Annotated in this window: 50 protein-coding genes (1 of these 50 running past the window's edge); 15 read left to right on the top strand and 35 right to left on the bottom strand. The window is 75.9% G+C overall.

Translation table 11 applies throughout. The annotated features are described in order from the left end of the window. A protein-coding gene (locus ACI79B_RS16610; protein ID WP_456927620.1) for a SpoIIE family protein phosphatase crosses the window boundary here: on the top strand, nt 1–736 show its final stretch. The gene continues 1877 nt to the left of window position 1, outside the view; 736 of the gene's 2613 nt are visible here — the last part of the coding sequence; its start codon lies off the left edge, out of view; the stop codon is at nt 734–736. A gap of 96 nt (nt 737–832) precedes the next feature. After that, nucleotides 833–1279, top strand: a complete 447-nt coding sequence (locus ACI79B_RS16605) for an iron chaperone (protein ID WP_456927621.1) — start codon at nt 833–835, stop codon at nt 1277–1279. A 9-nt stretch (nt 1280–1288) separates the two neighbouring features. Here the strand turns inward: ACI79B_RS16605 and ACI79B_RS16600 are convergent, their stop codons facing one another. Further along, nucleotides 1289–3001 carry a DEAD/DEAH box helicase gene (locus ACI79B_RS16600; RefSeq protein WP_456927622.1) on the bottom strand — a complete coding sequence of 571 codons (1713 nt, stop codon included), beginning with the start codon at nt 2999–3001 and terminating at the stop codon, nt 1289–1291. A 64-nt stretch (nt 3002–3065) separates the two neighbouring features. On the opposite strand from ACI79B_RS16600, the gene ACI79B_RS16595 reads away from it, so the two are divergent. Continuing rightward, complete coding sequence (locus ACI79B_RS16595) at nt 3066–4493, top strand: amidase (protein ID WP_456927623.1); 1428 nt, start codon at nt 3066–3068, stop codon at nt 4491–4493. A 60-nt stretch (nt 4494–4553) separates the two neighbouring features. On the opposite strand, the gene ppk2 is transcribed toward ACI79B_RS16595, so the two are convergent. The 5 genes from ppk2 to ACI79B_RS16570 form a co-directional block, all read right to left on the bottom strand. After that, nucleotides 4554–5606 carry a polyphosphate kinase 2 gene (ppk2, locus tag ACI79B_RS16590; RefSeq protein WP_456927624.1) on the bottom strand — a complete coding sequence of 351 codons (1053 nt, stop codon included), beginning with the start codon at nt 5604–5606 and terminating at the stop codon, nt 4554–4556. A 21-nt stretch (nt 5607–5627) separates the two neighbouring features. Then, nucleotides 5628–6326: a hypothetical protein gene (locus ACI79B_RS16585; RefSeq protein ID WP_456927625.1), complete on the bottom strand. Its 699-nt coding sequence runs from the start codon at nt 6324–6326 to the stop codon at nt 5628–5630. A 162-nt stretch (nt 6327–6488) separates the two neighbouring features. Continuing rightward, nucleotides 6489–7841: an alkaline phosphatase gene (locus ACI79B_RS16580; RefSeq protein WP_456927626.1), complete on the bottom strand. Its 1353-nt coding sequence runs from the start codon at nt 7839–7841 to the stop codon at nt 6489–6491. Nucleotides 7842–8040: 199 nt separating this feature from the next. Continuing rightward, nucleotides 8041–12933, bottom strand: coding sequence for an NAD-glutamate dehydrogenase (locus ACI79B_RS16575; protein WP_456927627.1), 4893 nt, complete (start codon nt 12931–12933; stop codon nt 8041–8043). Between the two features lie 123 nt (nt 12934–13056). Beyond that, nucleotides 13057–13422, bottom strand: a complete 366-nt coding sequence (locus ACI79B_RS16570; protein WP_456927628.1) for a phage holin family protein — start codon at nt 13420–13422, stop codon at nt 13057–13059. A gap of 148 nt (nt 13423–13570) precedes the next feature. Between ACI79B_RS16570 and ACI79B_RS16565 the strand changes: the two genes are divergently transcribed. Then, nucleotides 13571–14521, top strand: a complete 951-nt coding sequence (locus ACI79B_RS16565) for a chemotaxis protein CheB (RefSeq protein WP_456927629.1) — start codon at nt 13571–13573, stop codon at nt 14519–14521. 7 nt (nt 14522–14528) lie between these two features. Here the strand turns inward: ACI79B_RS16565 and ACI79B_RS16560 are convergent, their stop codons facing one another. Continuing rightward, complete coding sequence (locus ACI79B_RS16560; protein WP_456927630.1) at nt 14529–14936, bottom strand: nuclear transport factor 2 family protein; 408 nt, start codon at nt 14934–14936, stop codon at nt 14529–14531. A gap of 52 nt (nt 14937–14988) precedes the next feature. Further along, nucleotides 14989–15705, bottom strand: a complete 717-nt coding sequence (locus ACI79B_RS16555; RefSeq protein WP_456927631.1) for a GAP family protein — start codon at nt 15703–15705, stop codon at nt 14989–14991. Between the two features lie 72 nt (nt 15706–15777). Between ACI79B_RS16555 and ACI79B_RS16550 the strand changes: the two genes are divergently transcribed. Together ACI79B_RS16550 and ACI79B_RS16545 are read left to right on the top strand one after the other, a co-directional pair. Next, entirely contained in the window at nt 15778–16377 is a 600-nt protein-coding gene (locus tag ACI79B_RS16550) for a TetR/AcrR family transcriptional regulator (protein ID WP_456927632.1), read from the top strand. A 54-nt stretch (nt 16378–16431) separates the two neighbouring features. Next, nucleotides 16432–17619 (top strand): AAA family ATPase, encoded by a 1188-nt coding sequence (locus ACI79B_RS16545; RefSeq protein WP_456927633.1) that lies wholly within the window; start codon nt 16432–16434, stop codon nt 17617–17619. Here ACI79B_RS16545 and ACI79B_RS16540 read toward each other — a convergent pair. Continuing rightward, nucleotides 17573–18430, bottom strand: coding sequence for an alpha/beta fold hydrolase (locus ACI79B_RS16540; protein ID WP_456927634.1), 858 nt, complete (start codon nt 18428–18430; stop codon nt 17573–17575). The two genes, ACI79B_RS16545 and ACI79B_RS16540, sit on opposite strands and share 47 nt — an antisense overlap. A gap of 137 nt (nt 18431–18567) precedes the next feature. Here ACI79B_RS16540 and ACI79B_RS16535 point away from each other — a divergent pair, with 137 nt between their 5' ends. Next, on the top strand, nt 18568–19335 hold the full coding sequence (locus ACI79B_RS16535; protein WP_456927635.1) for a ZIP family metal transporter: 768 nt from the start codon (nt 18568–18570) through the stop codon (nt 19333–19335). A gap of 17 nt (nt 19336–19352) precedes the next feature. Next, nucleotides 19353–20276 carry an alpha/beta fold hydrolase gene (locus ACI79B_RS16530; protein WP_456927636.1) on the top strand — a complete coding sequence of 308 codons (924 nt, stop codon included), beginning with the start codon at nt 19353–19355 and terminating at the stop codon, nt 20274–20276. Here ACI79B_RS16530 and ACI79B_RS16525 read toward each other — a convergent pair whose 3' ends face one another. Further along, nucleotides 20277–22049, bottom strand: a complete 1773-nt coding sequence (locus tag ACI79B_RS16525) for a SpoIIE family protein phosphatase (RefSeq protein ID WP_456927637.1) — start codon at nt 22047–22049, stop codon at nt 20277–20279. 171 nt (nt 22050–22220) lie between these two features. On the opposite strand from ACI79B_RS16525, the gene ACI79B_RS16520 reads away from it, so the two are divergent. Further along, nucleotides 22221–23903: a SpoIIE family protein phosphatase gene (locus ACI79B_RS16520; protein ID WP_456927638.1), complete on the top strand. Its 1683-nt coding sequence runs from the start codon at nt 22221–22223 to the stop codon at nt 23901–23903. Nucleotides 23904–24016: 113 nt separating this feature from the next. After that, the gene (locus ACI79B_RS16515; protein WP_456927639.1) at nt 24017–24469 is read left to right on the top strand and encodes an ATP-binding protein; all 453 of its coding nucleotides are present in this window, start codon (nt 24017–24019) and stop codon (nt 24467–24469) included. A 161-nt stretch (nt 24470–24630) separates the two neighbouring features. Here the strand turns inward: ACI79B_RS16515 and ACI79B_RS16510 are convergent, their stop codons facing one another. The 19 genes from ACI79B_RS16510 to ACI79B_RS16420 form a co-directional block, all read right to left on the bottom strand. Beyond that, nucleotides 24631–25125, bottom strand: coding sequence for a hypothetical protein (locus ACI79B_RS16510; RefSeq protein WP_456927640.1), 495 nt, complete (start codon nt 25123–25125; stop codon nt 24631–24633). Next, complete coding sequence (locus tag ACI79B_RS16505) at nt 25122–25484, bottom strand: response regulator (protein WP_456927641.1); 363 nt, start codon at nt 25482–25484, stop codon at nt 25122–25124. The genes ACI79B_RS16510 and ACI79B_RS16505 overlap by 4 nt, the downstream gene beginning before the upstream one ends. Then, complete coding sequence (locus tag ACI79B_RS16500; protein ID WP_456927642.1) at nt 25481–25999, bottom strand: chemotaxis protein CheX; 519 nt, start codon at nt 25997–25999, stop codon at nt 25481–25483. Before ACI79B_RS16500 ends, ACI79B_RS16505 begins: the two co-directional genes overlap by 4 nt. Then, on the bottom strand, nt 25996–26385 hold the full coding sequence (locus ACI79B_RS16495; protein ID WP_456927643.1) for a response regulator: 390 nt from the start codon (nt 26383–26385) through the stop codon (nt 25996–25998). Before ACI79B_RS16495 ends, ACI79B_RS16500 begins: the two co-directional genes overlap by 4 nt. After that, on the bottom strand, nt 26382–27206 hold the full coding sequence (locus tag ACI79B_RS16490; RefSeq protein WP_456927644.1) for a CheR family methyltransferase: 825 nt from the start codon (nt 27204–27206) through the stop codon (nt 26382–26384). Before ACI79B_RS16490 ends, ACI79B_RS16495 begins: the two co-directional genes overlap by 4 nt. Next, complete coding sequence (locus ACI79B_RS16485) at nt 27203–28327, bottom strand: protein-glutamate methylesterase/protein-glutamine glutaminase (RefSeq protein WP_456927645.1); 1125 nt, start codon at nt 28325–28327, stop codon at nt 27203–27205. Before ACI79B_RS16485 ends, ACI79B_RS16490 begins: the two co-directional genes overlap by 4 nt. Before the next feature lie 396 nt (nt 28328–28723). After that, nucleotides 28724–29617, bottom strand: a complete 894-nt coding sequence (locus ACI79B_RS16480; protein ID WP_456927646.1) for a hypothetical protein — start codon at nt 29615–29617, stop codon at nt 28724–28726. 228 nt (nt 29618–29845) lie between these two features. Beyond that, complete coding sequence (locus ACI79B_RS16475) at nt 29846–30292, bottom strand: chemotaxis protein CheW (RefSeq protein ID WP_456927647.1); 447 nt, start codon at nt 30290–30292, stop codon at nt 29846–29848. Between the two features lies 1 nt (nt 30293). After that, nucleotides 30294–32657, bottom strand: coding sequence for a chemotaxis protein CheA (locus ACI79B_RS16470; RefSeq protein WP_456927648.1), 2364 nt, complete (start codon nt 32655–32657; stop codon nt 30294–30296). A 150-nt stretch (nt 32658–32807) separates the two neighbouring features. Next, nucleotides 32808–34409 carry a methyl-accepting chemotaxis protein gene (locus ACI79B_RS16465; RefSeq protein ID WP_456927649.1) on the bottom strand — a complete coding sequence of 534 codons (1602 nt, stop codon included), beginning with the start codon at nt 34407–34409 and terminating at the stop codon, nt 32808–32810. 402 nt (nt 34410–34811) lie between these two features. Further along, nucleotides 34812–36434, bottom strand: coding sequence for a methyl-accepting chemotaxis protein (locus tag ACI79B_RS16460; RefSeq protein WP_456927650.1), 1623 nt, complete (start codon nt 36432–36434; stop codon nt 34812–34814). Nucleotides 36435–36477: 43 nt separating this feature from the next. Further along, complete coding sequence (locus ACI79B_RS16455) at nt 36478–38070, bottom strand: methyl-accepting chemotaxis protein (RefSeq protein WP_456927651.1); 1593 nt, start codon at nt 38068–38070, stop codon at nt 36478–36480. A gap of 305 nt (nt 38071–38375) precedes the next feature. Beyond that, the gene (gene otsB / locus ACI79B_RS16450) at nt 38376–39116 is read right to left on the bottom strand and encodes a trehalose-phosphatase (RefSeq protein ID WP_456927652.1); all 741 of its coding nucleotides are present in this window, start codon (nt 39114–39116) and stop codon (nt 38376–38378) included. Then, nucleotides 39113–40504, bottom strand: a complete 1392-nt coding sequence (locus ACI79B_RS16445) for an alpha,alpha-trehalose-phosphate synthase (UDP-forming) (RefSeq protein WP_456927653.1) — start codon at nt 40502–40504, stop codon at nt 39113–39115. Before ACI79B_RS16445 ends, otsB begins: the two co-directional genes overlap by 4 nt. Nucleotides 40505–40578: 74 nt before the next feature. After that, on the bottom strand, nt 40579–40929 hold the full coding sequence (locus ACI79B_RS16440) for a fluoride efflux transporter FluC (protein WP_456927654.1): 351 nt from the start codon (nt 40927–40929) through the stop codon (nt 40579–40581). Beyond that, the gene (locus ACI79B_RS16435) at nt 40926–41297 is read right to left on the bottom strand and encodes a fluoride efflux transporter FluC (RefSeq protein WP_456927655.1); all 372 of its coding nucleotides are present in this window, start codon (nt 41295–41297) and stop codon (nt 40926–40928) included. Before ACI79B_RS16435 ends, ACI79B_RS16440 begins: the two co-directional genes overlap by 4 nt. Before the next feature lie 150 nt (nt 41298–41447). After that, on the bottom strand, nt 41448–43208 hold the full coding sequence (gene ngg / locus ACI79B_RS16430; protein ID WP_456927656.1) for an N-acetylglutaminylglutamine synthetase: 1761 nt from the start codon (nt 43206–43208) through the stop codon (nt 41448–41450). A gap of 11 nt (nt 43209–43219) precedes the next feature. Further along, nucleotides 43220–45001 carry an N-acetylglutaminylglutamine amidotransferase gene (locus ACI79B_RS16425; RefSeq protein WP_456927657.1) on the bottom strand — a complete coding sequence of 594 codons (1782 nt, stop codon included), beginning with the start codon at nt 44999–45001 and terminating at the stop codon, nt 43220–43222. Between the two features lie 129 nt (nt 45002–45130). Then, complete coding sequence (locus tag ACI79B_RS16420) at nt 45131–46657, bottom strand: S8 family serine peptidase (protein ID WP_456927658.1); 1527 nt, start codon at nt 46655–46657, stop codon at nt 45131–45133. Nucleotides 46658–46796: 139 nt separating this feature from the next. Here ACI79B_RS16420 and ACI79B_RS16415 point away from each other — a divergent pair, with 139 nt between their 5' ends. Beyond that, the gene (locus ACI79B_RS16415) at nt 46797–47468 is read left to right on the top strand and encodes a hypothetical protein (RefSeq protein WP_456927659.1); all 672 of its coding nucleotides are present in this window, start codon (nt 46797–46799) and stop codon (nt 47466–47468) included. Nucleotides 47469–47532: 64 nt separating this feature from the next. On the opposite strand, the gene ACI79B_RS16410 is transcribed toward ACI79B_RS16415, so the two are convergent. From ACI79B_RS16410 to ACI79B_RS16395, 4 genes are read right to left on the bottom strand one after another with little or no spacing between them, the layout of a single operon-like run. Beyond that, on the bottom strand, nt 47533–48291 hold the full coding sequence (locus ACI79B_RS16410) for an iron ABC transporter ATP-binding protein (RefSeq protein WP_456927660.1): 759 nt from the start codon (nt 48289–48291) through the stop codon (nt 47533–47535). Continuing rightward, the gene (locus ACI79B_RS16405; RefSeq protein ID WP_456927662.1) at nt 48288–49295 is read right to left on the bottom strand and encodes an iron chelate uptake ABC transporter family permease subunit; all 1008 of its coding nucleotides are present in this window, start codon (nt 49293–49295) and stop codon (nt 48288–48290) included. Before ACI79B_RS16405 ends, ACI79B_RS16410 begins: the two co-directional genes overlap by 4 nt. Then, nucleotides 49285–50304 carry an ABC transporter permease gene (locus tag ACI79B_RS16400; RefSeq protein ID WP_456927663.1) on the bottom strand — a complete coding sequence of 340 codons (1020 nt, stop codon included), beginning with the start codon at nt 50302–50304 and terminating at the stop codon, nt 49285–49287. The genes ACI79B_RS16405 and ACI79B_RS16400 overlap by 11 nt, the downstream gene beginning before the upstream one ends. 16 nt (nt 50305–50320) lie before the next feature. Further along, nucleotides 50321–51331 (bottom strand): siderophore ABC transporter substrate-binding protein, encoded by a 1011-nt coding sequence (locus ACI79B_RS16395; RefSeq protein ID WP_456927664.1) that lies wholly within the window; start codon nt 51329–51331, stop codon nt 50321–50323. Nucleotides 51332–51465: 134 nt separating this feature from the next. Between ACI79B_RS16395 and ACI79B_RS16390 the strand changes: the two genes are divergently transcribed. Continuing rightward, entirely contained in the window at nt 51466–52458 is a 993-nt protein-coding gene (locus ACI79B_RS16390) for an aldo/keto reductase (RefSeq protein WP_456927665.1), read from the top strand. A 40-nt stretch (nt 52459–52498) separates the two neighbouring features. Here ACI79B_RS16390 and ACI79B_RS16385 read toward each other — a convergent pair whose 3' ends face one another. Beyond that, nucleotides 52499–53308: a PaaX family transcriptional regulator C-terminal domain-containing protein gene (locus ACI79B_RS16385; protein ID WP_456927666.1), complete on the bottom strand. Its 810-nt coding sequence runs from the start codon at nt 53306–53308 to the stop codon at nt 52499–52501. Between the two features lie 63 nt (nt 53309–53371). Here ACI79B_RS16385 and ACI79B_RS16380 point away from each other — a divergent pair, with 63 nt between their 5' ends. Together ACI79B_RS16380 and ACI79B_RS16375 are read left to right on the top strand one after the other, a co-directional pair. Next, nucleotides 53372–53737 carry a hypothetical protein gene (locus ACI79B_RS16380; RefSeq protein ID WP_456927667.1) on the top strand — a complete coding sequence of 122 codons (366 nt, stop codon included), beginning with the start codon at nt 53372–53374 and terminating at the stop codon, nt 53735–53737. Further along, nucleotides 53730–54203 (top strand): hypothetical protein, encoded by a 474-nt coding sequence (locus ACI79B_RS16375; protein WP_456927668.1) that lies wholly within the window; start codon nt 53730–53732, stop codon nt 54201–54203. Before ACI79B_RS16380 ends, ACI79B_RS16375 begins: the two co-directional genes overlap by 8 nt. 4 nt (nt 54204–54207) lie before the next feature. On the opposite strand, the gene ACI79B_RS16370 is transcribed toward ACI79B_RS16375, so the two are convergent. After that, nucleotides 54208–55014: a hypothetical protein gene (locus tag ACI79B_RS16370; protein WP_456927669.1), complete on the bottom strand. Its 807-nt coding sequence runs from the start codon at nt 55012–55014 to the stop codon at nt 54208–54210. Nucleotides 55015–55132: 118 nt separating this feature from the next. Here ACI79B_RS16370 and ACI79B_RS16365 point away from each other — a divergent pair, with 118 nt between their 5' ends. Beyond that, on the top strand, nt 55133–57538 hold the full coding sequence (locus tag ACI79B_RS16365) for a SpoIIE family protein phosphatase (protein ID WP_456927670.1): 2406 nt from the start codon (nt 55133–55135) through the stop codon (nt 57536–57538). Nucleotides 57539–57671: the final 133 nt, after the last annotated feature.

The following is a 57671-nucleotide window of genomic DNA, read 5'->3' as shown; positions in this document are numbered from 1 at the left end:
CCTCCCGGCCGCCGAGGCCGCGCGGGTCGGCGGGGACTGGTACGACGCGTTCCTGCAGCCGGGCGGGTCGACGATGCTGGTCATCGGCGACGTCGTCGGCCACGACACCGAGGCCGCCGCCGCGATGGGGCAGCTGCGGGCCCTGCTGCGCGGCATCGCCACCTACAGCGACGCCGGCCCCGGCGAGGTGCTGCGCGGCCTGGACGCCTCGATGGCCGTGCTGCAGACCCGGGTCCTCGCCACCGCCACCGTGGCCCGCTTCGAGCAGACCGACGACGAGCGGGTGCGCGGCGTCACCCGGATGCGCTGGGCCAACGCCGGGCACCTGCCGCCGCTGGTCATCAACCCCGACGGCAGCGTGGCCGAGCTGGCCACCTGGCGCGGCGACCTGCTGCTCGGCGTCGACCCGGACTCCCGCCGCGAGGAGTCGGTGGTCACCCTCGACCGCGGCGCCACCGTGCTGCTGTTCACCGACGGGCTCATCGAGCGCCGCGACGCCGACCTCGACGCCGGCATGGCCCGGCTGCGCGAGGCGCTGCGCGAGCTCGCCGGCCGACGGCTGGACGACCTGCTCGACGAGGTGCTGTACCGGCTGGTGGACGGCCGCCCGGAGGACGACGTCGCGCTCGTCGCGGTCCGGCTGCACCCGCAGGACCGCCCGCGCCCGCCCGACGCCGGCCCCAACCGGGTGCCCGACGTCGTCCCCGAGGACCCGGCGAGCCCCACACTGCGCTGACCGGCCCGACCGGTCAGGAATCGAGAAGCCCCGGGGGTCCGCCCGCCCCTAGCGTCGTCCGCGCAGGTACCGGACAGCGAGAGGGAGCGGGCGACCATGACCAGCAGCGACGTCGAGGCGACCACCGGCTTCACCGCCGAGGAGCGCGCCGCGATGAAGGAGCGCGCCGCCGAGCTGCGCGCCGAGGGGAGGAAGGGCGCGAAGCGGGCCGACGGCCTGCAGGCGGTCCTGGACCGGATCGCGGAGATGGCACCGGAGGACCGCGCGCTCGCCGAGCGGGTGCACGTGGTGGTCACCACGACCGCCCCCGGGCTGGCCCCGAAGACCTGGTACGGCATGCCCGCCTACGCGAACGCGGACGGCAAGGTCGTCGTCTTCTTCCAGGACGCCGGCAAGTTCGGCTACCGCTACTCGACCCTCGGCTTCCAGGACGCGGCCGCCCTCGACGACGGCGACCTCTGGCCGGTGTCGTTCGCCCTCCGCGGGTGGAGCCCCGCGGTGGAGGAGCGGGTCACCGCGCTGGTGCGGGCCGCCACCTCCTGACCGGGGTGGTCAGTCCCGCTGCTTGTCCCGGCGGACGGTCACCTTCCGGCCCTTGACCGTGCTGGCCCGCAGCGCGGTGATGACCTCCTCGGCGGCGGCCGCGGGGACCTCGACCAGGCTGAACCGCTCGGCGATCTCGATCGCGCCGACGTCGCGGCCGCGCAGCCCGGTCTCCCCCGCGATCGCGCCGACCAGGTCGCCCGGGCGGACCCCGGCGCTGCGGCCGGCGCCGATGAACACCCGCTCGGTGTCCCCGCCGCCGGAGCGGGCCCGCGGCGGGCGGCCCTGGCCGCGGTCCCCGCGGTCGCCGTCCCGCCGGGCCGGCCGCTCCGGGCGCAGGGTGACCTCGGGGATCTCCTCGTCGTCGTCCGGGCCGGTGGTGGCCTCGTGGGCGAGCTTGACCGCCGCCAGGGCCACCTCCATGACGTCGAACTCGTCGGTGAGCGTCTCGACGACGGCGCGGAACCGCTCGAGGTCGTCACCGAGCAGGCTCTCCCGCAGCGCGGCGCGGGTCAGCTCCAGCCGGCGGGCCCGCAGGTCGGCGACCGTGGGCACACGTTCCACGTGGATCGGCGCGCCGGTGACCCGCTCGATCGTCTTGAGCATCCGGTGCGCCCGCGGCTCGACCAGCGTGATCGCCACGCCCTCGCGCCCGGCCCGGCCGACCCGGCCGATGCGGTGCACGTAGGTCTCGGCCGCGGCCGGAACGTCGTAGTTGACGACGTGGGTGAGCTGCTCGACGTCGAGCCCGCGGGCGGCGACGTCGGTGGCCACCAGCAGCTCCGCGGTGCCCGACCGCAGCCGGCCCATCACCCGGTCCCGCTGCTCCTGGCTCATCCCGCCGTGCAGCGCCTCGGCGCGGTAGCCGCGGCCGTTGAGCGTCTCGGTGAGGTCGTCGACCTCGTCGCGGGTGCGGCAGAAGACGATGGCCGCCGTCGGGCTCTCGACGTCGAGGACCCGGCCCAGCGCCGCCGGCTTGGCCGCCCGGGCGACGACGAACGCCGTCTGGCGCACCCGCGGCGCCTCGCCCTCCACCGGCACCTCGCGCGCGACCTGGATGCGCAGCGGGTCGCGCAGGTGGCGGCGGGCCATGCTGTCGAGTCGGCGCGGCATGGTGGCGCTGAACAGCACCGTCTGCCGCTCCTCGGGCACCTCCTCCAGCAGCGCCTCGAGGTCCTCGGCGAAGCCCATGTCGAGCATCTCGTCGGCCTCGTCGAGCACCACGGTGGCCACGCCGCCCAGGTGCAGGCTGCCCCGCTGCAGCAGGTCCAGCGCCCGGCCGGGGGTGGCGACGACGACGTCGACGCCGGCCTCCAGCGCCCGCAGCTGCCGCGGGATCGGCTGGCCGCCGTAGACCGGCACCACCCGGGCGCCGAGGTCGCGGCCGTAGCGGTGCAGCGCCTCCGACACCTGGATGGCCAGCTCGCGGGTGGGCACGAGGACCAGGGCCAGCGGATCGCCGCCGGGGCGGTCGTCGGGCAGCCGCTGCAGCACCGGCAGCGCGTAGGCGGCGGTCTTGCCGGTGCCGGTGGCGGCCTGGCCGAGCAGGTCGCGGCCGGCGACCATCGGCGGCACCGCCTCGCGCTGGATCGGCGTGGGCTCCTCGTAGCCGAGCCGCGTCAGCGCCGCCAGGAGCTCCGGCCGCAGGCCCAGGTCGGCGAAGGTCCCGCCGTCGGGGGCAACCGTCTCGTCGGCCTGCTGCAGGGTGTCCTCGCCGTCCACGCGCCCAGTGTCCGGCACGGCAGCCCGCCCCCGGCACGGCACCCCGACGTGGCACCCTCCCCCGGTGACCCCCGCACCCGCTCCCGGCGACGACCTCTGCCTGCGCCCGGCCACCGAGCTGGCCGCGCTCGTGCGCGCGCGGGAGGTCTCGGCGCGCGAGCTGCTGGAGGCGCACCTGGCGCGCATCGAGCGGATCGACCCGCAGGTCAACGCGATCGTCACGCTGGACGCCGAGGGCGCCCGGGCCGCGGCCGACGCCGCCGACGCCGCGCTGGCCGCCGGGGAGGAGGTCGGCCCGCTGCACGGCCTGCCGGTGGCGCACAAGGACACCCACGCCACCGGCGGCATGCGGACCACCTGGGGCTCGCCGCTGCACGCGGACACCGTCCCGGCGCGCGACGAGCTCGTCGTCGAGCGGCTGTGCCGGGCGGGCGCGGTCCGGGTGGGCAAGACCAACGTGCCGGAGTTCGCGGCCGGCTCGCACACGTTCAACCCGCTCTTCGGCGCCACGCACAACCCGTGGCGGCACGGGCTGTCGGCCGGCGGGTCCAGCGGCGGCGCGGCGGCCGCGCTCGCCGCGGGGCTGGTGCCGGTGGCCGAGGGCAGCGACATGGGCGGCTCGCTGCGCAACCCGGCGGCGTTCTGCGGCGTGGTCGGGCTGCGGCCCACGCCCGGGCGGGTGCCGACCTGGCCCGCCGGGCTGGGCTGGGCGACGCTGTCGGTGCAGGGGCCGATGGGCCGCACCGTCGGCGACGTCGCGCTGACGCTGTCGGCGATCGCCGGGCCGGACCCGCGGGTGCCGATCGCGCTGTCCGAGGACGGCGCCTCCTTCGCCGCGCCGCGGCCCGCGGAGCTGCGCGGCCTGCGGGTGGCCTGGGCGCCGGACCTCGGCGGGCTGGTGCCGGTCGAGCCGGAGGTCACCGGCGCGCTGGCGGGGGTGCCGCGGCTGCTCGAGGCGCAGGGCGCCGTCGTCGAGGAGGCCTGCCCCGACCTGCGCGAGGCCGACGAGGTGTTCGGCACGCTGCGGGCCTGGCTGTTCGAGGCCACCTTCGGCGAGGTGGTGCGCCGCTCACCCGAGCAGGTGAAGGAGGCCATCCGGCGCAACGCCGCGCGCGGGGCGGCGCTCAGCGGCGCCGACGTCGCCCGGGCCGAGCTCGCGCACACCCGGCTGCACGAGGAGGTGGTCGGCTTCTTCGACCGCTTCGACGTGCTGCTGGCACCGACCACCCAGGTGCTGCCGTTCCCGGTGGAGCAGGAGTACCCGGCCGAGGTCGCGGGCGTGCCACAGGCGGACTACCTGGGCTGGATGCGCTCCTGCACGCTGGTCTCGGCCACCGGCTGCCCGGCGCTGTCCCTGCCCGGCGGGTACACCGGCGACGGCCTGCCGGTGGGCCTGCAGGTGGTCGCCGCGCCGCGGGCCGACCTGCGCCTGCTGGAGGTGGCCGCCGCGCTCGAGCAGGTGCTCGGGACGCCCCGTCTGCCCGCGCTCTGACGCCGTCTGCGGCTCTCTAGGGCTGGAGCTAGAAGGCCGTAGACGAGGGCAGCGACGGCCTCAGCGCCGGCCGGCGCGGGGCGGCGGCGGGGCGACCGGGGTGTCGGAGGACTCCTCCAGCACGTCGGCGGCCGACCCGACGATGAGCGGGTCCGGGTCGCCGACGACGTCGCAGTCCTTGTCGTCGTAGTCCAGCCGGCACAGCACGTGCCGCATCGCCTCCAGCCGGGCGCGCTTCTTGTCGTTGCTCTTGATGACCGTCCACGGGGCGTGCTGCGTGTCGGTGTGGAGGAACATCGCCTCCTTGGCCTCGGTGTAGGCGTCCCACTTGCCCAGGCTGGCGAGGTCGGTGGGCGAGAGCTTCCACTGCCGCACCGGGTCGATCTGCCGCACGACGAAGCGGCTGCGCTGCTCCCCGCGGGACACCGAGAACCAGAGCTTGAACAGCAGGATGCCGCTGTCGACGAGCATCCGCTCGAACTCCGGCGCGTCCTGCAGGAACTGCCGGTACTGCTCGTCGGTGCAGTAGCCCATCACCCGCTCGACGCCGGCGCGGTTGTACCAGGACCGGTCGAACAGCACGATCTCGCCGGCCGCGGGCAGGTGCTGCACGTAGCGCTGGAAGTACCACTGGGTCTGCTCGCGCTCGGACGGCTTGTCCAGCGCCACCACGCGCGCCCCGCGGGGGTTGAGGTGCTCGGTGAACCGCTTGATCGTGCCGCCCTTGCCCGCGGCGTCCCGCCCCTCGAAGACGACGACCAGCTTCTGCCCGGTCTCCTTCACCCAGCTCTGCATGTGCAGCAGCTCGATCTGCAGGCGGCGCTTCTCGATCTCGTACTCCCGGCGCTCCATGCGCTCGGTGTAGGGATAGCCCTCGCGCCAGGTCTCGACCCGCAGCCCGTCGGGGCCGAACAGCTCGCGGTCGTCGTCCCAGTCCTCGTCGCTGTCCTCGTCGGGCAGGGCGTTGAGCCGCCAGCGGCTCAGGTCGAGGACCTCGGCCTCCTTCGGCGCCTCGGTGGTGCCGGGCGGGTCACCTCCCCGGTCCTGCACGGCCCGGTCCTGCACGGCCTGGTCCTGCGCGGGCTCGCGGTCGACGGCGGTGTCGGGCTGCACGGGGTCCCCCTCCCGGGTCGGTCACGTCCGTGACCGGCCGTACCCCACCCTGGACCGGACACGCCCGGGGCGCGACGGGGCGGGCGCCCCGGACTCGAGCACGTGCGCGACGGCGTACTCGGCGAGCGCGGCCAGCGCCCGCGCGTCGCGGCCGGGCGCGAGCGCGGGCAGCAGGTGGACCTCGGCGACGCCGCCGTCCACCTCGCGGACGGCGACCGGGCAGACGGGGGCCTGCGCGTCGACGGCGGGCGCCAGCGCGCGGGCGCGGAACCGGCCCGGGTCCTCCCCCTCCGCCGCGCCGCCGGGGTGCGCGGTGACCGTGTCCCCGGCGCGCAACAGGGCGGTGACCTCGGCGCGGACGGCGCCGCTGCCGTCGTCGACCAGGAGCCCGCCGCGGCGGGCGAGCACGCGCAGCAGCGGGGTGCCGGCCAGCGCGGCGTCGACCACCGGGGTGCCGGGGACGACGGTGGCCAGCGCGAGGACGTCGGTCCAGCCGGCGGCGTTGGCGACGACCAGCCGGGGTCCGCGCGGCCAGGCGACAGCCGGGTTGACCACCCGCACGCGCAGGCCCCGCGCCACGAGCAGGTCGGCGGCGGCGCACACCCGCAGCCGCTGCTGCCGCCGCCGGCCGCCCCAGGTCGCGGTGGCGGCGCGGACGGCGGTGCGGGCGAGCGCCGGGGTCATCGCGGTGCGGGCGGGGGACGAGGTGCCGGGGTCCACGGGTCCTCCAGGTCACGGGACGGGTGTCCGCGCGCCAGGGTCGGGGCCCCGGGTGTCCGCCGGGTGACGCCGGTGCGGAGATCCCGCGACGGCCCGGGGAACCCCTCCGCAGACGGGGCCCGGGACCGGCGGTGCGCCGGCCCCGGGCCCCGGGTGGTGCGCTCAGCCGAACAGCACCGACGACACGACGTCGTACAGGTGGGTGTTCGGGTAGTAGCCGGTCAGGTCCTCGCTGCCCGGTCCCTCCGCCGTCACGACGGTCGGGGCGCCGGTGTGCGCGGTCGTCGTCCAGTCGAGCGCGAAGTCGTAGGCGCCCCCGGTGCCGGCGACGACGAACGGGCCGTCCTCGCCGGACTCGGTGTCGCCCGCGGTGGACGGGTCGAGGGTGCCGCCGGGGCCGCTCTCGTCCTCGGGGTCGACGTCCTCGATGGTCAGGCCGCCGCACTCGTGGTCGCCGGTGACCACCAGCAGCGTGTCCGGGTGCTCGGCGACGTAGGCCCGGGCCACCTCGACGGCCGCGTCGAGGGAGCGCATGGCCTCGAGCACCCGGGTGCCGTTGTTGTTGTGCGCCATCTCGTCGACGGCCTCCTCCTCGACGAGGAGGAAGAAGCCGTCCTCGTCCTGGGAGAGGACGTCGAGCGCCTTGGTGGTCATGTCGGCCAGGGAGACGACGGGGTCGAACTCGTCGCCCTCGCCCTCGGGACGCTGCTGGAACATCTCCTCGTTGGCGAACAGCCCGAGCAGCAGGCCGGAGTCGGCCGCGGCGAACTCCTCGGCGGTGCTCACGTACTCGTACCCCTGCGCCTCCGCCTGCGCGACCAGGTCGCCCTGGGTGCTGCGGGAGACCTCCGGGTCCTCGGTGTCGCCGGTGCGGGGCGGGTACGTGCCCTCGTCACCGGCGGGCAGCCACCAGTCCTCGCCGCCGCCGAGGATCACCTCGGGCCGACTGCGCTCCAGGTACTGGCGGGCGATGTCGTCCTGCGCAGCGCGGTCGGTGCTGTTGGCGAAGAACGCCGCGGGGCTGGCGTCGGTGACCTGCGCGGTGGTCACGATGCCGCCGGCCAGGCCGGCGTCCTCGGCCTGCTGGCCGATGGTGGGCAGCGGCTCGCCGTCGACGTCGACGCTGATCGCCCCGTTGTAGGTCTTCACCCCGGTGGCCCAGGCCGACGCCGAGGCCGCGGAGTCGGTGACCGTGTCCTCCGGGTCCCGCGCGTCGGTGGTCTGCAGGCCGGCGACCGACAGCGCGTCCATGGCCAACTGCCCGTCGAAGCCCTCCTGGTCGAGCCGGGCGGCCTCGCGGTGGGCGGCGGCCATCCCGTCGCCGTTGACGAAGATGACGCTGCGCGGGTGCCCGTTCGCGTGGCCGCCGCCGTGCCCGCCGCCGTGCCCGCCACCGTGCGCGGGTCCGCCGCCACCGGCGAACGCGCCCGTCAGCGGCAGCAGCGCGAGCGTGCCGCCGGCCACCGCCACCACGGTGGCCGTCCGCAGCCGCCGTCCTGTCCTCGGGTCGGTCATGGTCGTCCTCTCGTCGCCGGGGACCCCGGCCGACAGGTCACACCGCCCAGGGACGCCCCACGGTGGGACGTGACCTGGGTCACCCGCCCGGGCGACACGCCACCGGGGCCCCGGGCCGCGGCCCGTCCGGCCGGACCGTGACGGACCGACCCCTCACAGCGACCGCACAGCGATCGTGCAGCCGGTTCCCAGGCCGCGCTCAGCGGCGACGCAGGCCTCGCAGGGTCCGGACGGCGACCAGCAGCTCGGGCAGCTCGTGCCGGTCGCCGGCGGCGATGTCGGCGAGCTGGGCCGCAGCCCGCCGCTGGGCGGGGTCCCAGTCCCCCACCCAGCCCGCGACCAGGGCGGTGGCGTCGTCGCCGCTCCCCCGCCCGGCCAGGACCTCGACGGCGAGCTCGGCCTGCTCGGCGGCCAGGTCGTCGCGCAGCGCGGCGCGGGCCATCGACGGCCAGCGCCGGTCCCGGGGCAGCGCCGTCACGAGCTCCCGCAGCGGCACCAGCGCCAGCCGCTCGGCCAGCTCCTCGGTGACCCGCCCGACCAGCTCGATCGGCGCGCCGGTGCGCTCGGCGACGACGGCCAGGTCGAGGGCCGCCGGCAGCAGCGGCGCGGCCGCCAGCTCGCCGGCGAGCCCGGCCGGCACGCCCGCGGCCTGCAGCCGCCGCGCCCGCTCGGCGTAGGCGGCGGCCTCGTGCCCCAGCAGCCAGCCCGGCAGGCCGGCCCGCACCGCCGCCACCGGGGCGGCGAACCGCTCGGTGAGGGCGGCGATCCCCGCCGCGGGGTGCGCGCCGATCTCGGGCAGCCGCAGCAGCCACCGAGCGGCCCGCTCGGCCAGCCGGGTCGCCTCCGTGCGCAGCTCCACCTGCACCGGCGCGGGCACCCGGTTGTCCAGCGGCCGGACGGCGTCCCACAGCCGGTCGACGTCGAACACCGCGCGGGCCACCGCGTGCGCCCGCACGACGGCGGCGAGGCCGAGCCCGCTCTCCTCGGCCAGCCGGTACAGCCCGGTCACCCCGGCGGTGTTGACCGCCCGGTTGGTCAGCGCGGTGGCCACGATCTCCCGGCGCAGCGGGTGGGCCTCGACCGCGTCGGGGAACCGCTCCCGCAGCGGGGCCGGGAAGTAGTCGCTCAGCAGCCGGGCGAGGGCGGGGTCGTCGGGCAGGTCGGAGGCGAGGACGGCGTCGCCCGTCTCGAGCTTGGCGTAGGCCAGCAGCACCGACAGCTCGGGGCTGGTCAGCGCGTGCCCGTCGCGGCGCCGCTGGGCCAGCGCCCGGTCGTCGGGCAGCGCCTCGACCGCGCGGACCAGCCGCCCCGACCGCTCCAGCGCCCGGATGAACCGCTCGTGCGCGTCGAGCAGGCTGCGCGCGGAGTTCACCTCGACGGCCAGCGTGGCGTTCTGCGCGTGGTTGTCGGTGAGGACGGCCGCGGCGACCTCCTCGGTCATCTCGGCCAGCAGGGCGGCGCGGCCGTCGGCGTCGAGCACGCCGGCCTCCACCACCTCGTTGAGCGCGATCTTGATGTTCACCTCGTGGTCGGAGGTGTCCACGCCCGCGGAGTTGTCGATGGCGTCGGTGTTCACCCGGCCGCCGGCCAGCGCGTACTCCACCCGCCCGCGCTGGGTGAGGCCGAGGTTGCCGCCCTCCCCCACCACGCGCACCCGCAGCTGGTGGCCGTCGACCCGGACGGCGTCGTTGGCCTTGTCACCGACGTCGAGGTGGCTCTCGGTGGCGGCCTTGACGTAGGTGCCGATGCCCCCGTTGAACAGCAGGTCCACCGGGGCGAGCAGCACCGCGCGGACGAGCTCGACCGGGGAGAGCGTGTCGACGTCGGCGTCGAGGCCGAGCGCGGCCCGCATCGGCTCGCTCACCGGGATCGCCTTGGCCGTCCGCGGCCACACGCCGCCGCCCGCGCTGATCAGCGCGGGGTCGTAGTCGGCCCACGAGGAGCGCGGCAGGCCGAACAGCCGCCGGCGCTCGGCGTACGACGTCGCGGCGTCGGGGGTGGGGTCGACGAACACGTGCCGGTGGTCGAAGGCGGCCACCAGCCGGATGTGCTCGGACAGCAGCATCCCGTTGCCGAAGACGTCACCGCTCATGTCGCCGATGCCGACGACGGTGAACTCCTGGCTCTGCACGTCCACGCCGAGCTCGCGGAAGTGGCGGGTCACCGACTCCCAGGCGCCGCGGGCGGTGATGCCCATGGCCTTGTGGTCGTAGCCGACCGAGCCGCCGGAGGCGAAGGCGTCGCCGAGCCAGAACCCGCGCTCGAGCGCGACGGCGTTGGCGAGGTCGGAGAAGGTCGCCGTCCCCTTGTCCGCGGCGACGACGAGGTAGGCGTCGTCGCCGTCGTGGCGGACCACCCGCTCCGGGGGCACCACCTTCCCGCCCACCAGGTCGTCGGTCAGCGACAGCAGCGCGCCGATGAACAGCCGGTAGCAGGCCTGGCCCTCGGCCAGGACCTCCTCGCGGGAGGCGCCCTCCGGCGGCGGGGTGCGGACGACGAAGCCGCCCTTGGCGCCGGTGGGCACGATGACGGTGTTCTTCACCATCTGCGCCTTGACCAGGCCGAGGACCTCGGTGCGCAGGTCCTCGCGGCGGTCGGACCAGCGCAGCCCGCCGCGGGCCACCGCGCCGAAGCGCAGGTGCACGCCCATCACCCGCGGGGAGCTGACGAACACCTCGCGGGCCGGGCGCGGCTCCGGCAGGTCGGGGACCGTGCGGCAGTCGAGCTTGATCGCCAGCGGCCCGCCCGCGTAGTAGGTGGTGCGCTGGGTGGCGAGGACGGCGGCCAGCAGGCTGGTGAGCACGCGGTCGGCGTCGAGGGTGTCCACCCGGCCGATCGCCTCGCGCAGCGACGCGGCCAGCGCCTCCTGGCGGGTGGCCCGGCCGGCCTCGCGCCCGGGCGAGAAGCGGGTCTCGAACAGCGCGACCAGCCGCGCGACGACGTCGGGGTGGGCGGCCAGCGTCGTCTCCACGTACCGCTGGCCGAAGGGCAGCCCGGCCTGGCGCAGCCACTGCACGTAGGCGCGCACGACCGTCACCTGCCGCCAGTTGAGCCCGGCCAGCAGCACCAGCGCGCCCAGGCCGTCGTCCTCGGCGTCGCCGCGCCACACCGCGGCGACCGCCTCGGTGAACCGCTCGGGCAGCGAGCCGGGGAAGGGCAGCTCCCCGCCGGGGGCGGTGAGCCCGAAGTCGTAGATCCACGCCACCGGGGCGCCGATCCGGTCGATCTCGTAGGGCCGCTCGTCGACGACGTCGACGCCCATGTGCTGCAGCACCGGCAGCACGTCGGACAGCAGCAGCCGCTCCCCCACCCGGTAGACCGTCAGCCGCGGCTCGGCGGCGTCGGCCCCGCGCGGGCGGCGCAGCCGCAGGCCGAGCTCGCCGGGCGGCAGGGCGTCGAGGCGGGCGAGGTCCTCGACGGCCGTCGTCGCCGGGAAGTCCTCCTGGTACGCGGCCGGGAAGGCGTCCGCGACGCGGGCGAGCACCTGCTCGCTGTCGGGGCCGTACCGCCCGGCGAGCGCGTCGGACAGGTCGTCGGTCCAGCTGCGGGCGACCGCCGCGAGCTCCTGCTGCAGCGCCTCGGCGTCGACGTCGGGCAGCGCCGGCGTCCCGCCCCGGCCCACCGGCAGCCGGACGACGAAGTGCAGCCGGGCGAGCACCGACTCGGTGGACCGCGCGGTGAACTCGATGTCCCGGCCGCCCAGGCGGGACAGCAGCAGCTGCTGCATCGCCAGGCGGACCTCGGTCGTGTAGCGGTCCCGCGGCAGGTAGACCAGAGCCGACCAGAACCGGCCGTAGGGGTCGCGGCGCAGGAACAGCCGGGTCTGCCGGCGCTCCTGGAGATAGAGCACGGCCAGCGCCACCGGCAGCAGCTCGGCGGCCGGCGCCTGGAACAGCTCGTCGCGCGGGAGGGTGTCCAGGACGTCGACCAGCGTCTTGCCGGTGTGGCTGTCGGCCGGCACGCCGGAGCCCTCGACGACCTCGGCGACGCGGCGGCGGACCAGCGGCACGTCGCGGACGTTCGCCGCCGCGGCGGCGGAGGGGAACAGCCCGACCAGCCGGTGCTGGCGGGCGGGGCGGTCGCCGTCGGCGGGCTCGGTCACCGCGACCAGGTCCAGCCAGGCGCGGCGGTGCACCGTCGAGCGGATGTCGGCCTTGGTGACGGTCAGCAGGGAGGGGCCCAGCGGGCCGGCCGCCTCGGGCAGCGCCGTCCCGGTGTCGCTGCGCAGGACGCCCAGGCCGGTGCCGGGGACGGCGCGCACGGCGGTCCCGACCTCGACCTCGCGGGCGCCGAGGAAGACGAAGTTGCCGTCGGCCAGCCAGCGCAGCAGGGCCGCGGCCTCGGCGGGGTCGTCGGCCGGGTCGGCGGTGTCGACGCTGCCCCGCTCCTCCAGCCGGGTGGCCAGCTCCAGCGCGCGGGCGGCGGTGCGCGGGGCGTCCTCGTCGACGGCGCGGACGTCGGCGAGCACGGTGCGCAGCCCGGCGACCAGGTCACCGGCGGCCTCGTCGTCGAGCGGGCCGTCCAGGACGGCGGCCATCCACGACTCGGCCAAGGCGTCCGGGCCGCAGCGGGCCGCGTCCGTGCCGGGGCTGTCGCAGAAGGCCCGCAGCGCGCCGGTGACGTCGCGCCGGACGACGACCACCGGGTGGACGACGTGCTGCAGCCCCACGCCCTGCCGGACCACCTCGGCGGTCACCGAGTCGACGAGGAAGGGCATGTCGTCGGTGACGACGAGCAGCAGCCCGCGCCCGTCGGTCAGCCGCTCGACGACGACGGTGGCCGCGCCCTGCGCCCGGACGCCGGCCAGCCGGAGGTGGCGCAGCGCCAGCCCGGCGAGGTCGGCCGGGTCGTGACCGAGGACCTCGGCGGCCGGCTCGCTCCAGTAGTAGCGCTGCAGCAGGGCCGGGAGGTCGCCGGTGCCGCAGCCGGCGGGCAGACCGGGCCCGTCGTCGGTGTCGTCGGCGGCGGCGCGCGCGGCCTCGGCGAGCAGGGCCCGCTTCTCCTCGTTGGCGGCCTCGAGGGCGACCAGTCCTGGCGGGACGTCGTCCTCCGGCCGGTCGGGGACGACGGTGTCCACGCCGGTGGTGCTCATGTCCGGCGACGCTAACCCGCCCGAGCCGCCTCGTCAGCGCGACGCGGGGTGACGTGCTGGAACGGCCCCCTCGCAGGGTCCCGCCGCGAGCCTGCGAGCGGTGGGGGGCGAGGGGGTCCTTCGTCAGCGGTCGAGGAGCTGGTCGGCGGCCCAGCCGACGACGGCGAGGACGAGCCCGCCGAGGATCGCGGTGCCGAAGCCGTCGACCGACAGCCGGTCCGACAGCGCGGCGGTGAGGCCGAGCAGCGCGGCGTTCACGACCAGGAGGAACAGGCCGAGGGTGAGCAGGATCGCCGGGAAGGACAGGAACCGCAGGACCGGCCCGGCCACCGCGTTGACGACGGCGAACAGCAGGCCCACCCAGAGGAAGGTGCCGCTGATGCCGAGCGCCCCCTCCTCGTTGCCGTCGATCTGGATGCCCGGCAGCAGCCGCGTGAGGGCGTAGAAGGCCAGGGCCATGACGACGACCTTGAGCGCGAACCTGATCACGCGTCCACGCTAGTGGCCGGACCTGGCAGTCCCCGGGCTCTGCGCCCTTCTACCGGCCTCTGGGGTCCACGCTAGAGACCCGTAGAGCGACCTCGACGTGCGTGCGGGCGCGCCCGCGTGGGCACTGCGGACGGTGAGGTGGTGTGCCGTGGTGGACCGGCTGGTGGTCGTGGGTGCGTCCGCCGGGGGCATGGACCCCCTGCGGCGGCTGCTGAGCGCGCTGCCCGCCGGCCTGCCGGCCGCCGTCGCCGTCGTGCTGCACCTGTCCCCCACCGGCGAGAGCCGGCTGCCGGAGCTGCTGTCCCGGGCCGGCCCGCTGCCCGCGCGGCACCCCGCCGAGGGCGGGGCCCTGGTGCCGGGGCAGGTCGTCGTCGCACCGCCCGACCGGCACCTGGTCGTGCGCGACGGCCGGGTGCACGTCACCCGGGGGCCGCGGGTCAACCGGCAGCGGCCGGCGGTCGACGTGCTGTTCCGCAGCGCCGCCGTCTCCCACGGCGCCGGCGTGGTCGCCGTCGTCCTGTCCGGCGCGCTCGACGACGGCGCCCTCGGCGCGGCCGCGGTCGCGGCGCAGGACGGCCACGTGCTCGTGCAGGACCCCGGCGAGGCGCGCGTGTCCGCGATGCCCCGGGCGGCACTGTCCGTCGTGCGCCGCGCCCGCGCGGCCCCCACCGCCGAGCTCGGGCCGCTGATCGCCGAGCTCGTCCGCGCCCCCCTCCCCCCGGCGCCCGCCGCCGGCGCCCCGTCCGACGAGAGGAGTCCGCAGATGGCCGGCGGACCGACAGCCGTCACCGACCGAGGGGTCCCCGCCGCCCTCGGCTGCCCCGAGTGCCAGGGCGGCATGTTCGAGAGCACCGCCGACGGGTCGGTGAGCTGGGCCTGCCACGTCGGCCACGCGTGGTCGGCGCAGAGCCTGCTCGAGGCGCAGCGCCAGGCCGTCGAGGGCGCGGTCTACAACGCCGCGTCCAAGCTGCTGGAGATCGCGTCGGTGCACCGCCGGCTGGCCGAGCTCGGCACCGACGGGCGGGACGAGCACCTGCGCGCGGCCGAGCGGGCGGAGGCGCGCGCCGCCCAGGTCCGCGGCGAGGCCGGCGACGGCTGACCGGCGGTCAGCGCGCGGGCGTCTGCGTGTAGAGCGCGAGCCGCCAGCGGTCGCCGTCGCGGACGTACAGGCTGCTCATCGCCCCGGTGAACGGCGGCTCCTGCTCGTGCCGCCAGGCCCGGCCGGTGTAGACCAGGGCCGCCGCGTCCGCGCCGGCGCGCACCAGCCGGACGTCGTCGAGCTCGTAGCGCAGCCACGGTGGGGAGGCGGCCAGGGCGGCGACGACGGCGGCGCGGTCCATCACCGTCCCGTCCGCGAGCACCATCAGGCCGTCGTCGGTCATCACCTCGCCGTAGAAGTCCCCGCCGGTCGCGTCGCACAGGGCCTCCCAGCCCCGCCGCTCCAGGGTGAGGAGCTCGGTCTGCACCTCGGTCGCCGTGTGGGTCTCCGTGTGGGTCTCCGTGTGGGTCGCCATGCGCCCGACCCTGGCCCGCGCCGGTGCCGGGCGTCCAGCCCCGGCGACGCCGTCAGGTGAGCGGCAGCGCGTCGGCGACCAGCCAGACGCCGAGCAGGAACAGCACCCAGGCCACCACCTCACCCGAGGTGCGCGACAGCCGGCCCTCCATCCGGGCCAGGGCGGGCGTGAGCCGCTCGTGCAGCGCCGTGCGGAGGGCCAGCAGGACCAGCGCCGGCAGGACCATGAGCAGGCAGTAGCCCGCGAGCAGGGCCACCGTCGCCGCCGGACCCGGTGCCGCCGTCACGAGCAGGGCGATCGCGGCGAGGTAGGGCACCATCGAGGCCGCCTCGATCCCCACCGCGGTGAGAGCGAGGACCACCACCGCGCCGGGCGGGCCGTCGCCACGGGCCCGGTCGCGCCACCGGGCCAGCCGCCCCGGCCCCCGGGCGGCCCGCGTGGCGCGCCGGCGCTCCCTGCCCTCCCGTGTCCACGGCTCCACGGTCAGCCCGAGCAGGACCAGGACGGCCCCCACGACGAGCTCGGCGACACGGCCGGCTGTGCTCTCCAGGGCTGCGCCGAGCGGTTCCAGCACCACCGCGGCGCCGAGGACGAGCGCGATCCCGAGCAGCAGGTACGTGCCCGCCACCGTGCCGAGGAAGAGCAGCACCCTGGCCACCCGCACCCTGCCGGGGGCCAGCAGCAGCCACAGCGGGAGGACGAGCGTGCCGACGCTGGTGCTGTCCACGAGGGCCAGGGCCGCCAGCGGCAGCAGCAAGGTGGCGTCCACGGCCCCTCCGGTGTCTTGGCAGCACACTCGTGCTACCAAGCGAAAGTAGCACAGGTGTGCTAGAACGAGGCCGTGCCCAGGACCGTGGACGCCGACACGCGCCGGAGGCACCTCGCCGAGGCCGTCTGGCGGGTGATCCGGCGTGACGGCGTCCCGGGCGCATCGGTGCGCAACGTCGCCCGGGAGGCCGGCACGTCGATGGGCTCGCTGCGGCACTGGTTCGCCACCCAGGACGAGCTCCTGCACTTCACGATGACCCTCGTGATCGAGCGCGCCCGGGAACGGGCGGAGGCAGTCACGGCCGCCGGCGGGCCCCTGGTGCCGACCCTGCTGCGGGTGCTGGAGGAGACCCTCCCCCTCGACGAGGAGCGGCAGGCCGAGACCGAGGTCTGGCTGGCGCTCACCGCGCGGGCCCTGGTCGACCCCCGCCTGGCGGCACTGCGCGACCGGTCGGCCGCCGACCTGCGCGCCTTCTGCGCCCAGGCCGTGCAGGCGCTGGTCGCGGCCGGGGAGGCGCGCACCGGCCTGGACCCCGACCTGGAGGCCGAGCGGCTGTACGCCGTCCTCGACGGCCTGGCCGTGCACGCCGCCACCCGCCCGTCCGCGCTCCCGCCGGACCGGGCCCGGGAGGTGCTCGCGGCACACCTGCGCTCCCTGGCCGACACGCCCTAGTCGGTTCTACCGATCTCTACGGCGGGGGCTAGAGGGGGTCATACGGTGCTCGACGTGGACCCCGTCCGGAACCCCTACGCCCCCGGCGCCGGGCAGCGCCCGCCGGAGCTCGCCGGCCGCGACGACGAGCTGTCGGCCTTCGACGTCGTCCTGGAGCGGATCGCCCGCGGCCGGCCCGAGCGGTCGCTGGTGCTCACCGGGCTGCGCGGCGTGGGCAAGACGGTGCTGCTCAACCAGCTGCGGTCGGCAGCGATCGGCCGCGGCTGGGGCACCGGCAAGATCGAGGCGCGGCCGGACCAGTCGCTGCGCCGGCCGGTCTCCTCGGCGCTGCACATGGCGCTGCGCGAGCTGCGCCACCCCGACCAGGAGTCGATGGACGCCGTCCTCGGCACGCTCAAGGCCTTCGCCCAGCGGCTGGCCCCGGCCGACGCCAAGCTGCGCGACCGCTGGCAGCCCGGCATCGACGTGCCCGCCACCACCGGCCGGGCCGACTCCGGCGACATGGAGATCGACCTGGTCGAGCTGCTCAGCGACGCCGCCGGGCTGGCCGCCGACGTCGGCAAGGGCGTCGCGCTGTTCATCGACGAGATGCAGGACGTGCAGGCCCCCGACGTCTCGGCCATCTGCGCGGCCTGCCACGAGCTGTCCCAGCAGGGCGCGCCGCTGATCGTCGTCGGCGCCGGGCTCCCCCACCTGCCGGCGGTGCTGTCGGCGTCGAAGAGCTACTCCGAGCGGCTGTTCCGCTACCTGCGCATCGACCGGCTGGACCGGCCCGCCGCCGACCGTGCGCTGCTGGCGCCCGCCGAGCGCGAGGAGGTCACCTTCGAGCCGGCCGCCCTCGACGCCCTCTACGCGGCCGCCGACGGCTACCCGTACTTCGTGCAGGCCTACGGCAAGGTCACCTGGGACGTCGCGGCGGCCTCCCCGATCACCGCCGACGACGTCGCGATGGCCGCGCCGGTCGCCGAGGCCGAGCTCGCGGTGGGGTTCTTCGGCTCCCGCTACGACCGCGCCACCCCGGCCGAGCGCGAGTACATGCACGCGATGGCCGAGCTCGGCGGTCCCGCCGGCGCCCCGGTGGCGACCTCGGAGGTGGCCGCGGCGCTGGGCCGCAAGCCGGCGTCGCTGTCCCCGGCGCGCGACTCGCTGATCAAGAAGGGCCTGGTCTACTCCGCCGAGCGCGGGCAGATCGCGTTCACCGTCCCCCACTTCGGCCGCTACCTCCTGCGCCAGCCGGACTAGCGGCGCGCAGGAGGAAGGCGTCCAGGTCCGCGGCGAGGTCCCGCGGGCACTCCCAGTTCGGGCAGTGGCCGGTGCCCTCGTGGACCAGCAGCCGGGCGTCGGGGAGCGCGGCCAGCAGCCGGTCCTGCTGGCCGCGGTCGAACAGCGCGTCCCGGTCGCCCCACACCAGCAGCGTGGGCGCGGTCACGGCCCCGAGCCGGTCGCGGTCGTCGACGGCGACCATCTCCTCCCAGGCGTCCCGGTAGACCCACCCCGGCACCCGGCGGCCCTCCGCGACCAGCGCGTCGAAGAACGCCGGCTCCACCGGCCGGTGCACCGCGCTCGCGGCGAACTCCCGCACGAAGTCCTCGGGGACGTCGTCGGGCAGGTCGGCGATCGCCGCCCGCACCTCCGCGGCCAGCCGCTCGCCCACCCGGTCGGCCGAGTCGACGAGCACCATCCGGTCGGCCAGCCCGGGGTGCTCCTCGGCCACCCGCCGCACCACGAAGCTGCCGTGGGAGTGGCCCACCAGGTGCGCGCGGCCGATCCCGAGGGCGTCGCACAGGGCCACCAGGTCCTCCGCGAGCCGGTCCATCGTGTAGCCGGCCCGCGGGTGGTCGGACCCGCCGAACCCGCGCTGGCTGTAGGCGACGACGTGCAGCCGCGGGTCCAGGTGCGCGAGGACGCGGCTCCAGGAGAACCAGGAGTCGGGCCAGCCGTGGACGAGGACGACGACCGGCCCGCCGGGGTCCCCCTGCTCGACCGTCTCCAGCCGCAACCCGCCGGGGAGGGTCACGGTGCGCGGGGTGGGGGTCTGCGTCGTCCCGGACACGGGGCCTCCCGGAGTCGTCCCCCCGCACGGCCACGGTAGGGGCGGCGCCCTCCCCGCGGGCCGGTCCGGTGCGGTGGGAGTGGCCCTTTCTGCCGCCCGGGCGGTTGCGCTGCGCAACGGGGGGCAGGGAGCGGCCCGTGCCCGACGTCATCGAAGCCGGTCTGTGGGGTCTGCTGGGCGGCGCCGCCCTCGTGCTCGGGGCGCTGGTCGCCTGGTTCGTGCGCGTGCCGCAGGCGGTGATCGCCTCGGTCATGGCGTTCGGCTCGGGGGTGCTCATCTCCGCCGTCGCCTTCGACCTCATGGAGGAGGCCGCCGACACCGGCGGGCTGGGCCCCACCGCGATCGGGTTCATCGGCGGCGCGGTCGCCTACCTGGCCGCGAACGCGGCGCTGGCCCGGCGCGGCGCCCGGCACCGCAAGCGGTCGGGCGGGGCGGGGACGGAGCAGCAGCCGTCGGAGGGCGAGCAGGGCGGCAGCGGCGCGGCGATCGCCGTCGGCGCGCTGCTCGACGGCGTCCCCGAGTCGGTGGTCCTGGGACTCGGCCTGCTCGGCGGCGGCGCGGTGAGCGCGCCGGTGCTGGCGGCGGTCTTCATCTCCAACGTGCCCGAGGGGCTGTCCAGCGCCGCCGGCATGAAGGCCAGCGGGCGGTCGGCCGGCTACGTCTTCGGGGTCTGGGGCGGCATCGCGCTGGCCAGCGGCCTGGCCGCGCTGGTCGGCTACGCGGCCCTGGGCGGCGCCCCGCCCGAGGCGATCGCCGTCATCACCGCCGTCGCGGCCGGCGCCATCCTCACGATGATCGCCGACACGATGATCCCGGAGGCCTTCGAGCGGACCCGCACGTGGACCGGCCTGATCACCACCGCCGGGTTCCTCGTCGCGTTCGCGATCGAGCGGCTCGGCGCGTGAGCGGGCAGGGTGGGCCCGTGGCAGAGGCACGCGACCCCGTCCAGATCAGCGTCCCCGTCGACGGCGGCGAGCTGTCCGCCCTGCACTGGGCCGCCGACGCCCCCGGCTCCCCCATCGCGGTGCTCGTCCACGGCATCACCGCCAACGCGATGGCCTGGGCCCGCGTGGCGGCCGCGCTGGCCGGCGAGTTCGAGGTCGTCGCCCCCGACCTGCGCGGGCGGGCCGGCTCGGCCGGGCTGCCCGGCCCCTACGGCCTCGAGCGGCACGCGCAGGACGTCGCCACCCTGCTCGACCGGTTCGGCGCCGACGACGACGCCGGGGCCGACGCCACCGTGCTCGTCGGCCACTCGATGGGCGCGTTCGTCGCCGCGCTGGCCGCGGCCGGCCCGGCCCGCGACGAGGTGCACGGCCTGGTCCTGGTCGACGGCGGACCGGCCCTCGCCCAGCCCCCAGGCGCCGACGTCGACGCGATGCTCTCCGCCGTCCTCGGCCCGTCGCTGGACCGGCTGTCGACGTCGTTCCCCGACCTCGCCGCCGTGCGCGCGTTCTGGGCGCGGCACCCCGCCGTCGGCCCGTGGGTGGACGTGCCCTCGGTGGCCGCCTACCTCGCCCGCGACCTCGCTCCCGGCGGGCCGCCGCTGCGCAGCGCCTGCGTGCCCGAGGCGGTCCGCGTCGACGGCGGGGACGTGCTGCTCAACGAGCGCGTGCTGGAGGCCACCACCGCCCTGCCGGTGCCCGCCACGCTGCTGTGGGCCACGCGCGGCCTGCTCGACCAGACGCCCGGCCTCTACGACGAGGTCCGCCTGGCCTCGCTCGGGCTGGAGGCGGCCGGCATCACCGCGCGCGAGGTGCCCGGCACCAACCACTACTCGGTGCTGTGGGCCGAGGAGGGCGTCGCGGCGATCGCGGACGAGGTCCGGGCGGCCGCCGCCCGCGTCTGATCAGGCGGGGTGGCCGAGCAGCGGGGGCAGCACCTCGGGCCCGGCCTCCGCCGGGCGTTCCCCGCCCACCGGGTGCGCCCGGACGGCGAGCACCGCGACGTCGTCCTCGGCACCCTCGCCGAGCATGCTGGCCAGCAGCCCGTCGCACAGGTCGGCCAGCGAGGAGCCGGCCGCGGCCCCGACCAGCCCGCGCAGCTCCTCGCGGCTCTCGTCCAGCGGCACGCCGCGCCGCTCGAACAGCCCGTCGGTGAACAGCAGCAGCGTGCTGCCCGGCGGGATGACGGCGTGCCCGTCGGCGCGCGGGCCGCGCCAGCCGATCCCCAGCGGCGGGCCGACCGGCGCGGACAGGTCGCGGACGGTCCCGTCGGGCAGCAGCAGCATCGGCTCGGGGTGGCCGGCCGTGGCCCAGCGCAGCCGGCGCAGCCCCACGGCCGCCTCGGCCGGGGTCTGCTCGACCCGGCACACCAGCGCGGTGGCCATCGCGGGCACGGCGAGGCCGACCAGGGCGTGGTCGACCCGCCGCAGCACCCCGGCGGGCTCCTCCAGCCGGTCGAAGGCGATCGCGCGGACCAGCGTCTTGACCTGGCCCATGGCCGCGGCGGCGTCGATGTCGTGGCCCATGACGTCGCCGATCACCAGCACGGTGTCGCCGTCGGGCTGCAGGAACGCGTCGTACCAGTCGCCGCCGATGGACACCCCGCGGGTGGCGGGCCGGTAGCGGACGGCGAGCTCGAGGCGGTCGGGCTGCACCGGCGGGGACAGCAGGCTGTGCTGCATCCGCTCGGCCACCTGCTGGGCGGCGCTGGCCAGCCGGGCGTTGTCCAGGGCCAGCGCGGCCCGCCGGGAGGCGATCTCCGCCGTCCGCAGCTCGACGTCGGTGTGCGGACCCCGCTCGGGCCCGTTGACGAGGGTGAAGGCGCCGAACACCTCGCCGCGGGCGAGCAGCGGGAAGGTGGCGACGGCGGACACCCGCAGCGGCGCCAGCGCCTCGCGGCTGGCGTCGTCGGCGACCATGGCGCGGACGTCGTCGTCGGTGACCTGCGGGAGGACCACCGGCCGGCCGCTGGCCAGCGCCGTGGGGACCGGCGCGGTGGGCCGGTTGCTGCGCACCCGCAGGTCGGCGTAGCGGTGCATGGCCGGGACCATCGCCGGGTCGCTGTGCGCGCGGCCGACGTCGCGCCGGGTGCCGTCGGGGTCGACGACGCTGACCAGGCACCAGTCCGCCAGCAGCGGCACCACCAGGTCCGCGAACCGGGCGACGGCCTCGTCGACGTCGGTGGTCGACGTCATCGCCTGGCTGATGTCGCCGAGCAGCGCCAGGTGCCGGGCCGAGACCTCGGCCCGCGCCGCGGACGCGGCGGCCTCCGCGGCGGCGGACTCGCGGGCCGCGACGGCCGCGGCGCGCTCCTCCTCGGTGCGCCGGCGCTGCGTGACGTCGTCGTAGGTGACCACCAGGCCCGCCTCGGTGAGGAACGCGTCGGCGCGGAACCACCGCCCCAACGGGGCGAAGAACGCCTCGGTGGAGCCGGACTCGCCGGTCTCGCGGACGTGCCGGTACAGCTCCTCGAACGGTCCCCCGAGCCCCTCGGGGAACACCTCCCAGATGCCCCGGCCCTGCAGCCCGGCGACGGTGTGCTCGAGCACCGCGGCCCCGGCCGGGTTGACGTAGCGGAACCGCCAGCCGTCGTCGAGCACCAACAGCGGCCGGTCCATGCCCTCCACGGCCTGCACGAGCAGGTCACGGGGCGGCGGGGCGGCGCCGTCCGGGGTCATGGGGCCATGCTGCCGCATCCCGGGCGGCCTGCCCGCCTGCGGTCCCCCGTCGTGGGGAACGGTCCGGCGCGGACCCGTTGGCAGCCGGGGCGGGGCACGGGACGATCGGGGCCGGCCCCTCGCGTCCGGCACCCGCCCGCCGGTGCGGACGGCCGGCGAGGAGGTGCGGGCATGGCCGGTCCGCTGCCGGACCCGCCCGCCGGTCCGGGAGCCGGGTGGCTGTGGGAGGCGGGTCCCCGGCCGACCGTGCCCCTCGGCTGCCGGGTGCCCGACCCCGTGGCGCTCGGCGCCCTGGTGGACCGGTTGCCGGCCGCCGTCCTCGCGCTCGACCCGGCGGGCCGGCTGACGTGGGTCAACGCCGCCGGGGCGCGGCTGCTGGGCGGCACCGCCGCCGGGCTGACCGGCCGGCCGCTGGACGACGGCGTGCCCGGCAGCACCGGCCAGGTCCTCACCCAGGCCTGCGCCGAGGCCGCCGCCACCGGGGAGCAGGTGACCGTCGCCGCCGGGGACGGCTGGTACGAGGTGCGGGCCCTGCCCGGGTCCGAGGGGCTCGCGGTGACGGTCACCGACGTCACCGCCCGGCGCGCGGTGCAGGAGCGGGCCGACCGCGCCGCGGCCCGCGCCACCCTGCTGGTGCGGGTGAGCGGGGAGCTCTCCGGCGCGCTCGACGGCGTCTCGGCGCTGGGCCGGCTGGCGCGGCTGGTGGTGCCGGTGCTGACCGACGGCTGCGTGGTGACCGTCGTCGACCGGGAGGGCCGCGCCCGCGACGTCGGCTCCTGGCACGCCGACCCCGAGCGCCGGGAGCTGCTGGCCCGCTACACCCGGGTGCGGCTGGAGCGCATGCCGCCGTCCTCCCCCGTGGCGCGGGCCCTGCGCGCGGGCACGCCGCTGACCACCTCGATCGCCGACGTCCTGGGGGACATGACGGACGAGGACACGCGCGAGGTGCTGCGCGGCCTGCGCGCGGAGTCGGTGGTGGTCCTCCCCCTGCCCGCCGAGTCGCGGACCGTCGGGGTGCTCACCCTCTACCTCGACGCCGGCCGTGCGCTGGACGAGTCCGACCTCGCCACCGCGCGGGCGGTCGCGGTGCAGGCCGGCCGCGCGGTGGACCGGGTCGGGCGGCAGAGCCGGCAGATCCAGCTGGCCGAGGCGCTGCAGCGCAGTCTGCTCACCGACCCGCCGGCGTTCCCCGGCCTGGAGGTCGCGGTGCGGTACCTGCCGGCGGCCGAGGCGGCCCGGGTGGGCGGGGACTGGTACGACGCCTTCACCTCCCCCACCGGCGACCCGGTCGTGGCGATCGGCGACGTCGTCGGCCACGACACCGCGGCCGCGGCGACCATGGGCCAGCTGCGCGGCCTGCTGCGGGGGATCGCGCACGCCCGCGGCGCCGGCCCCGCCGAGGTGCTGCACGGCCTGGACGCGGCCATGGCGGACATGCACCCGGAGACGCTGGCCACGGCCGCGGTCGCCCGGCTGGAGGACGGCGGACGGCGGCTGCGGTGGGCCAACGCCGGGCACCTGCCCCCGGTGCTGCTCCTGCCCGGTGGCGAGGTCGTCGCGCTCGACCACGGCGACCCGGTCGGCGACCTGGCGCTGGGCGTGGACGCCACGGCCGAGCGGCGCGAGTCGGCGGTCGGCCTGGTCCCGGGGACGACGGTGCTGCTGCACACCGACGGGCTGGTCGAGCGGCGCGGCACCACGCTCGACGCGGGCACCGCCCGGCTGCACCACGTGCTGGCCGGGCTCGCCGGCCGGCCGCAGCCGCAGCTGTGCGACGAGCTGCTCGCCCGCCTGGTGCCGGGCCCGCCCGAGGACGACGTCGCGCTGCTCGCGGTGCGCACCGGGGCGGGCTGAGCCGAGATCCGGCTCACCCCGCCGAGGCAGGTGGGCGCCGGCAGGGTTGGACCGCCGGCCGGCTGGGCACCGAGTCGTCGTCCGAGAACCAGGACCACGACGGAGAAGAGGTCATGGGCCGACTGACCTGGCCGCTGCGCCCGCTGCCCGACGGGCGCGGCGAGCTGTGGCGCCGGGACCTCGGGGGCCTCGCCGAGCTGCCCGCCGCCCGGGCCGGCCTGCGCGACCACCTCAGCCGCGTCGGCTTCCCGCGCGACGACCCGGCGGCCGACCGGATGATCCTGGCCTTCGACGAGCTGGCCTCCAACGCGCTGCGGCACGGCGTCTCGCCGGTCGTCGCGACCGTGGTGGCCGGCTCCGGCGGCTGGCTGCTCGACGTGAGCGACCGCGACCCGGACACCATGCCGGCGCCCGCGGTCGACCGGGACCCCTCGCAGGGCGGGCTGGGCCTCTACCTGGTGGCGCGGCTGTCGGTGGCCCACGGCTGGTACGTCGACGACGGCTGCAAGCACGTGTGGGCCTGCCTGCCGACGACCTTCGAGGAGTGCGCGGCCACCGCGTCCTGAGGACGTGAGTGCGCCCGGGGCGGCGGGGACGGTGGTCCCTGCGCCGCCCCGGGGCAGCTGGTGCGGGGCTCCCGGCCGGGTCCCGGCCGGTCGGAGGACCCCCTGCCCCCCGCCACTCGCACGCTCGCGGCGGGACCCTGCAGGGAGGCCACCCCGTCATCTCACCCGGGGACGACCAGCGACAGCCGGCCCTTGCCGTAGCCGGGGACCTCGACGGCGAGGTCGAGCCGGTTGAAGGCGGCGAGCATGCCGGCGACGTCGCCCGGCAGGTCGTCGCCCGGCGCGTAGAGCTGGTACAGCTTCGAGTGCGGGGCACCGGGGACGTTGAACAGCGCCGAGAGCACGTTGACGACCTCGTGCAGGGCCTCGGTGAGCATCGCGGTGAGCTCGCCGTCCTCCTCGACGACGTCCTGGACGCCGCCGGGCGGCAGCAGGGCCAGCGCGCCGCCGGTCCAGGCCGACAGCGGCAGGTCCATGACGCACAGCGCGTTGACGGCCATCGTCGGGCTGACGTAGACGGCCACCGAGACGGGGTCCTTCTCGGTCGGCGTCACCGGGGCGCCCGGCGTCACCGCGACGGGCTTGCCGACGAGGCCGGTCAGCATGTCCTTGACGGCCTTGGCGTCGGGCAGGACGACCGTCAGCGGGGCGGTCACGCCAGCACCCCGTCGAGGTGCTCGGTGAAGGTGTCCGCGGTGAACGGCTTGGCGATGAGGAACAGCGCACCGGCGTCGGCGGCCTTCTCCCGCATCTCCGCCGACCCCTCCGAGGTGACGAAGCCGAACGGCACGGTCGAGCCCGAGCCGCGCAGCGCCTGCAGGCACTCCAGGCCGGTCATGTTCGGCATGTTCCAGTCCGACAGGACCAGGTCCGGGCTCTCGCTCCGCACCTTGTCGTAGGCGTCGCGGCCGTCCTCGGCCTCGACGATGTCGTGGTCGTCGTAGCCGGCCTGCCGCAGGGTGCGGATGACGATCTGCCGCATGACGCGGCTGTCGTCGGCGACCAGGATCTTCACAGGGGCACCTCGTTCTCTTCCTCGGCGTGCGACTGCACGGAGACGGTCAGGGGCTCGCCGCGCCACAGGACGGCGACGCGGCAGGTGTCGGCCTCGCGGCCGGCAGGCGGGGTGGCGCCGGTCTCGGGCAGGCCGAGCACCGACGGGCCGGGGAGGACGGCCTTGACGTTCCCGCCGACGACGTTGGCGAGCTCGCCCAGCGCGTCGTCGACGTCCTCGTCCTCGAGCACCGCGGGGGCGTGCTCGCGGAGCAGGGCCCGGGTGAGCTCCAGCGCCGTCCCGCGGCCGCAGGTGAGCACGACGGCGCCGGTCCACGGCCCGACGATCTCGACCCAGGCGCTGTGGGTGTCCGCGGGCAGCGGCGCCGGCAGCGGGACCAGCACCTCGTCCTCGCCGACGAGCGCGAGCCACGCCTGCTCGGCGATCTCCTGGACCGTCGCCTCGTCGATCAGCTCGGGGAGCGCCGGCGGGCGGTCGGACGCGCGGCGGCGCAGCCCGGTGTCCGGACGGGTCACAGCGAGACCTCCTGCGGGAGCAGGCCGAGCAGCGCGAGCTTGTCGCGGATGGCGTCGGCGGTGAACGGCTTGATCACGTACTCGTGGGCGCCGGCGGCCAGCGCGCGCACGATCTGGCCGTGCTCGCTCTCGGAGGTGACCATCATCAGCGTCACCGCGCGCCAGGCCGGGTTGGCGCGGACGGCGTTGACGAACTGCAGGCCGTCCATCACCGGCATGTTCCAGTCGATGGTGCAGAGGTCGGGCACCCAGCCCTCGTGGAGGACGTCGAGCGCCTCCTGGCCGTGGCCGGCCTGCCGCGTCTCGTAGCCGAACCCCTCGAGGGTCCCGCTCACGATGCGCCGCATGGCGCGGGAGTCGTCGATCACCAGAGCGCGCACGGTCATGCCCCCTTCAGCGGGCGGTAGGCGGAGCTGCGGCCGAGCACGACCCGGCTCCAGGAGTCGTCGACGCCGAGGGTGGTCTCGGCGGCACCGAGGAACAGCCAGCCGTCGGGGCGCATGAGCTCCCGCACCCGGCGGAGGATCGCCTGCTTGGTGGGCAGGTCGAAGTAGATGAGCACGTTGCGCAGGTAGACGACGTCGAACGGGCCCATCCGCGGCAGCGGGGCGGCCAGGTTGCACTCGCGGGCGGTGACCATGCGGCGCAGGGCCGGGGCGACCTCCCACTCGCTGCCGGCCCGCTGGAAGTGGCGGACCAGCATCGGCGCGGGCAGGCCGCGGTTGACCTCGAGCTGGCTGAACCGGCCGGCGCGGGTGCGCTCGACCATCTCGCGGGAGATGTCGGTGGCGGTGATCGAGACCCGGGTCGAGGCGTTGGGCAGCGCGTCCTCGAGCAGCATCGCGACCGTGTAGGGCTCCTGGCCGCTGGAGCAGGCGGCCGACCAGACCTGCAGCCGCTCGGCGGGGCCGCGGGCGGACAGTAGCGAGGGCAGCACGGTCGAGGTGAGGGCGGTGAACGGGTCGCCGTCACGGAACCACGAGGTCTCGTTGGTGGTGAGCGCCTCGACGATCGAGCGGGTGTCGTCCGGGCGCGGGCGGCTGCGGACGGAGTCGACGAAGGCGTCGACGTCGGTCAGGCCCATCTTGCGGGCCAGGGGCAGCAGGCGGGCCTCGACGAGGTACTCCTTGCCCGGCGCGAGGACGATCGCGCTCTCCCGGTGCACCAGTTGGCGCACCCAGTCGAAGCGGGTGGCGGTGAGGGTCATCGGAGTGCTCCCGTCGCGTGGATCAGGGGGGCGGGCTGCGGCGGGGTGCCGGGGACGGCGCGGCCGAGGTGGCGGGTGATCGCCTCGGCGACGCGGTCGAGCGGGAGGACCTCGTCGGCGAGGCCGGCGGAGGCGACGGCGCCGGGCATCCCCCACACGACCGAGGTGGCCTGGTCCTGGACGACCACGGTGCCGCCGGCGTCGCGGACGGCGCTCGCGCCGCTGCGGCCGTCGGAGCCCATGCCGGTCAGCACCACGGCGAGGACGGCGCCGTCGTAGGCGGCCACCGCGGTCCGGAACAGCGGGTCGACGGCGGGGCGGCAGAAGTTCTCCGGCGGGCCCTGGGACAGCACCGTGGTCGCGCCGCGGCCGGTGCCGCGCACGGTGAGGTGGTGGTCGCCGGGGGCCAGGTGGACGGTGCCGGGCAGCAGCGGCGAGCCGTCGGCGGCCTCGACGACGCGCAGTGCGGAGAGGCGGTCCAGCCGCTGGGCGAACTGGCGGGTGAACACCGGGGGCATGTGCTGCACGATCAGGACCGGCACCGGCAGGGTGGCCGGCAGCGCGGGCAGGACCTTGGCCAGCGCCTCGGGGCCGCCGGTGGAGGAGCCGACGACCAGCACCGCGGGCGCCTTGTGCGGCGTGCTGCGCGGCGCGGGCGGGCGGGGGGCGACCGGGGCCGCCGCCACGGGGCGGGCCGCGCCGAGGCCGACCGGGCGCCCGGTGAGGGCCTTGATCTTCGGGATGAGCTGCTCGCGGACGCTCTCCATCGACTGCGCGACGCTGCCGACGTTGGCCGGCTTGGTCACGTAGTCGTTGGCGCCGGCGGACAGGGCGTCCAGGGTGGCCGAGGCGCCGCGCTCGGTGAGCGTGCTGAACATGACGATCGGCACGCGGTTGCGGCGGGCGCGGATGGCGCGGACCGCCTCGATGCCGTTCATCTCCGGCATCTCGATGTCCATCGTGACCAGGTCGGGCTTGAGGGCGTCGAGCTTGGTCAGCGCGAGCTTGCCGTTGACCGCCGTGCCGACGACCTCGATGGCGGGGTCGGAGGACAGCACGTCGGTCACGATCTTGCGGACGACGACCGAGTCGTCGACCACCAGCACGCGGATCGGGTCCACACGTCCTCCTGCTCCGGCGGCGACGGCCGGCGGGGGCCGTCGTCGGGGTCTCGGCAGCGCGGCGGGGGGCCTCGAGGTCAGCTCCGGTGCTGTTCCGGAACGTCCTCGGGCGTCCCACCCGCATCGCCTGTCCCAGGAGTTGTCGGCCACCCCACCCGCCGGGTTGACGCGGGCCGCGCAACCGTTACGGGGGAGGCGGTGACCGGGAGGCCCGCGGGGACATGTCGACCGGCCCGCGCGCAGGCACGACGGGCGCCCCCCGCGCTGACCTGCGCGGATCAGGAGTGGCGCGGGTCGGTCATCGGCTCGTTGCCGCTCGTCGCGGCGTGTCGTGCCGTGGCGGCGGCAAGAACCCGACGATCACCTGCGTCTGGACGGCGACCGGCCGCCGGCGGGTCAGCGGCCGGTGGCGCGGTGCCAGGGCGCGAGCAGCACGCCCAGGGCGCTGGAGTCGAGCAGGTCCCCCATCGTCAGCGCCTGGACGACGCCGGCGAGGGCGTTCCACGAGCCGGTGGCGCCGTCGTGGGCGTCGAGGCCGCCGTCGGCGAACGCGCGGACGGCGAGCAGCTGGGCGGTGGCGAGCGTCCGGGTGCGGCCGGAGACGTGCGCGGCCCACGCGGCCTCGTGCATGGCGGCCGCCCAGGGGCGCTGGGTGGCGCGGCCCTCGTCGACGGCGGCCCGCCAGCGCTCGCGGCCGCGGGCGTCCAGGCCGGCGAACGTGGCCAGCAGCGAGCTCAGCTCGGGCGTGGCCGGGCCGAGGTCGGCGTCCGCGCCGCGGGTGGCGGCGTCCGGGACGACGGCGGCGAACGGGGCCACGAGCTCGCGGCGGACCAGCCGGGGCAGCACGGCGGCGGCCCACTCCCCCACCGCGGCGTCGGCGAGGACCTCGGCGGCCTGCTCGCGGACGTCGTCGTCGGCCTGGGCGAACGCACCGTGCTCGGGGCCGAGGACGTCCTCGCGCAGCAGCCGCTCCAGGGCGGCGGCGTTGCCGATGGTGCCGCGCTCGAGCTGGGCGACCAGGACGGCGGCGCGGTCCTCCCCCGGTTCCGGCGACACGGAGCGCAGCTGGGGCACCGCGGCGGCGAGCTCGCGGGCGCGGCGGGCGCGGACGGCCAGGACGGTGCGCTGGTCGCGGTCGGCGCCGCGGGAGCGGGCGCCGTCGGCGAGCGCCGTGAGCTCGGCGGGGCCGGCGGTGAGCCCGGTGAGCAGCACGTCGGCGACCGCGCGGCCGGCGGGCAGCCGCACCAGGTCGAACCCGAGCGTCGCAGCACTGACCAGCGAGTACGGCACGTCTCCCCCTCCGACGGCACCGCCGTGGAGCAGGCGGTCAGCCCATGCTCGCGGTGATCACCCCGCAACGCCACGCGGCCGTCACCCGATCGCCGGAGGGGCGAGGGGTGACGGCCGCGTGTCGGGCTCCGTTGGGTGACACGGAGGTGACGCAAGGTCACCGGAGGCGGCTCCCCTGCAGGGTCCCGCCGCGAGCTCGCGGGCGGTGGGGGGCAGCGGGGTCCTTCGTCAGGCGCCGACGGCCTTCTGCACGTCCAGGGCGAGCAGCAGCTGCCCGTCGAGCTTGTAGGCGCCGCGGATGAGCTCGCGGGCCTGCCCGTCGAGGGTGTCCGGCGGGGCCTCGAAGTCGGCCGCGTCGACGTCGACGACGTCGGCGATCGAGTCGACCAGCAGGCTCACCGCCTCGCCGTGCAGCCGCACGACGATGACGACGGCGTCGGTGCCGGCCGGCCGCGGCGGGCGGCCCAGCCGCTCGCGCAGCTCGATGGCGGTGACCACCTGGCCGCGCAGGTTGATCAGCCCGGCGACGGCCGGCGGCGCCAGCGGCACCCGGGTGAGCTTCTGGCTGCGCAGCACCTCCTGCACGTGCTCGACCTCGACGCCGTACAGGTCGCCGTCGAGCCGGAAGGTGGCCAGCTGCCCGCTGGTGGCGCGGGTGGCGGTCTCGGTGGTCACGTCAGACCTCCAGCAGAGCGGACGCGGGGGAGTGGGTGTCGGTGGCGTAGAACGCCGGGTCGGCCGCGAGGATCGCGGCGCGGACGTCGAGGAGCTCGGTCACCTTGTCCCCGAGGACGGCGGAGCCGAGCAGGCCCAGGTCGTCGATGTCGCTGCGGACGGCGGCCCCGCCGTCGACGATGTCGAGGATCTCCTCGACGACGATCGCGACGCTGCGGCCGTGGTCGCTGTAGACGATGACCTCGAGCACCTCGCGCTCGCTCGTGCCGTAGGCGCCGAGGTGCCGGTCGAGCCGGACGATCGGCAGGATCGCGCCGCGGTACTGCACGACCTCCCGGTTGCCGACCCGCTCGACGGCCTCGGCGCGCACCTGCTCGAGGCGGGTGACGGTGTCCAGCGGGATCGCCACGCGGCGGCCCTCGCCGATCGCGGCCAGCAGCATCCGCTGGCGCTCGGTCTCGCCGCCGGTGGTGCCGGCGGCGGCCGCCTCGCGGGCCTCCTGCCGCTCGCTGCTCTCGGTGCGCAGCGCGCGGCGGGCCAGGGCCTGGACGTCGAGGATGAGCGCCACCGCGCCGTCGCCCAGGACGGTCGCGCCGGAGTAGAGGCCGATCGCCTTGAGCTGGCCGCCGACGGCCTTGACGACGATCTCCTCGGTGTTGATGACCCGGTCGACGACGAGGCCGAAGCGCCGGCCCTCGGACCGCAGCACGGCGATGACCACGTGGCCGTCGTGCCGGTCGGAGGCGAGGCCCAGGACGTCGGTGAGCCGGACGAGGGGGAGCAGCTCGCCGCGCAGCCGGTAGACCGGCGCTCCGCCGACCTCCTCGACGGCGTTGGCGGCCTTCTCGGCGTCGAGACTGACCAGCTCCTGCAGGCTGATCTGCGGGATGGCGTAGCGGTCGCCGGCGCACTCGACGGTGAGCGCGGGGACGATCGCCAGGGTCAGCGGGATGCGCAGCCGGCAGACGGTGCCGCGGCCGGGCTCGGACTCGACCTCGATCGTGCCGCCGATGGACTCGATGTTGGTCTTGACGACGTCCATGCCGACGCCGCGGCCGGAGACGTTGGTGACCGCGGCCGCCGTCGAGAAGCCGGGCAGGAAGATCATCTGCAGGACGTCCTGCGGACCCATGCGGGAGAGCTGGTCGGCGGTGACCAGGCCGCGCTCGACGGCCTTGGCGCCGACCCTGGCCGGGTCGATGCCGGCGCCGTCGTCGGCGACCTCGACGACGACCTGCCCGCTCTCGTGCTTCGCGCGCAGGGTGAGCACGCCCTCGGCGGGCTTGCCGGCGGCGCGGCGGCGGTCGGGGGCCTCGATGCCGTGGTCGACGGAGTTGCGGACCAGGTGGGTCAGCGGGTCCTTGACCGCCTCGAGCAGCGTCTTGTCCAGCTCGGTGTCCCGGCCCTCCATCTCCAGGCGGACGCTCTTGCCGCACTGGATGCCGAGGTCGCGGACGACGCGCGGCAGCTTGGACCAGATGTGGTCGATCGGCTGCATGCGCGTCTTCATGACGCCCTCCTGCAGCTCGCTGGCGATGAGGTTGAGCCGCTGCGAGGCGCGCACCAGGTCGGTGTCGGTGGAGCGGCCCACGTACTGGACGATCTGGTTGCGGGTCAGCACCAGCTCGCCGACCAGCAGCATCAGCGAGTCGAGCAGGTCGACGTCGACGCGGATGGTCGAGTCGGCGACGGCGCGGCGCTGCTGGGCGCCCTGGCCCTCGGGGCGGGCGGCGCCGGCGGGCAGGCCGCCGTCGGCGTGGTCGTCGTGGTGCTCGTCGTGCACCTCGTCGTGCACCTCGTCGTGGACGGGGGCGGGCTCGGGCTGCGGCCCGGGCTCGGACACCGTCTCGGCGGCGGCCTCGACCACGGCCTCGGCGGCCGCGACGACCTCGGCGGCGACCGCGGGGGCGGCCTCGGCGGGGGCGGCCTCGGTGACGACGGCGGCGGGCGCGGGCGCGGCGGCGGGGGCCGGGGCGGGGGAGTCCTCCATGGCCGCGCTGATCTCGGCGACGACGGCGGAGACGTCCACGCCGCCCTCGCCGCCGGTGGCCTCGATGGAGGCGAGCAGCGAGCGGACGGTGTCGACCATCCGCAGCAGCACGCTGGTGCGCTCGGGGGTCAGCGCGAGGACGCCGTCCCGCAGCCGGGAGAGCATGTTCTCCCCGACGTGGGTGACCTCCTCGAGCCGGCCGAAGGCGAGGAAGCCGCTGGTCCCCTTGATCGTGTGGATGGTGCGGAAGATGCTCGAGAGCCGCTCGCGGGAGTCGGGCTCCTGCTCGAGGGCGACCAGGTCCGTGTCGAGCTGGTCGAGGTTCTCGTGGCTCTCGACGAGGAACTCCTCGACGATGTCGTCCAGACCGTCCACCGTTGCCTTCTCTCTCGCGTGCGGGGGACGGATCCGTCCCCGAATGGTCTTCGGCGGCCCGCCGGCGGACTCAAGGTGAGCGCCGGGCGGCCGCGGGGTGCTCGGGTGCCTCCCGTGGCCGGCCGGGAGCGGCCGGCCACGGGAGTGCGGTCAGTACGTGAAGCGGGCGACGCTGGTGCGCAGGTCGGCGGCCATCCGGGACAGCTCGTCGACGGCGGTGCGCGTCTGGGTCAGCGCCTGGGTGGTGGAGTCCGCCGCCGTCGAGACCCCGGTGATGTTGTCCGCGATCTGCCCGGAGCCCTGCGCGGCCTCCTGCACCGACCGGCTCATCTCGTTGGTCGTGGCGGTCTGCTCCTCGACGGCGGAGGCGATGGTGGTCTGCCGGTCGCTGATCTGGGCGACGATCTGGCTGATCTCGCCGATGGCGGCCACCGCGGCCGTGGTGTCGCCCTGGATCGCCTGCACCCGGCGGGCGATGTCCTCGGTGGCCTTCGCGGTCTCCTGCGCGAGCTCCTTGACCTCGTTGGCGACCACGGCGAAGCCCTTGCCGGCCTCGCCCGCCCGGGCGGCCTCGATGGTGGCGTTGAGCGCCAGCAGGTTGGTCTGCTCGGCGATGCTGGTGATGACCTTGACGACGTTGCCGATCTCGGCCGACGAGTCGCCCAGCTTGGCCACGGTCGCCGTCGTCGTCTCCGCCGCCGTGACCGCGCGGGCGGCCACCGCCGACGCCTCCGCGGCGTTGGTCGCGATCTCGCGGATCGAGGCGCCCATCTGCTCGGCACCGGCGGCGACGGTCTGCACGTTCCGGCTGACCTCCTCCGCGGCACCGGCGACCACGCCGGACTGCGCGGAGGTCTCCTCGGCCGAGGCCGAGATCTGCGCCGAGGACGCCGACAGCTCCTCGCTGGAGGCGGCGACGGCGTCGGCCGAGGCGGCCACGGCGGACAGCACCGAGCGCAGGTTCTCCTGGGCCTCACCCAGGGCGGCGGCCATGCGGCCGAGCTCGTCGCGCCCGCGGACCTCGGGGGTGACGGTGAGGTCGCCGGCCGCCAGGGCCTCGACCGAGCGCTGCACCGAGCGGACGGTGCCCACGAGCCGCCGGACGACGAGGACGGTCAGCCCGCCGGCGACCAGCGTGCCCAGCACCAGGGAGACCCACAGGGTGGTGGTGGCCGAGGAGACGATGTCCACGGCGTCGTCGGTGTCGGCCTGGCCGGCGCCGACCCGCCGCTCCTGCATGGCGTTGTACTGGTCCATGAGGACGTCGGAGCGGTCCTGCAGCGGGCCGGTGATGACGGCGGCCGCGACGGCCAGGTTCCCGGCGTCGGCCGCGGGCAGCAGCTGGGTGTCGGCGATCGTGTAGTAGTCCTCGACGGTGCCGCGGAACTCCTCGAAGGCCTCCTTGTTGACCGTCACCTCGGCGTAGGCGTCGAGCTGGCCGTCGATGGTGTCCCGGCGCTCGGTGAGGTCGGCACGCAGGGCGGCGCGCTGCTGGGCGTCCGCGATCGGGTACGTGTTGTACCGCGACCGGTCGCCCTGCCAGGAGCGCTGGATGTTGGCCAGGTCGGACAGCCGGACGACGTTGTCGTTGATCCGGGCGGCCGCGTCCTGGACCGCCGACAGCCGGTTGACGGCGAGGACGGTCATCGCGACGGCGACCAGCGCGAGGACGGCGACGGCGGCGCCGATCTTGACACCGACCGGGCGGTCGGCGAACCAGCCGCCGGTGCGGCCGGCGCGTTGCGTGCTCATGGGGAGTGCTCCTGGGTCCTGGGTGTGGCCGGTGGGTGGTGAAGCGGGCGCTCTCGGGGTAGGAGAGTGACGGATCCGAAAAGGAACTCGCGTCGTCCGGAAATGGCGTGTCGGTAACGATCCGAACACGGCCGTAATCGGGTGCGCGAGGCGACGCTGCGACCATTCCCGGCGCCAAGTCGACAAGCGGCAGGGCCGCGACGACCAGCGCGGTTGCCCGAGTCGACAAGAGCATCAGCGCAGGTGGAGAGGCATGCGAGCAACAGACGTGGCCATTTCTGCCGCTCAGGGCGGGGCGAGTCGCCGGCACCCGTCGCCATTGTCGCGAGAATGGCGCCGGACGGGACCGTGATCACCGGCCGCCGGGGCGGATGACCATTCCCGGCGGTCGGTGATCCCGGGTCAGTGCGTGAAGCGGCCGACGCTCGTCCTGAGCTCGGCGGCCATCCGGGACAGCTCGTCGACGGCGGTGCGCGTCTGGGTCAGCGCCTGCGTGGTGGAGTCCGCCGCGGCCGAGACGCCGGAGATGTTGTCCGCGATCTGCCCGGAGCCCTGCGCGGCCTCGGCGACCGACCGGGACATCTCGCCCGTGGTCGCCGTCTGCTCCTCGACCGCGCTGGCGATCGTCGTCTGCCGGTCGCTGATCTGGGCGACGATCTGGCTGATCTCGCCGATGGCGGCCACCGCGGCCGTGGTGTCGCCCTGGATGGCCTGCACCCGGCGGGCGATGTCCTCGGTCGCCTTCGCCGTCTCCTGCGCGAGCTCCTTGACCTCGTTGGCCACGACGGCGAAGCCCTTGCCGGCCTCCCCGGCCCGGGCGGCCTCGATGGTGGCGTTGAGCGCCAGCAGGTTGGTCTGCTCCGCGATGCTGGTGATCACCTTGACGACGTTGCCGATCTCCGCGGAGGAGTCCCCCAGCTTGGCGACGGTGGCGGTGGTGGTCTCGGCGGCGGTCACGGCGCGCGCGGCGACGGCGCTGGCCTCGGCGGCGTTGGTCGCGATCTCCCGGATCGACGCGCCCATCTGCTCCGCGCCCGCGGCCACGGTCTGCACGTTCCGGCTGACCTCCTCCGCGGCACCGGCGACCACGCCGGACTGCGCCGACGTCTCCTCGGCCGAGGCCGAGATCTGCGCCGAGGACGCCGACAGCTCCTCGCTGGAGGCGGCGACGGCGTCCGCCGAGGCCGCCACGGCGGACAGCACCGCGCGCAGCTCGTCCTGGGCGGCGTCGAGCGCGCGGGCCACGTCACCGACCTCGTCGCCCCGGTCGATGCCGGTGCGCGCGGTGAGGTCACCCGCGGCCAGGCGGGCCGCCACCACCTGCACCCGGCGCAGCGGGCGGACGACGGACCGCCCGACCAGCACCGCGCACAGCCCGGCGAGCACGAGCGCGGCCAGCCCCACGACGCTCAACAGCACGGTCGCGCGGGTCTGCGCGGAGTCCTGCTCGGCGCGCAGCTGCGCGGCCCGCTCCGTCGCCGAGGCCTGCATCCGGTCGGCCAGGTCGAGCACCGCGCCGTAGCCCTCGCCGGCCTCGCCGCCGTTGATGCTCTCCAGCGCGGTGCGGTAGCCCTCGGGAGTGCCGGAGGACAGCCAGGTGACGACCTGGTCGTCCCACCGGAAGTAGTCGTCCCAGGCCGGCCGCAGCCCGGCGAAGGCGGCGGCCTCCTCCTCGTTCATGGCGGAGGTGTCGACGTCGTCCAGCCAGGCGTGGACGCCGTCCTTCGCCTCCAGGAGGCCGGAGCGGTTGTAGGCGTCGGGCGCGAGGGCGACCGCGGGGCCGAAGGTGACCGCGTCGGCGACCACCAGGCCCTGCCACCCGGTGACGTCGGCGATCTGGAAGCGGGCGGTCTCGGCCTCGGCCAGGACGGCGTCGGCGCGACTGAGCTCCCCGGCGAGGTCGCGCTGCTCGGCGACGGCCGACAGGCCGGCGCCGGCGCTGACGGCGACCAGGACGGCGACCACGCCGAAGGCGAGGGCGAGCCGGCGGCCGATCCGCAGGGAGGAGAGCCAGGACAGGTGCACGGTGGGTGCCTTTCCGGAGGTTCCGTGGGGTCTCAGTGGGGCTTCAGTGGGTGAAGCGGCTGACGCTGGTGCGCAGGCCGGCGGCCATGCGGGACAGCTCGTCGACGGCGGTGCGCGTCTGGGTCAGCGCCTGGGTGGTGGAGTCCGCCGCGGCCGAGACGCCGGAGATGTTGTCGGCGATCTGCCCCGAGCCCTGCGCGGCCTCGGCGACCGACCGGGACATCTCGCCCGTGGTCGCCGTCTGCTCCTCGACGGCGGAGGCGATGGTGGTCTGCCGGTCGGAGATCTGGGCGACGATCTGGCTGATCTCACCGATCGCCGCGACGGCGGCGCCGGTGTCCTTCTGGATCGCCTCGACGCGGCGGGCGATGTCCTCGGTGGCCTTCGCGGTCTCCTGCGCGAGCTCCTTGACCTCGTTGGCGACCACGGCGAAGCCCTTGCCGGCCTCCCCGGCCCGGGCGGCCTCGATGGTGGCGTTGAGCGCCAGCAGGTTGGTCTGCTCGGCGATGCTGGTGATCACCTTGACGACGTTGCCGATCTCGGCCGACGAGTCGCCCAGCTTGGCCACGGTCGCCGTCGTCGTCTCCGCCGCCGTGACCGCGCGGGCGGCCACCGCCGACGCCTCCGCGGCGTTGGTCGCGATCTCGCGGATCGAGGCGCCCATCTGCTCCGCGCCCGCCGCGACCGTCTGCACCGACCGGGACACCTCGTCCGCGGCCGCCGCGACCACGCCGGACTGCGCCGACGTCTCGCCGGCCGAGGCCGAGATCTGCGCCGAGGACGCCGACAGCTCCTCGCTGGAGGCCGCCACCGCGTCCGCGGAGGCCGCCACGGCGTCGAGCACCTCGCGCAGGTTGCCCTGGGCGCGGTCCAGGGCGTCGGCCATCCGGCCGACCTCGTCACGGGACCGGATGCCGGTGCTGCGGGTCAGGTCGCCCTGCGCCAGCGCCTCGAGGGAGGCCTGGACCGTCCGCACCGGCCGGATCACCGAGCGGGCGGTCAGCCAGCTGAGCAGGACCAGCAGCAGGAAGCCCAGCCCGGCGACGACGAGGGCGATCGTCTCGTAGCGGGAGACGGTGTCCTGCAGCTCGTCCTGGGCCGCCTCCGCCTCGGTCTCCAGCGTGTCCTCGGCGGTGCCGACGGCGGCGTCGGTGAGGTCGTTGGCGGCCTGGATGTCCTCCCAGCGCACCCGCGCGCCGGCCTGGTCGGCCACGGCGCCGTTCACGAAGACGGTGATCGCGTCGGTGTAGTCGCCGTAGGTGTCCTGCAGCGCGGCGACCGCGGCGGCGCTGTCCCCGGTCAGCTCGATCCCGTCGAGCTCGGCGAGCAGCTCCCGCGGGGTGGCGACGTCGTCGGCGAGCTCGGCCAGCTGCTCGGCCGGGTCCTCGCGGACGATCGCCTTGAACCCGTCGACCTTGAGCTCGCTGGCCCGGGTGTCGAGCTGGAGCACCAGAGCCTGCGCGTCCGCCAGCGCCTCGGCGCGCTCCTGGGCGTCGCGGACGGCGGCGTTGCCGAGCAGCGTCGCGCCGAGCAGCCCCCCGAGCGACAGCGTGCCGACGGCGACCAGCGCGCCGAACTTGACGGACAGCGGGCGGTCGGCGAACCAACCGGCACGCGGGCGGGATGCGGCGTTCACGAGAGCCTCCTGGGCTTCCTGTGCACGCTGCGACGGATGTGACGGGCGTGCAGCAGGAATGGTGGCGGCGGCCGGTGCCCGCGCCCGCTTGCCAGAAACGCCCCGGGACGGATCGTTGCGGAAGAGGCGGTGACCACCCGCGGCGCCGTCGCCGAGTCGACGCACGTCGGCGGTGACCGGCCGGCTCGGCGGGCGTCCGCGCTGGTCGGATCGGGGGAGGGGCGCCGTGTCGACCCGCCGCGGGCGGTGACCGCGCGACGGGGGAGCGGTCGTCCCGGACCGCGGCGCGACGCGCCGCGGCGGGGTCAGGCGAGCAGGTCGCCGAGCAGCCGGAGGACGGCGAGGGCGGCGCCCGGGTCGGCCACCCGCTGCGTCGCGGCCGTCTCGCCCTCGCCGACCTTGACGCCGAGGTCGTCCGGGCCGAGGGAGCGGAAGACGTCCTCGTCGGTGCGGTCGTCCCCGAGATAGACGACGGCGGCGGCGCCGAGCTCGGTGCGCAGCCGGCGCACGGCGCTGCCCTTGTCGGCATCCACGAGGACGAGCTCGAGCACCGCCTTGCCCGGCTTCTTCGTCAGTGACGGATCCGCGATCGCATCCGCGGACTCCAGCAGCGCGGTGGCCGCGGCCGGGTCGGGGACCTGCCGGACGTGGACGGCCACGCTGGCGGGCTTGACCTCCAGCCGCGCCCCGGGGACGGCGGCCACCAGCGGGGCGAGCTGCCCGGCGAGGACGTCCCGGCGGCCGGCCAGGTCGCCGGTGAGCGGACCGTCGAACTCGGCGCCGTGGCTGCCCACCCAGCGGTAGGGACCGGTGAGGCCGCTGACCGTCCGCAGGTCCTCGAGCCCGCGGCCGCTGACCAGCGCCACGGTCACGCCGTCGGCGGCGGCGATCCGGGCGAGGGCCTCGGCCGTGCCGGGGGAGGGGACCGCCGCGCTCGGGTCGCCGACCAGCGGGGCCAGCACGCCGTCGTAGTCGGAGGCGACCAGCAGCGGACGGCGGGCGGCGACCGCCGCCAGCGCGGCCGCCGTCGCCTCCGGGACGCTCACGCCTGGGCGCGCAGGGCGTCGAAGAAGGACGACGCCCAGTGGTCGAGGTCGTGCTTGGCGAGGTACCGGCGCATGGCGCGCATCCGGCGGGCGCCCTCGTCCGGCTCGATCCGCAGCGCGCGCAGCAACTGGTTCTTCACGCCGGCGATGTCGTGCGGGTTGACCAGGAACGCCTGCTTGAGCTCGGCGGCGGCGCCGGCGAACTCGGACAGGACGAGCGTGCCGCCGAGGTCGCCACGGGCGGCCACGTACTCCTTGGCCACCAGGTTCATGCCGTCGCGGTAGGGCGTCACCAGCATGACGTCGGCCGCGCGGTAGAGGGCGGCGAGCTCCTCGCGGGGCATCGACTGGTTGAAGTAGTGCACCGCCGGGCCGCCGATGGAGCCGAAGACGCCGTTGATGTGGCCGACCTGCTGCTCGATCGTCTCCCGCATGTGCACGTAGTGCTCGACGCGCTCGCGGCTGGGCGTGGCCACCTGGACCATGACCGTCCCGGGCACCTCCACCGCGCCGTCCTCGAGCAGCTCCTGGAAGGCGTTGAGCCGGACGCTGATGCCCTTGGTGTAGTCCAGCCGGTCGACGCCCAGGATGATCTTGTCGGGTTTGCCGAGCTCCGCGCGGATCTCCGCGGCCCGGCTGACCACCTCCGGCGAGGAGGCCAGCTCGTCGAAGGCGGCGACGTCGATGGAGATGGGGAAGGCCCGCGCGGTCACCGTGCGCCCGTCGTAGTCGACCGTCGCGCCGCGGGTGGGCAGCTCGTGCAGCCGGCGGGCCAGCTGGACGAAGTTCGCCGCCGCGCTCGGCCGCTGGAAGCCGACCAGGTCCGCGCCCAGCAGCCCCTCGACGATCGCCGACCGCCACGGCAGCTGGGTGAACAGCTCGTAGGGCGGGAACGGGATGTGCAGGAAGAAGCCGATCGTGAGGTCGGGCCGGCGCTGCCGGAGCATCGCGGGCACCAGCTGCAGCTGGTAGTCGTGCACCCAGACGATCGCGCCCTCGGCGGCCACCTCCGCGGTCCGCTCGGCGAAGCGCTTGTTGACCTGCACGTAGGTGTCCCACCAGGTGCGGTGGTACTCCGGCTTCTCGACCACGTCGTGGTAGAGCGGCCACAGCGAGGCGTTGGACATGCCCTCGTAGTAGCGGTCGACCTCCTCCTCCGAGAGCTCGACGGGGATCAGCGACATCCCGCCGGACTCGAAGGGCTCGGGCGCCTCGCCGGCCGAGCCGGACCAGCCCACCCACGCGCCGCCGCGGCCGGCGACGAAGGGCTCGAGCGCGGTCACCAGGCCGCCGGGGCTGCGCTGCCAGCGGGTCGTCCCGTCGGGGTCGGTCACCTGGTCGACCGGCAGCCGGTTGGCCACCACGACGACGGGACTGTCCGTCCCCACGTCTCCCGCGCCTGTCCTGGCCATACGCCGTCGACCCTACTGAGACGCCGCGGCCACGTCACCCGCAGGCCGGATCAGCGGGCCAGGACGTACCCGGCGGCCGCGGCCCCGAGGCCGAGCACCAGCGTGGCCGCGAGGTACCCGGCCGCCCGGGCGAGGGCGCGCTCCTCCACCAGCCGGACGACGTCGGCGCCGAAGCTGGAGAAGGTGGTCAGCGTCCCGCAGAAGCCGGTGCCGACGAGGGCGACCACCGCCGCGGGCGCGTCGCCGAGGCCGAGCAGCACGCCGAGCACGGCGGAGCCCGCGACGTTGACCGCCAGGGTGCCGACCGCGGGGTCCCGGCCCGCCCGGCCCGCGAGGCGGACCGCCAGCAGCCGCAGCGGCGCACCGACCAGCGCGCCGGCCGCGACCAGCAGCGGCGTCACGGTCTCCGCCGCCGCACCGCGAGCAGGCCGGCGGCCGTGGCGAGCACCCCGCCGAGGACCGAGACGAGCACGTAGCCCGTGGCGAGCGGGACCCGGCCGGCGCCGGTCAGCTCGACGACCTCGACGGCGAACGCAGAGTACGTCGTGTAGCCGCCGAGCACGCCGACGGCGAGGAACGGCCGCACCCACGCCGGCTCCGGGCCCGTGGTGAGCAGGCCGAGCAGGACGCCCATCAGCAGGCAGCCGGTGAGGTTGACCAGCAGCGTGGCCCAGGGCCACCCGGCGCCGGGGGAGGGGAGCGCCTCGGCGACGCCCCACCGCGCCAGCGCCCCCAGCGCCCCGCCGGCCGCCGCCAGCAGATAGGCCACTCGCACCCTCCTCGACGACGTCCTCGCTCACCTGCGCGCGTCCTGGCTCACCGCAACGCGTCCTGGCTCACGGTCGGCGGTGAGCCAGGACGCAGCACGATCAGGTCACCTGATCATGCGCAGCACCGGCGTCACGACGCGGCACCGGCGTCACGGGCGGCGGCGGGTCTCGGGGAACAGCAGGTCGACGAAGCGGGCGGCAGTGGGCTGCGGCTCGTGGTTGGCCAGCCCCGGGCGCTCGTTGGCCTCGACGAACACCGCGTCGGGGCCCTCGACGTCGGGGACGAGGAAGTCGACGCCGGTCACCGGGATGCCGATCGCCCGGCTGGCCCGCACCGCCGCCTGACCGATCGCCGGGTGCAGCCGGTCGGTGACGTCCTCGATGGTGCCGCCGGTGTGCAGGTTCGCCGTCCGCCGCACGCGCAGCCGCTGCCCGTTGGCCAGGACGTCGTCCATCGCGTACCCGGCCGCCCGGACGACCTCGGTGGTGACGTCGTCCAGCGGGATCCGCGACTCGCCGCCGGTGGCCCGCTCCCGCCGCCGGCTGGTCTCGCGGACCAGTTGGGCCACGGTGCTGCGGCCGTCGCCGACGACCTCCGCGGGCTTGCGCACCGCCGCGGCGACCACCTCGTGGTCGATGACGACGACGCGCACGTCCTCGCCGTCGACGAGCTCCTCGACGAGCACGTCCGGGCAGAACAGCCGCGCGGCGTCGACGGCCCGGCCGAGCTCCTCCTCGCTGGCCACGCCCACGGTGATGCCCTTGCCCTGCTCGCCGCGGGCGGGCTTGACCACCAGCTCCCCGGCCTCGCCCAGCAGCTGGCGGGCGGGGCCGAGGTCGTCCGCGGGCACGGTCACGCCGCGGGGCACGCGCACCCCGGCGGCCTCGACGATGCGGCGGGTGACCCGCTTGTCGTCGCAGCGGCTCATGGCGACGGCGGTGGTGAACTCCGACAGCGACTCGCGGGTCAGCACCCGGCGCCCGCCGAGGGACAGCTGCATCTCGCCGAACTCGGCGTCGGTCACCTGGACGCGGATCCCCCGCCGCAGCGCCTCATCGGCGATGATCCGCGCGTAGGGGTTGAGCTGGGTCAGACCGGGAGGGCGGGCGGCGAACAGCGGCGTGTTGATCGGGTTCTTGCGCTTGACGCACACCGCGGGCGCGCGCACGAAACCGAGCTTGCGGTAGAGCGCGATCGCGCCCTTGTTGTCGTGCATGACCGAGAGGTCGACGTAGGAGCGGCCGCGGCCGACGTACCGCTCGGCCAGCACCCGGACCAGCGCCTCACCGGTGCCGGGCGGCGCGCTCTGCCCGTCGACGGCGAGGCACCACAGGCTGGTGCCGCTCTCCGGGTCGCCGAACGCCAGCACGTGGTCGACGCCGGTGACCGTGCCGACGATGCGGGAGGTCCGGGTGTCCTCGGCGACGAGGTAGGTGAAGGCGCGGGTGCGGTGGTTGGCCCACATGGTCTCGGGGTCGCCGGTGACCATGCCGTTGCGGGCGTAGATCTCGTTGATCGCCACCATGTCCTCCAGCGAGGTCACCGTGCGGACGAAGACGCCGCGGATGAGCTCGGGCCGGGGCCGGTAGCGGTAGAGGTCCAGCCGGTAGGTGTAGCTGGGGTCGATGAACAGCTCGTCGGGGGCGAGGCCGACGAGGACGTGCGGGTCGCGGGCGTAGATGCAGATGTCGCGCTGCCCGCTCTCCTCGGCGCGCAGCGCGGCGAGGATGTCGCGCATCTCGGTGAACGTCTGGCCGAAGACCAGGCGCCCCCACGCCAGGTCGAGCACGACGTCGGCGGCCATGCCCTCGAGCTGGTGCTCGGAGGGCGTGGTCCAGTTGCGTCCGGTGAGGTCGGGGGTGCCGGCCACCGCGGTGCGGCGGCGGTGCCCGGCGAGCCGGGGTGCCACGGTGCGCCTCCTCAGACCCCGTGGTTCTGCAACCACAGCTCCAGCAGGCCCAGCTGCCAGAGCTTGTTGCCGCGCAGCGGCGTGAGCTCCCCGTTGGGGTCCTCGAGCAGCCGGGACACGTACTCCGGGCGGAACAGGGCCCGCTCCCGCGCCGCCTCGCTGGACAGCGCGTCCTTCACCAGGCCGAGCACCTTGCCCTCGAGGTGGGTGATCGCCGGCACCGGGAAGTAGCCCTTGGGCCGGTCGATGACCTCCGGCGGGATGATCCGGCGGCCGATCGCCTTGAGCACGCCCTTGCCGCCGTCGGCGAGCTTGAGCTCGGGCGGGCACTGGGCCGCGAGCTCCACCAGGTCGTGGTCGAGGAAGGGCACCCGGGCCTCCAGGCCCCACGCCATGGACATGTTGTCCACCCGCTTGACCGGGTCGTCGACGAGCATGACCTCGCTGTCCAGCCGCAGGGCGGCGTCGACGGCGGTCTGCGCGCCGGCGCGGGACATGTGGTCGCGGACGAACTCCAGGCTCGGGTCGCCGTCGAGGGCGTACCGCTCGCCGACGAGCGCCCGCATGTCGTCGGCGCCGCGGTCGAAGAACGCCGCCGCGTAGCGCTCGACGGCCTCCCCCCGCTCGACGCCGGCCAGCGGCGGGTACCAGTGGTAGCCGGCGAACACCTCGTCGGCGCCCTGGCCGGACTGCACCACCCGGATCGACTGGCTGACCCGCTCGGACAGCAGGTCGAAGGCGACGACGTCGTGGCTGACCATCGGCTCGGCCATCGCGCCGATGGCGTGGCCGAGCGCCGCGGCCAGCTCGTCGGAGGACACCCGGATGCGGTGGTGGTCGGTGCCGAACCGCTCGGCGATGACGTCGGAGTAGCGGAACTCGTCGCCCGCGTGGCCGCCGACGGTCTCGAAGCCGATCGAGTAGGTGGCCAGGCCGCTCTGCCCCTCCTGGGCGAGCAGGCCGACGATCAGGCTGGAGTCCAGGCCGCCGGACAGGAGCACGCCGACCGGGATGTCGGAGACCAGGCGGCGGCGGACGGCGACCCGCAGCGCCTCCTCGATCGCGTCCTCCCAGTCGCGGTTCGACCAGCCGGAGTGCTCGGGACGCCGCTCGTAGGTGGGCTCCCAGTAGCGGTGCTCGCGGCTGGTGCCGTCGGCCTCGATGACCCGCACGGTGGCCGGCGGCAGCTTGCGCACGCCGTTGAGCAGGGTGCGCGGCGCCGGGACGACGGCGTGCCAGGTCAGGTAGTGGTGCAGCGCGACCGGGTCGATGGAGGTGTCGACGTCGCCCGCGCGGAGCAGGGCCGGCAGCGAGGAGGCGAACCGCAGCCGGCCCGGCGTCTCGGCCAGGTACAGCGGCTTGATGCCCAGCCGGTCGCGGGCCATGACCACGCGGCCGGTGTCCCGCTCGTGGATGACCACGACGAACATGCCGTGCAGGTGGTCGACGAAGTCCAGGCCCCAGTGGTGGTAGCCCTTGAGCAGGACCTCGGTGTCGCTGGTGGAGAAGAAGCGGTAGCCGTGGCCCTCGAGCTCGGCGCGCAGCTCCTTGTAGTCGTAGATGCAGCCGTTGAAGACGGCCTCGAGGCCCAGCTCGCTGTCCACCATGGGCTGGGAGCCGCTGGGGGAGAGGTCGATGACCGACAGCCGGCGGTGGCCGAACGCCACCCGGCCGGCGCTCCACTGGCCCTGGCCGTCGGGCCCGCGGGGGACCAGCGCCTCGACCATCCGCGCCACCGCGGTGGTGTCGGCCAGGGAGCCGTCGAACCTGATCTCGCCGGAGAGGCCGCACATGGGGTCGATCCAACCCCAGCCCGACGATCATCGCGACGCGATCGGCGGAGTTCACAGGAAGGTCACACGGCCCGGTTCCACGTGGAACCGGGCCGTGTCGGGCGGAGGCGGTGCGCCGCCCAGTGCGGATCAGCCGCGCGGCTTGCCCGGCTTGCGGGCGTGCGTGCCGGTCGCCGCCGGCGTCGTGCCGGTCAGTGCCCGGACCGCCGCGACGACGTCGACCAGGCCGGTGCCCTTGTCGAACGACGTCGTGTAGCCACCGACCGCGGTGTAGGCCGCGCCGTCGGTGTAGCGGTAGGCCGTCGACTTCAGCGCGGCCTCGACCTCGGCCGGGGTGGCCGTCGGATCGGCCTGGAACAGCTGGGCGACGATGCCGGCGATGTGCGGCGCGGCCATCGAGGTCCCGCTGATGGTGTTGAACGTGCCGATGTCGAGCGGGCCGGGGCCGTTGCGCGGGTCGAGGCCGGTGCCGCAGATCGGCAGCGTCAGCCGGCAGGCCGAGGTGATGTTCTCACCGGGCGCGGAGAGGTCCGGCCAGGTCGAGGGGTCGGCCGAGGCGCCGCGCGAGGAGTACTCGCTGACCACGCCGTCACGGGTGCCGGTGTCCTGGTCGTAGTAGGAGGCCACCGAGAGGATGCCGCCGGTCGGGTCCTGGCCCGGCGGGTTGGTCAGCGACGTCGAGCCGTCACCGCCGTCGTTGCCGGCGGCCCAGACGGTGACCACGCCCTCAGCGGCCAGCGCCCGCTGCAGCTTCACCGTCGCCGAGTTCGGGTCGAACTCCCCGCCGCCGGAGGGGCCGTAGGAGTTGTTGGTGACCCTGATCGGCGGGCACTCGGCGGCCGGGACGTCGGCGCCGCAGGGGTGCTCGTGGTTCTCCAGCACCCAGTTCAGCGCCGAGTCGGCGCCGACGATGAGCAGCACCGCGCCGGTGCCGATCGACACCAGGCTCGCGCCGGGCGCCGCGCCCTGCAGCCGGCCGCCGTCGGTCAGCGTGGTGGGCCGGCCGGCGACGATGCCGCTCACGTGGGTGCCGTGCCCGCCGGCCGCCAGGGTGTCGGTGTCGACGACGCCGGGGACCGGGACCACGCAATCGGAGGAGGTGTTGGTCTCGACCAGGCAGACGCTCTTGAGGTTGGCGACGACGGCGCTGCTGCCGTCGGCCTCACGGAAGTAGGGGTGCGTGGGGTCGACGCCGGAGTCGATGACGGCGACCGAGACGCCGCTGCCGTCGAGCGGCTGGCCGTTGGCGCCGGTGAACGTGGTGATCGCCTCGGCGCCGCGGGTGGCGGTGTTGGAGGTCTCCTGGCTGAACTCGATCGGGGTGTTGCCCTCGAGGTAGACGACGCCGGGCTCGCTGCGCGCCGCCTCTACCTGCGCGGCCGTCCCGCGGGCGACCACGACACCGATCCGCTCGAACTCGGTGACCGTCCGCATCCCGGTGGCAGCGACCGCGTCCCGCGCGGCCTGCGCGTCGGTGCCGTGCACCAGGACGACGGTCGGGTCGGCGCCGGCCAGGCCGGCCAGCTGGTCGGCCAGGAAGTCCTGGACGGGGGCGAGCGGGCCCGGGGCGGCTTGGGCGGGGGAGGCCAGGAGCGCGCCGGCGAGCAGCGCGGCCAGGCTCCCTCCCCCGAGGACGCGGCGGGACGACCGGTTCATGGGCTCTCCTCTTCGAGGGCAGGTCGGTGCGACCTGAGGAAACGAGCGGGTGCGACGACGGTCACGCCGGCGCGACACCCGGGCGTGTCGTCGGGTTCCGGGTACCGGGGGCGCCGCGCCCGTCCGTCAGGGTGGGGGCGTGTACGACGACCCACCCGGAGAGGCGCCCTGGGCGATGCAGCTGGTGGCGCGCGTGGAGCGGGTCGAGCCGCCGGCCCGGACGGCCGTCTGCGAGGCCGCGGCGACGGCGGTCGTGCGCCTGCTCGCCGACGACCGGGCGCTGCCGGGTGGGGAGTGGGAGCCGCTGGTCCGCCGCTGGACCGACGGGGCGATCCGCAAGCACTGCCGGCGGGCCAGGGGAGTGGCCTGGGAGCGGGTCGGGACCCTCCCGGGCGTGACCGCCGCGGTGGCCGGCGCCGAGGTCCGTGCCCTGGTGCCGGGACCGACCGACGCCATCCCCCCGGAGGTCGCGAAGCTACAGCTGACCGGCAGCGAGCTCGACGACCCCGGCGCCCGGCCGGCGGTCGACCCGGAGCCGGGCGGCCCGCTCGTCGTCTCGGTCTGCCCGGAGCCGTTCCTCCCGCTGGGGAAGGCGGCCGCGGCCTGCGGTCACGCCGCGCAGCTGTCGGCGATGCGGATGCCCGACGGGCGGTTCGACGCGTGGGCGGCCACCGGCTTCCCGGTGGTGGTCGAGCACCCCGACGTCGCGCGGTGGACGGCGCTGCGGCCGCGGGCGGACGTCGAGGTGGTCGACGCGGGCTTCACCGTGGTCGACCCGGGGACCAGCACGTCCCTCGCCCGCTGGGCGTAGCCGGGTGTCGACCTGCTGTCCCCTCCCGCGCGGGGAGACGACAGCAGGTCGACACCGCGCGCGCTCAGCCGTAGTAGAGGGCGACCGGCCGGCCGTCGATCTCGCGGACGTCGACGGTGGTGTCGTAGACGGCCGCCAGCACCTCGGGACGCATGACGTCGCGGGCGGGGGCGTCCGCGACGACGGCGCCGTCCCGCATGGCCACGATGCGGTCGGCGTGGGCCGCCGCGGAGTTGACGTCGTGCAGCACGGTGACGACCCGCTTGCCGAGTTCGTCGGCCATCGTCCGGACCAGCCGCATGATCTCGCCCATGTGCCGCAGGTCGAGGTTGTTGAGCGGCTCGTCGAGCAGCACGTACTCGGTGTCCTGGGCGAGGACCATCGCGATGAACGCCCGCTGGCGCTGACCGCCGGAGAGCTCGTCGAGGAAGCGGTGCCGGTAGGGGTCGAGTTCCAGGTAGGCGATCGCCCGGTCGACGTGCTCGCGGTCGGCGACGGTGAGCCGGCCCCGCGAGTGCGGGAAGCGCCCGAACCCCACGAGGTCGGAGACGGTCAGCCGGGCGGTGACGTGGTTGTCCTGGCGCAGCACGGCCAGGCGCCGGGCCAGCTCCTGCGACGGCGTCGTCGCGACGTCGAGGCCGTCCACCGTCACCCGGCCGGCGTCGGGCCGGACCAGGCGGCCGACGAGGCCGAACAGCGTCGACTTGCCCGCGCCGTTGGGGCCGATGAGCGCCGTCACCCCCTCGCCGCCGACGCGGATCGTGACGTCGTCGACCACCGTCTGGCCGCCGTAGCGCTTGGTGACGCCCTCGAGCGCGATCACCGCGCCCCCTTCCGCAGGACGAGGTACAGGAAGAACAGGCCGCCGGCGAAGTCGACGACCGTGGAGAGGGTGCCGCCGAAGCCGAGCACCCGCTCCAGGACCAGCTGGCCGCCGAGCAGGCAGACGACGCCGAGGAGCACCGCCGTGGGCACCGTCCAGACGTGCCGGAACGAGCCCGCCCACGAGTAGGCGAGGTTGGCGACGACCAGGCCGAAGAACAGGATCGGCCCGACCAGCGCCGTCGACGCCGCGACCATCACCGAGACGACCAGGAACAGGGTCATCACCACGCGCCGGTGGTCGACGCCCAGGCCCACGGCGGCCGGCTCGCCGAGGGTCAGCACGTCGAGGGTGCGCAGCAGCGGCACGACGACCGCGCAGCCGAGGACGACCAGCGCCGCGGTGAGCGACAGCAGCGTCTCGTCGGGCCGGGTCAGGGAGGCGAAGAACGCGTCGGAGAGCACCTGGAAGTCCAGGGGGTCCAGCATCCGCTGCATCCACTCGCTGAGGGCGCGGAAGAAGGTGCCCAGCACGACGCCGACCAGCAGCATCAGGTGGATCGAGCGCCGCTTCCCGCCGAACAGCCAGGTGAACAGGACGGCGCTGAACCCGACCATGACCGCCACCTGCACCGCCCAGAGGACGAGCGGGTCGGCCGCCAGGAACGCCGCGGACCCGGCGGCGAAGACGACGACGGTCGAGATCAGCACGTAGAACGCGTCGAACCCCATGATCGACGGGGTGAGGACGCGGTTCTGCGTGATCGTGTGGAAGACGACCGTCGACACCCCGACCGCCGCCGCGACGACGACCATCGCGGCCACCGTCAGGCCGCGCTTCTCCAGCGCGTAGGCCAGCGAGCCGGGGACGTCGGTGACCAGGTAGAGCGCGGCCAGGACGACCGCGACGGCGCCGAGCACGGCCAGGCGGGCCGCGGGCCCGGCCCGGCGCACGCGCACCGCCGCGCGGGGGCGGACCGTCGTCGGCGCGGGGTCAGTGAGCACGGCTCCCCCTCCGCAGCAGCAGCCAGAGGAACAGCACCGCGCCGACGATGCCGACGACGACCGACAGCGGGATCTCGTAGGGGAAGCGCAGGACCCGCGCCAGGATGTCGCAGGCGACGACGAACACGGCCCCGAGCGCGGCGACCCACGGGATCGCGCGGCGCACGTTGTCGCCGATCAGCAGGCTGACGACGTTCGGGACGACGAGGCCGAGGAACGGGACCAGCCCCGCGGTGACGAGCACCGCCGCGGTGATCACCGCGACGACGACCATCCCGACGGCTACGACGCGGCGGTGGTCCAGTCCCAGGTTGGTCGCGAACTCCTCGCCGAGACCGATGACGCTGAACCGGTCGGCGGCCAGCCAGGCGACGACGACCATCACGCCGGCGATCCACACGAGCTCGTACCGGCCTTGCACGACGCCGGCGAAGCTGCCCTGCGCCCACTGCCCGAGGGACTGCAGCAGGTCCAGGCGGTAGGCGACGAACGTCGTCACCGCGCCGACGACGCCGCCGAGCACGATGCCGACCAGCGGGACGAGCACGAGCTGGCGAACCGGCACCGCCCGCACCACCCGCAGGAACACCCAGGTGCCGAGGAGGCCGAACACCGCGGCGGCGACCGTCTTGCCGGCCACGGCCAGCCCCGGCAGGAACACCGTCGTCACGAGCATGCCGAGCGTGGCGAACTCGGTGACGCCGGTGGTGCTCGGCTCCACGAACTTGTTCCGCACGAGCATCTGCATGATCAGCCCGGCGATGCCCAGCGAGGCGCCGGCGAGGACCAGCGCCACGGTGCGCGGGATCCGGCTGGCCACGAGCAGGAACGCCGCGGTGCCGTCGGACCCGCCGGTGAGCACCGACAGCGGGGAGACGTCGGAGACGCCGATGGACAGGCTCGCGACCGCGAGGCCCGCGAGCAGCACGCCGACGAGCACCCCCACGCCGGTGCGCCGGGGGCGCGCCGGGGCGGGGGTGCCCGTCCGGCCCGTGTCGAGTGCCGTCACGGAGGAGGTGCGGGACTCAGCCGGCGATCTGCAGGACGTCGTCGATCATGATCCGGGTGGTGTCGATGCCCCCGAAGACGACGTACCAGGCGACCGGGTCGAGGTAGTGGATCTGGCCCCGCTGGGCGGCGGTCGTCCGCGCGACGACGTCGTTGTCGAGCACCGCCGCGGCCGCCTGCGCGCCCTCCTCGCCGGTGGCGGCGTCGCGGTCGACGACCCACAGGTGGTCGGGGTCCGTCTCGAGCAGGAACTCGAAGGAGACCGGCTCGCCGTGCGTGGCGGCCTGGATGTCGTCGACGACGGGCTGCACGCCGAACGCGTCGTAGATCAGCCCGCCGCGCGCGCCGCGGGCGTCCGCGCCCTCGCGGGCCGGGGCCATCGCGCTGAGCTCGCCGCCGGAGACCATGAGGCCCAGGCCGGTGCCCGCGTCGGCGGTGGCGGCCCGCGCCTCCTCGATCCCCGCCTCGAGGTCGGCGACGGCCGCGGCTGCCTCGTCCTCCGCGCCGAGCACCTCGCCGAGGAAGGTGGCGTTGCGCTCGAGGGTCTCCGTGTAGGAGCCGCGCAGGCTCAGGTCGACCGTCGGGGCGATCTCGCTGAGGTCCTCGTACAGGGCCGCGGAGCGGCCGCCGATGACGATGAGGTCGGGCTGCTGCGACTCGATCTCGACCAGGTCGGCCTCGAACAGGGTGCCCGCGTCGAAGGCGTCGTCGGCCAGGTACTGCTGCAGGTGGTCGGGCACCGAGTCCAGCGGGGCGCCGGCGACCTCGCCGCCCAGTGCGCCGATCGTGTCGAGGCTGGCCATGTCGAAGACGACGATCCGCTCGGGGTCCACCGGGACCTCGACCGTCGTCTCCTCGTACTCCGGCTCCTGGTCCTCGGCGGCGGTGTTCCGGTCCCACGTCCAGGTGACCGTCCCGGCGTCGGTCGCGGCCTCGGCCACCGGCTCGTCGGACGAGCACGCGCCGAGCGCGAGGACCGTGGCGAGGGACAGGGAGGCGGCCGACAGCGGCCGGGTCGCGGTGCGCATCGTTCTCCTGCTCATGGGTAGGTCAGGCTGCCCTCAGTAAGGCTGGCCTAACCTGCCACAGCCCGCAGAGCAACGGAACGGCGGGGTCCCCTGACCCCTGGTTGCCCCCGTCCGCCGGCGGGCAGGAGCGGCGCATGCAGACACGCACCCTCGGGTCCCTGTCCGTCCCCGCCATGGGGCTGGGCTGCATGGGGATGAGCGAGTTCTACGGCACCGGTGACCAGGCCGAGGCCGAGCGCACCATCCAGCGGGCCCTCGACCTCGGCGTCACCTTCCTCGACACCGCGGACATGTACGGCCCGTTCACCAACGAGCGGCTGGTCGGCAAGGCGATCGCCGGCCGCCGGGACGAGGTGGTGCTGGCCACCAAGTTCGGCAACGAGCGCGGCGAGGACGGCTCGTTCCGCGGGATCAACGGCACGCCCGACTACGTGCGGCGGGCCTGCGACGCCTCGCTCGAGCGGCTCGGCGTCGACGTCATCGACCTCTACTACCAGCACCGGGTGGACACCACCGTCCCGGTCGAGGACACCTGGGGCGCGCTGGCCGAGCTGGTCCACGCGGGCAAGGTGCGCACCGTCGGGATCTCCGAGGCCGCCCCGGAGACCATCCGCCGGGCGCACGCCGTCCAGCGGGTGACCGCCGTGCAGACCGAGTACTCGCTGTGGAGCCGCGATCCCGAGGAGAACGGCGTCCTGGCCACCTGCGCCGAGCTCGGCATCGGGTTCGTCGCCTACTCGCCGATCGGCCGCGGCTTCCTCTCCGGGCAGATCCGCAGCGTCGACGACCTCGCGCCCGACGACTTCCGCCGGCACAACCCGCGGTTCCAGGGCCAGGCGTTCGAGCAGAACCTGCGCCTGGTCGACCGGGTGCGGGAGATCGCCGACGAGAAGGGCGTGACGGCGTCGCAGCTCGCGCTGGCGTGGGTGATGGCGCAGAGCGACCGCGGGGGCAACCCGGGCGTGGTGCCGATCCCGGGCACCAAGCGGGTGCGCTACCTGGAGGAGAACGCCGCGGCCGCCGACGTCGAGCTCTCCGACGGCGACCTGCGCCGGCTCGACGAGGCCGCCCCGGTCGGCGCCGCGGTCGGCGACCGCTACCCGGACATGTCCGGCGTCCACCGGTGAGGGCCCGTCCCGCCTCCCGCGCGCGGGCGGCGGGACGGCCTCAGGCGGCGCGGGCCGTGGGGGAGGAGAGGACCTCGGCGACGTGGGCGCGGGCGGCGGCGGCCAGCCGGGCGCCGACGTCGGCCCACGCGTCGCGGACCTCGCGCGCCGGCCACGCCTCCGGCTGCAGCGCCGGAGGCAGCAGCGGGTCGCCGGTGAGCACCGCCCGCACCTCCGCGCGCAGCTGCAGGTGGCACCCGAGCGCGGCCGGGCCCTCGGGTGGAGCACCGGCGACCCCGCGCAGCCGGTCGAGCACGCGCACCCAGGCGGCGCCGAGCCGGGGGAGGTCCCAGCAGCGGGCGGCCAGGTCGGCGTCGGACAGCCGCGGGTCGGCCACCTGCGCGGTGAGCAGGTCCAGCCGGGAGGTGCGCTCGCCGGCCAGCTCGGCGCGCACCTCCTCCAGCGCGACGGCGTGCGGCGACACCCACGTGGCCGGCGCCAGGGGGCCGAAGCCGGCGCGGGCCAGCGCGCGCCGCACCCGCTCGCGGGCCGCGCGGTCGGTCTCCGGGACGCCGTAGACGACCATCCGCCACGCGCCGTCCCACGGGCCCAGCCGCCGCCGGACCCGCTCGTCGCGGGCGGCGACCGCCGCGCGCAGCGCCGCGGTCGGGGCGAGCAGCGTCTCCCGCCCGCGCCGGGACGCGGTCAGCCAGCCGGCGCGGCGCAGTGCCGACGTGGCGACCCGCGTGCTCGGCTCGGCCACCCCGCACGCCGCGAGGAAGCCGACCAGGGCCTGCAGCGGCACCGGGTCGCCGGTGACGGCGTCCAGGTGCTCGGTGCACAGGTCCACCAGCAGGTCGCGGACGGTCATGACCCCATGCCTACCCCGCGCCCGGTCCCGGCTCCCCCGGACGGCGCGCGATCATGGGAGGCGATGAACGCCCTCCTCGTCTGGTCGGCCACGGCGGTGGCCCTGCTGGTCGCCCTCGCCGGCCTGGCGTCCACCCTCGCCCGCCGGCGCATCGGCCTGCTGCACCTGGCCGGCGCCGCGGTGCTCGAGGTGCTGCTCGTCGTCCAGGCGGTGGTGGCGGCGGTGGCGCTGGCGGGCGGGCAGCGGCCCCCGGAGACGGCGACGTTCGTCGGCTACCTGGCCGGTGTCGTCCTGCTGCCGGTGGCCGGGGTGCTGTGGTCGCGCACCGAGCCCAGCCGCTGGGCGGGGACGGTGCTGGCCGTGGCGTCGCTGGTCACCGCGGTCATGGTGTGGCGGCTGGTGCAGCTCTGGGAGGCCCCGGGTGCCTGAGCGGGACGCGCGGGGCACGGCGCCGGGCGGGACCGCCGCCGGGCCGGGCCGGGTCCTGGTGGCCGTGTACGCGGTCTTCGCGCTGGCCGCCGGTGCGCGCGCCGGCGTGCAGCTGGCCACCCGCTTCGACGAGGCGCCGGTGGCCTACCTGCTGTCGGCGCTGGCCGCGGTGGTCTACCTGGTCGCCACGGTGGGGCTGGCCCGCGGCGGGCGGGCGGGACGGCGGACCGCCGTCGTCGCGTGCTCGGTGGAGCTGGCCGGCGTGCTGGTCGTGGGCGTGCTGTCGCTGGTGGACCGGGCGGCCTTCCCCGACGAGACGGTGTGGTCGGCGTTCGGCCGCGGCTACGGGTTCGTGCCGCTGGTGCTGCCGGTGCTCGGCCTGCTGTGGCTGCGCCACCAGGCCGAGGTGGCGGCGGGGGAGGAGGCGGCCGGGACCGTCCCCGAGGACGGTCCCGGCCGGTCCTGAGCGGTCAGAAGTCGCCGCCCCCGAAGTCGCCGCCGAAGTCCCCGCCGCCGAAGTCCCCGCCGCCGTCGTAGCCGCTGTCGGCCCCGCCGGCGAAGTCGGCGCCGGGGTCGCCGCCGTAGCCGCCGTCGGAGGCCGCGTAGTCGCCCCCGCCGTCCCCGCCGCCGTCGCCGGCCCCGGCGCCGTCCTGGTAGCCCTCGGCGTAGGCCTCCTCGTCGCCGCCGCCGAACAGGCCGCTGTCACCGAGGCCCGTGTCGAACAGCGCGTCGGCGACCGCCGTCCCGACGACGAGGCCGCCGATGGTGCCGAGCATGCTGCCGCCGATCGAGCCGGCGAAGCCGCCCATGCCGCCCATCCGGGGCCCGTAGCCGCCGCCGTAGCCGTACCCGCCGCCCCCGTAGCCGGGTCCGCCGCCGAAGCCGCCGAAGGTCCGCTCGAGGAACCCCGGCTGGCGGAGCTCGGCGCGGGTGGCGACCCGGGCGAGGGTCTGGGCGTCGTCGCTGCGGGGGCGCTCGGACGCCGGCACGCCGGCCGCGAGCTGGGTGAGCACCTCCTGCCGCTGCTCCGGTGTGAGCTGGGCGAAGGCCTCCGCGTGCGCCTGCTCGATCTGGTCCGGCGGCGCGGTCTTGAGCAGGTAGCGGTAGCGCTCGATGGCCTGCTGGTCGGTCAGCGGGCGGTCCCCGGAGGCCCGCGGGGCGGCGGGCGGGCGCGGTGCTGCGGGCGGTGCGGCCGGTGTGGCGTAGCCGTCGTAGCCCCCGTAGGCCGGGGGTTCCGGCGCGCGGCGCCGGCCGAGGAGCCGGTCGAGCAGTCCCATGGCGTCTCCCTCCCGAGTGGTCCTCGGAGGGGTGCCCATGAGGGCGCCGGGCACACCTGTCCGGGCTGGTCACCTGGCGCACGGGCGCCCGGCCTGGGACAGCAGTTAGATTCGTTGCGTGCGACCGGACGGGAACCGACCGCGGGAGGAGCAGGGGCCACCGCCCGGCCTGCTGCCCGGCATCGGCGGCCCGACCGACGCGCCGTCCGGCGACGGCATCCCCCCGCGCACCCGCGCCGTCATGGCCGAGGCGACGGCGCCCACCGGGGACGGCGCCGGCGACCGGCAGGCCGGCATCGTCAGCGCCGCCACCGCCGTCGTCTCCGGGCACCGCGGGGCCCACTCCGCCTCCACGGCCCTGCCCGCGGTCCTGGCCGACGTCCCGGTCGCGGTCCTGCTCATCGACCAGGAGTCGGGCGCGGTCACCTACGCGAACACCGCCGCGGTCGAGATGGCCGGCAACGTCCGCCTCCCGGTCGACGTCGACACCTGGGGCGCGTCGGCCGGCCTCACCGACCTCGGCGGCGCGCCGCTCGCGCGCACCAGCGGCCCCCTGTCGCTGGTCGCCCAGGGCCAGCCGGTCACCGGCGAGGCGGTGCGGCTCTCGCCGGGCCGCAGCACCGACGCCGGCCGGGCCCGGGAGGACGACGGCGACGCGGACCGGCTGCTGTGGGTGACCGGCTTCCCGCTGTCGCAGCCGGGCAGCCGGCAGCAGCTGTCGCTGGTGGTGCTGCTGGAGGTCGAGAAGGCCGGCGGCGGGGACGCCGACGCCGAGCTGCAGGCGCTGCGCGAGCGGGCCGTGGTGGCCACCGACATCGCGTTCACCATCACCGACCCCCGCCAGCCGGACAACCCGCTGGTCTGGGTCAACCCGTCGTTCACCCGGATCACCGGGTACTCCTACGAGGAGTCGGTGGGCCGCAACTGCCGCTTCCTGCAGGGCCCCAGCACCGACCGGGCGACCGTCGAGCAGATCCGCGCGGCGCTGCGGGCGCGGGAGGCGGTCACCGTCACGCTGCTCAACCACCGCCGCGACGGCACCGCCTTCTGGAACCAGCTCGCGATCAGCCCGGTGTTCGACGGCGACGGCGAGCTGGTCAGCTTCGTCGGCGTGCAGACCGACGTCACCGAGCGGGTGCGGGTCGAGGCCGAGCGGGAGGCCGCCTTCGCCGCCGAGCAGGCGGCCCGGCAGGAGGCCGAGCTCGCCCGGTCGGTCGCGGAGCAGGCCCAGCGCGACGCCGAGCAGGCGCAGCGCGACGCCGAGGGCGCCCAGGCCCGGCTCGCGCTCATGGCCGAGGCCACCAGCGCGCTGATCGCCACCCTCGACATCGCCGACGTGCTCGACCGGCTGGCCGCCCTGTGCGTGCCGCAGCTGGCCGACTGGACGGTCATCACGCTCGTCGACGAGTCCGGCGAGGTCCGCGAGCTGGTCTCCCGCGACCGCGAGCACCAGCGCACCGACCTGCGCCGCTTCGACGCCGGGCACGCCCTCCGGCTGCCGCCGGACTCGCCGAGCCAGCGCAGCATCACCACCTCGCGCGCGGTCCTGGTCGAGCGGCTGTCCGAGCGGCTGGACGACGCCACCGCCTCCCCGGTGGCCCGGGAGATCGCCGGGCGGCTGGGCGCTGCGTCGGCGCTGAGCGCACCCCTGGTGGCCCGCCGCCGGACCCGCGGGGCGATCACGCTGGTGCGCACCTCGCCGGAACGCCCGTTCACCCCCGACGACGTCGGGCTGGTCGAGGACCTCGCCCGCCGGGCGGCCCTGGTCATGGACAACGTGCGGCTCTACCAGCAGGAGCACGCCGTCGCCGACACGCTGCAGCGGTCCCTGCTGCCGGACCTGCCGGAGATCCCCGGGCTCGAGGCCGCCGCGCACTACGTCAGCGCCTCGACCGCGGCCGACGTCGGCGGGGACTTCTACGACCTGCTGCAGCTGCCCGACGGGTCGGTCGGGATGGTCGTCGGCGACGTCGTCGGCCACGACGTCGCCGCGGCCGCCGCGATGGGGCACCTGCGCGGGTTGATCCGCGCCTGCCTCTGGGACGCCCCCGATCCGTACCCGAGCACGGTGCTCACCCGCGTGGACCGGCTGGTGCAGGGCCTGCGGGTCGCCTCGCTCGCGACGATGGCCTACCTGCGCGCCCTCCCGCCGGACGGGCCGGGTGGCGCCTGGACCGCGCAGCTGGCCAACGCCGGCCACCCACCGCTGCTCCTGCGCTCACCCGACGGGTCCGTGACGCCGGTCGACGGCGTGACCGGCCTGCTGGTCGGCGTCGACGCCGGCGCCGAGCGGCGGACGCGGACCCTGCGGCTGCCGCCGGGCTCCACGGTGCTCGCCTACACCGACGGGCTGGTGGAGACCCCCGGCTCGGACCTCGACCAGGGCATCGCGGCGCTGGTGGAGCGGCTGTCGGCCACCCCGGCCGACGCCTCGCCCCGCGACCTGTGCGACGCCGCGGTCAGCGGCACCCTCGACGGCCGCGACGACGTCGCGCTCATCGCCGTCCGCTTCGGCGCGACCTGATCCCGCGGGGGGGGTCGGTCAGCCCCCGTCGACCTCCACGAACCCGTAGCGGCCGCGGTGGAACAGGAGCGGACGGCGGCCGGGGTCCGCGCCGAGGTCCAGCACCCGGGCCGCGACGATGGTGTGGTCGCCG

The organism is Geodermatophilus sp. SYSU D00879 (assembly GCF_054050375.1).
The sequence above is the reverse complement of the archived record's forward strand: the minus strand, read 5'-3'. Positions and strand labels throughout refer to the sequence as shown.

Bases quoted from the DNA above. Each gene is read 5' to 3' on its own strand.
- ACI79B_RS16605 (WP_456927621.1), top strand. From the start codon at position 833: ATGACCAGCAGCGACGTCGAGGCGACCACCGGCTTCACCGCCGAGGAG.
- ACI79B_RS16580 (WP_456927626.1), bottom strand. From the start codon at position 7,841: ATGACCGACCCGAGGACAGGACGGCGGCTGCGGACGGCCACCGTGGTG.
- ACI79B_RS16575 (WP_456927627.1), bottom strand. From the start codon at position 12,933: ATGAGCACCACCGGCGTGGACACCGTCGTCCCCGACCGGCCGGAGGAC.
- ACI79B_RS16560 (WP_456927630.1), bottom strand. From the start codon at position 14,936: ATGGCGACCCACACGGAGACCCACACGGAGACCCACACGGCGACCGAG.
- ACI79B_RS16525 (WP_456927637.1), bottom strand. From the start codon at position 22,049: ATGACCCCGGACGGCGCCGCCCCGCCGCCCCGTGACCTGCTCGTGCAG.
- ACI79B_RS16520 (WP_456927638.1), top strand. From the start codon at position 22,221: ATGGCCGGTCCGCTGCCGGACCCGCCCGCCGGTCCGGGAGCCGGGTGG.
- ACI79B_RS16515 (WP_456927639.1), top strand. From the start codon at position 24,017: ATGGGCCGACTGACCTGGCCGCTGCGCCCGCTGCCCGACGGGCGCGGC.
- ACI79B_RS16495 (WP_456927643.1), bottom strand. From the start codon at position 26,385: ATGACCGTGCGCGCTCTGGTGATCGACGACTCCCGCGCCATGCGGCGC.
- ACI79B_RS16490 (WP_456927644.1), bottom strand. From the start codon at position 27,206: ATGACCCTCACCGCCACCCGCTTCGACTGGGTGCGCCAACTGGTGCAC.
- ACI79B_RS16465 (WP_456927649.1), bottom strand. From the start codon at position 34,409: ATGAGCACGCAACGCGCCGGCCGCACCGGCGGCTGGTTCGCCGACCGC.
- ACI79B_RS16425 (WP_456927657.1), bottom strand. From the start codon at position 45,001: ATGTGCGGCCTCTCCGGCGAGATCAGGTTCGACGGCTCCCTGGCCGAC.
- ACI79B_RS16420 (WP_456927658.1), bottom strand. From the start codon at position 46,657: ATGAACCGGTCGTCCCGCCGCGTCCTCGGGGGAGGGAGCCTGGCCGCG.
- ACI79B_RS16395 (WP_456927664.1), bottom strand. From the start codon at position 51,331: ATGCGCACCGCGACCCGGCCGCTGTCGGCCGCCTCCCTGTCCCTCGCC.
- ACI79B_RS16390 (WP_456927665.1), top strand. From the start codon at position 51,466: ATGCAGACACGCACCCTCGGGTCCCTGTCCGTCCCCGCCATGGGGCTG.
- ACI79B_RS16385 (WP_456927666.1), bottom strand. From the start codon at position 53,308: ATGACCGTCCGCGACCTGCTGGTGGACCTGTGCACCGAGCACCTGGAC.
- ACI79B_RS16380 (WP_456927667.1), top strand. From the start codon at position 53,372: ATGAACGCCCTCCTCGTCTGGTCGGCCACGGCGGTGGCCCTGCTGGTC.
- ACI79B_RS16370 (WP_456927669.1), bottom strand. From the start codon at position 55,014: ATGGGACTGCTCGACCGGCTCCTCGGCCGGCGCCGCGCGCCGGAACCC.